The sequence below is a fragment of the Novosphingobium sp. 32-60-15 genome (assembly GCF_002280675.1).
Taxonomy (GTDB): domain Bacteria; phylum Pseudomonadota; class Alphaproteobacteria; order Sphingomonadales; family Sphingomonadaceae; genus Novosphingobium.
Map to the genome: position 1 here is coordinate 228,719 of NZ_NCEN01000004.1, position 56,473 is coordinate 285,191.

At 58.6% G+C, this 56,473-nt stretch carries 55 protein-coding genes (1 of these 55 only partly in view); 20 read left to right on the forward strand and 35 right to left on the reverse strand.

The window, feature by feature from the left end:
* A protein-coding gene (locus B7Y89_RS05065; protein WP_292936337.1) for an MASE1 domain-containing protein crosses the window boundary here: on the reverse strand, positions 1 to 822 show its 5' portion. The gene continues 138 nt to the left of window position 1, outside the view; the window shows 822 of its 960 coding nt (coding positions 1-822); it begins with the start codon at positions 820 to 822; the stop codon falls past the left edge of the window.
* A 257-nt stretch (positions 823 to 1,079) separates the two neighbouring features.
* Between B7Y89_RS05065 and purF the strand changes: the two genes are divergently transcribed.
* The 3 genes from purF (at position 1,080) to B7Y89_RS05080 (ending at position 3,742) form a co-directional block, all read left to right on the forward strand.
* Positions 1,080 to 2,570 carry an amidophosphoribosyltransferase gene (gene purF, locus B7Y89_RS05070; RefSeq protein WP_292936339.1) on the forward strand — a complete coding sequence of 497 codons (1,491 nt, stop codon included), beginning with the start codon at positions 1,080 to 1,082 and terminating at the stop codon, positions 2,568 to 2,570.
* The gene (locus B7Y89_RS05075) at positions 2,571 to 3,290 is read left to right on the forward strand and encodes an SDR family NAD(P)-dependent oxidoreductase (RefSeq protein ID WP_292936341.1); all 720 of its coding nucleotides are present in this window, start codon (positions 2,571 to 2,573) and stop codon (positions 3,288 to 3,290) included.
* Between the two features lie 92 nt (positions 3,291 to 3,382).
* Positions 3,383 to 3,742 carry a PilZ domain-containing protein gene (locus tag B7Y89_RS05080; RefSeq protein WP_292936342.1) on the forward strand — a complete coding sequence of 120 codons (360 nt, stop codon included), beginning with the start codon at positions 3,383 to 3,385 and terminating at the stop codon, positions 3,740 to 3,742.
* Here the strand turns inward: B7Y89_RS05080 and B7Y89_RS05085 are convergent.
* Entirely contained in the window at positions 3,729 to 5,000 is a 1,272-nt protein-coding gene (locus tag B7Y89_RS05085; RefSeq protein WP_292936343.1) for a cyclopropane-fatty-acyl-phospholipid synthase family protein, read from the reverse strand. The two genes, B7Y89_RS05080 and B7Y89_RS05085, sit on opposite strands and share 14 nt — an antisense overlap.
* Before the next feature lie 37 nt (positions 5,001 to 5,037).
* Positions 5,038 to 6,414: a deoxyribodipyrimidine photo-lyase gene (locus B7Y89_RS05090; RefSeq protein WP_292936345.1), complete on the reverse strand. Its 1,377-nt coding sequence runs from the start codon at positions 6,412 to 6,414 to the stop codon at positions 5,038 to 5,040.
* 185 nt (positions 6,415 to 6,599) lie between these two features.
* On the opposite strand from B7Y89_RS05090, the gene B7Y89_RS05095 reads away from it, so the two are divergent.
* Entirely contained in the window at positions 6,600 to 7,217 is a 618-nt protein-coding gene (locus B7Y89_RS05095; protein ID WP_292936347.1) for a phosphatase PAP2 family protein, read from the forward strand.
* Here B7Y89_RS05095 and B7Y89_RS05100 read toward each other — a convergent pair.
* The 3 genes from B7Y89_RS05100 to B7Y89_RS05110 are packed head-to-tail and all read right to left on the reverse strand — an operon-like array spanning position 7,214 to position 11,138.
* A complete protein-coding gene (locus tag B7Y89_RS05100) occupies positions 7,214 to 8,152 on the reverse strand; it encodes a metal-dependent hydrolase (RefSeq protein WP_292936525.1) in 939 nt (312 codons plus the stop codon). The genes B7Y89_RS05095 and B7Y89_RS05100 overlap by 4 nt on opposite strands.
* A 34-nt stretch (positions 8,153 to 8,186) precedes the next feature.
* Positions 8,187 to 9,242: a 2-oxoacid:ferredoxin oxidoreductase subunit beta gene (locus tag B7Y89_RS05105; protein ID WP_292936348.1), complete on the reverse strand. Its 1,056-nt coding sequence runs from the start codon at positions 9,240 to 9,242 to the stop codon at positions 8,187 to 8,189.
* 12 nt (positions 9,243 to 9,254) lie between these two features.
* Entirely contained in the window at positions 9,255 to 11,138 is a 1,884-nt protein-coding gene (locus B7Y89_RS05110) for a 2-oxoacid:acceptor oxidoreductase subunit alpha (RefSeq protein ID WP_292936350.1), read from the reverse strand.
* 224 nt (positions 11,139 to 11,362) lie between these two features.
* Here B7Y89_RS05110 and B7Y89_RS05115 point away from each other — a divergent pair, with 224 nt between their 5' ends.
* A complete protein-coding gene (locus tag B7Y89_RS05115; protein ID WP_292936352.1) occupies positions 11,363 to 12,316 on the forward strand; it encodes an alpha/beta hydrolase in 954 nt (317 codons plus the stop codon).
* Entirely contained in the window at positions 12,313 to 12,798 is a 486-nt protein-coding gene (locus tag B7Y89_RS05120; RefSeq protein ID WP_292936353.1) for an RNA pyrophosphohydrolase, read from the forward strand. Before B7Y89_RS05115 ends, B7Y89_RS05120 begins: the two co-directional genes overlap by 4 nt.
* 15 nt (positions 12,799 to 12,813) lie before the next feature.
* Here the strand turns inward: B7Y89_RS05120 and B7Y89_RS05125 are convergent, their stop codons facing one another.
* The 5 genes from B7Y89_RS05125 to B7Y89_RS05145 form a co-directional block, all read right to left on the reverse strand.
* A complete protein-coding gene (locus B7Y89_RS05125) occupies positions 12,814 to 13,317 on the reverse strand; it encodes a tetratricopeptide repeat protein (protein WP_292936355.1) in 504 nt (167 codons plus the stop codon).
* 54 nt (positions 13,318 to 13,371) lie between these two features.
* On the reverse strand, positions 13,372 to 14,559 hold the full coding sequence (locus B7Y89_RS05130; RefSeq protein WP_292936357.1) for an RsmB/NOP family class I SAM-dependent RNA methyltransferase: 1,188 nt from the start codon (positions 14,557 to 14,559) through the stop codon (positions 13,372 to 13,374).
* Positions 14,560 to 14,584: 25 nt separating this feature from the next.
* Positions 14,585 to 16,042 carry an IMP dehydrogenase gene (guaB, locus tag B7Y89_RS05135; RefSeq protein ID WP_292936359.1) on the reverse strand — a complete coding sequence of 486 codons (1,458 nt, stop codon included), beginning with the start codon at positions 16,040 to 16,042 and terminating at the stop codon, positions 14,585 to 14,587.
* A gap of 91 nt (positions 16,043 to 16,133) precedes the next feature.
* Positions 16,134 to 17,639 carry a M28 family peptidase gene (locus tag B7Y89_RS05140; RefSeq protein ID WP_292936361.1) on the reverse strand — a complete coding sequence of 502 codons (1,506 nt, stop codon included), beginning with the start codon at positions 17,637 to 17,639 and terminating at the stop codon, positions 16,134 to 16,136.
* Positions 17,640 to 17,754: 115 nt separating this feature from the next.
* On the reverse strand, positions 17,755 to 18,387 hold the full coding sequence (locus B7Y89_RS05145) for a 3-hydroxybutyrate dehydrogenase (protein WP_292936526.1): 633 nt from the start codon (positions 18,385 to 18,387) through the stop codon (positions 17,755 to 17,757).
* Positions 18,388 to 18,407: 20 nt separating this feature from the next.
* Between B7Y89_RS05145 and B7Y89_RS05150 the strand changes: the two genes are divergently transcribed.
* Positions 18,408 to 19,265 (forward strand): neutral zinc metallopeptidase, encoded by an 858-nt coding sequence (locus B7Y89_RS05150; protein WP_292936363.1) that lies wholly within the window; start codon positions 18,408 to 18,410, stop codon positions 19,263 to 19,265.
* Positions 19,266 to 19,424: 159 nt separating this feature from the next.
* The gene (locus tag B7Y89_RS05155; protein ID WP_292936365.1) at positions 19,425 to 19,997 is read left to right on the forward strand and encodes a hypothetical protein; all 573 of its coding nucleotides are present in this window, start codon (positions 19,425 to 19,427) and stop codon (positions 19,995 to 19,997) included.
* Positions 19,998 to 20,068: 71 nt separating this feature from the next.
* Here the strand turns inward: B7Y89_RS05155 and sdhA are convergent, their stop codons facing one another.
* Genes sdhA through sdhC form a run of 3 tightly spaced genes read right to left on the reverse strand, consistent with a single transcriptional unit; the run spans position 20,069 to position 22,742 of the window.
* Complete coding sequence (gene sdhA / locus B7Y89_RS05160) at positions 20,069 to 21,889, reverse strand: succinate dehydrogenase flavoprotein subunit (protein ID WP_292936367.1); 1,821 nt, start codon at positions 21,887 to 21,889, stop codon at positions 20,069 to 20,071.
* Between the two features lie 3 nt (positions 21,890 to 21,892).
* Complete coding sequence (gene sdhD / locus B7Y89_RS05165; protein WP_292936368.1) at positions 21,893 to 22,276, reverse strand: succinate dehydrogenase, hydrophobic membrane anchor protein; 384 nt, start codon at positions 22,274 to 22,276, stop codon at positions 21,893 to 21,895.
* A gap of 40 nt (positions 22,277 to 22,316) precedes the next feature.
* Positions 22,317 to 22,742 (reverse strand): succinate dehydrogenase, cytochrome b556 subunit, encoded by a 426-nt coding sequence (gene sdhC, locus B7Y89_RS05170; RefSeq protein ID WP_292936370.1) that lies wholly within the window; start codon positions 22,740 to 22,742, stop codon positions 22,317 to 22,319.
* 154 nt (positions 22,743 to 22,896) lie between these two features.
* Between sdhC and bla the strand changes: the two genes are divergently transcribed.
* Together bla and B7Y89_RS05180 are read left to right on the forward strand one after the other, a co-directional pair.
* Positions 22,897 to 23,790, forward strand: a complete 894-nt coding sequence (bla, locus tag B7Y89_RS05175) for a subclass B3 metallo-beta-lactamase (RefSeq protein WP_292936372.1) — start codon at positions 22,897 to 22,899, stop codon at positions 23,788 to 23,790.
* Entirely contained in the window at positions 23,787 to 24,692 is a 906-nt protein-coding gene (locus B7Y89_RS05180) for a 50S ribosomal protein L11 methyltransferase (RefSeq protein ID WP_292936374.1), read from the forward strand. The genes bla and B7Y89_RS05180 overlap by 4 nt, the downstream gene beginning before the upstream one ends.
* Before the next feature lie 55 nt (positions 24,693 to 24,747).
* On the opposite strand, the gene B7Y89_RS05185 is transcribed toward B7Y89_RS05180, so the two are convergent.
* Genes B7Y89_RS05185 through recN form a run of 5 tightly spaced genes read right to left on the reverse strand, consistent with a single transcriptional unit; the run spans position 24,748 to position 30,059 of the window.
* Complete coding sequence (locus B7Y89_RS05185; RefSeq protein WP_292936375.1) at positions 24,748 to 25,248, reverse strand: CinA family protein; 501 nt, start codon at positions 25,246 to 25,248, stop codon at positions 24,748 to 24,750.
* A gap of 34 nt (positions 25,249 to 25,282) precedes the next feature.
* Positions 25,283 to 25,909, reverse strand: coding sequence for a LysE family translocator (locus B7Y89_RS05190; protein ID WP_292936377.1), 627 nt, complete (start codon positions 25,907 to 25,909; stop codon positions 25,283 to 25,285).
* 6 nt (positions 25,910 to 25,915) lie between these two features.
* Positions 25,916 to 28,018 (reverse strand): NAD-dependent DNA ligase LigA, encoded by a 2,103-nt coding sequence (gene ligA / locus B7Y89_RS05195; protein ID WP_292936379.1) that lies wholly within the window; start codon positions 28,016 to 28,018, stop codon positions 25,916 to 25,918.
* Positions 28,015 to 28,398 (reverse strand): putative quinol monooxygenase, encoded by a 384-nt coding sequence (locus B7Y89_RS05200; RefSeq protein WP_292936380.1) that lies wholly within the window; start codon positions 28,396 to 28,398, stop codon positions 28,015 to 28,017. Before B7Y89_RS05200 ends, ligA begins: the two co-directional genes overlap by 4 nt.
* Positions 28,395 to 30,059, reverse strand: coding sequence for a DNA repair protein RecN (recN, locus tag B7Y89_RS05205; protein ID WP_292936527.1), 1,665 nt, complete (start codon positions 30,057 to 30,059; stop codon positions 28,395 to 28,397). The genes B7Y89_RS05200 and recN overlap by 4 nt, the downstream gene beginning before the upstream one ends.
* A 232-nt stretch (positions 30,060 to 30,291) precedes the next feature.
* Between recN and B7Y89_RS05210 the strand changes: the two genes are divergently transcribed.
* Together B7Y89_RS05210 and B7Y89_RS05215 are read left to right on the forward strand one after the other, a co-directional pair.
* The gene (locus tag B7Y89_RS05210) at positions 30,292 to 31,119 is read left to right on the forward strand and encodes a UDP-2,3-diacylglucosamine diphosphatase (protein ID WP_292936528.1); all 828 of its coding nucleotides are present in this window, start codon (positions 30,292 to 30,294) and stop codon (positions 31,117 to 31,119) included.
* Entirely contained in the window at positions 31,116 to 32,180 is a 1,065-nt protein-coding gene (locus tag B7Y89_RS05215) for a glycosyltransferase family 1 protein (protein WP_292936381.1), read from the forward strand. The genes B7Y89_RS05210 and B7Y89_RS05215 overlap by 4 nt, the downstream gene beginning before the upstream one ends.
* A 58-nt stretch (positions 32,181 to 32,238) precedes the next feature.
* On the opposite strand, the gene B7Y89_RS05220 is transcribed toward B7Y89_RS05215, so the two are convergent.
* Positions 32,239 to 34,401 carry a catalase gene (locus tag B7Y89_RS05220; RefSeq protein WP_292936383.1) on the reverse strand — a complete coding sequence of 721 codons (2,163 nt, stop codon included), beginning with the start codon at positions 34,399 to 34,401 and terminating at the stop codon, positions 32,239 to 32,241.
* Between the two features lie 174 nt (positions 34,402 to 34,575).
* On the opposite strand from B7Y89_RS05220, the gene B7Y89_RS05225 reads away from it, so the two are divergent.
* Entirely contained in the window at positions 34,576 to 35,550 is a 975-nt protein-coding gene (locus B7Y89_RS05225) for a DUF481 domain-containing protein (RefSeq protein ID WP_292936385.1), read from the forward strand.
* A gap of 23 nt (positions 35,551 to 35,573) precedes the next feature.
* Here B7Y89_RS05225 and B7Y89_RS05230 read toward each other — a convergent pair whose 3' ends face one another.
* From B7Y89_RS05230 to B7Y89_RS05250, 5 genes are all read right to left on the reverse strand, one after another.
* A complete protein-coding gene (locus B7Y89_RS05230) occupies positions 35,574 to 36,392 on the reverse strand; it encodes an outer membrane protein assembly factor BamD (RefSeq protein WP_292936387.1) in 819 nt (272 codons plus the stop codon).
* A gap of 87 nt (positions 36,393 to 36,479) precedes the next feature.
* On the reverse strand, positions 36,480 to 36,914 hold the full coding sequence (locus B7Y89_RS05235; protein ID WP_292936388.1) for an Rrf2 family transcriptional regulator: 435 nt from the start codon (positions 36,912 to 36,914) through the stop codon (positions 36,480 to 36,482).
* A gap of 107 nt (positions 36,915 to 37,021) precedes the next feature.
* Complete coding sequence (locus B7Y89_RS05240) at positions 37,022 to 37,396, reverse strand: cytochrome c family protein (RefSeq protein ID WP_292936390.1); 375 nt, start codon at positions 37,394 to 37,396, stop codon at positions 37,022 to 37,024.
* Between the two features lie 65 nt (positions 37,397 to 37,461).
* On the reverse strand, positions 37,462 to 37,941 hold the full coding sequence (locus B7Y89_RS05245) for a MarR family transcriptional regulator (RefSeq protein ID WP_292936392.1): 480 nt from the start codon (positions 37,939 to 37,941) through the stop codon (positions 37,462 to 37,464).
* A gap of 157 nt (positions 37,942 to 38,098) precedes the next feature.
* The gene (locus tag B7Y89_RS05250; protein ID WP_292936533.1) at positions 38,099 to 38,371 is read right to left on the reverse strand and encodes a hypothetical protein; all 273 of its coding nucleotides are present in this window, start codon (positions 38,369 to 38,371) and stop codon (positions 38,099 to 38,101) included.
* On the opposite strand from B7Y89_RS05250, the gene B7Y89_RS05255 reads away from it, so the two are divergent.
* Positions 38,283 to 38,696 carry a DUF3237 domain-containing protein gene (locus tag B7Y89_RS05255; RefSeq protein WP_292936530.1) on the forward strand — a complete coding sequence of 138 codons (414 nt, stop codon included), beginning with the start codon at positions 38,283 to 38,285 and terminating at the stop codon, positions 38,694 to 38,696. The two genes, B7Y89_RS05250 and B7Y89_RS05255, sit on opposite strands and share 89 nt — an antisense overlap.
* A 4-nt stretch (positions 38,697 to 38,700) precedes the next feature.
* Here the strand turns inward: B7Y89_RS05255 and B7Y89_RS05260 are convergent, their stop codons facing one another.
* The 3 genes from B7Y89_RS05260 to ahpC all read right to left on the reverse strand — a co-directional run bounded on the left by B7Y89_RS05260 (position 38,701) and on the right by ahpC (position 42,632).
* Entirely contained in the window at positions 38,701 to 40,167 is a 1,467-nt protein-coding gene (locus tag B7Y89_RS05260) for an ATP-binding protein (RefSeq protein ID WP_292936394.1), read from the reverse strand.
* A gap of 167 nt (positions 40,168 to 40,334) precedes the next feature.
* Positions 40,335 to 41,891 carry an alkyl hydroperoxide reductase subunit F gene (ahpF, locus tag B7Y89_RS05265; RefSeq protein WP_292936396.1) on the reverse strand — a complete coding sequence of 519 codons (1,557 nt, stop codon included), beginning with the start codon at positions 41,889 to 41,891 and terminating at the stop codon, positions 40,335 to 40,337.
* Positions 41,892 to 42,068: 177 nt separating this feature from the next.
* Positions 42,069 to 42,632 carry an alkyl hydroperoxide reductase subunit C gene (gene ahpC, locus B7Y89_RS05270; RefSeq protein ID WP_292936398.1) on the reverse strand — a complete coding sequence of 188 codons (564 nt, stop codon included), beginning with the start codon at positions 42,630 to 42,632 and terminating at the stop codon, positions 42,069 to 42,071.
* A 343-nt stretch (positions 42,633 to 42,975) separates the two neighbouring features.
* Here ahpC and B7Y89_RS05275 point away from each other — a divergent pair, with 343 nt between their 5' ends.
* From B7Y89_RS05275 to B7Y89_RS05295, 5 genes are all read left to right on the forward strand, one after another.
* Positions 42,976 to 44,118 (forward strand): HlyD family secretion protein, encoded by a 1,143-nt coding sequence (locus B7Y89_RS05275; protein ID WP_292936400.1) that lies wholly within the window; start codon positions 42,976 to 42,978, stop codon positions 44,116 to 44,118.
* A complete protein-coding gene (locus tag B7Y89_RS05280; protein ID WP_292936402.1) occupies positions 44,115 to 45,710 on the forward strand; it encodes an MDR family MFS transporter in 1,596 nt (531 codons plus the stop codon). Before B7Y89_RS05275 ends, B7Y89_RS05280 begins: the two co-directional genes overlap by 4 nt.
* Complete coding sequence (locus B7Y89_RS05285; protein ID WP_292936404.1) at positions 45,710 to 47,152, forward strand: efflux transporter outer membrane subunit; 1,443 nt, start codon at positions 45,710 to 45,712, stop codon at positions 47,150 to 47,152. Before B7Y89_RS05280 ends, B7Y89_RS05285 begins: the two co-directional genes overlap by 1 nt.
* Positions 47,153 to 47,378: 226 nt before the next feature.
* Positions 47,379 to 48,065 (forward strand): TetR/AcrR family transcriptional regulator, encoded by a 687-nt coding sequence (locus tag B7Y89_RS05290; RefSeq protein WP_292936406.1) that lies wholly within the window; start codon positions 47,379 to 47,381, stop codon positions 48,063 to 48,065.
* 163 nt (positions 48,066 to 48,228) lie between these two features.
* On the forward strand, positions 48,229 to 49,062 hold the full coding sequence (locus tag B7Y89_RS05295) for a TIGR00266 family protein (protein ID WP_292936408.1): 834 nt from the start codon (positions 48,229 to 48,231) through the stop codon (positions 49,060 to 49,062).
* An 815-nt stretch (positions 49,063 to 49,877) separates the two neighbouring features.
* Here B7Y89_RS05295 and B7Y89_RS05300 read toward each other — a convergent pair.
* Together B7Y89_RS05300 and B7Y89_RS05305 are read right to left on the reverse strand one after the other, a co-directional pair.
* Entirely contained in the window at positions 49,878 to 50,945 is a 1,068-nt protein-coding gene (locus B7Y89_RS05300; RefSeq protein WP_292936410.1) for a phosphotransferase, read from the reverse strand.
* Positions 50,942 to 52,132 carry an acyl-CoA dehydrogenase gene (locus B7Y89_RS05305; protein WP_292936411.1) on the reverse strand — a complete coding sequence of 397 codons (1,191 nt, stop codon included), beginning with the start codon at positions 52,130 to 52,132 and terminating at the stop codon, positions 50,942 to 50,944. The genes B7Y89_RS05300 and B7Y89_RS05305 overlap by 4 nt, the downstream gene beginning before the upstream one ends.
* Positions 52,133 to 52,345: 213 nt before the next feature.
* Here B7Y89_RS05305 and B7Y89_RS05310 point away from each other — a divergent pair, with 213 nt between their 5' ends.
* A complete protein-coding gene (locus B7Y89_RS05310; RefSeq protein WP_292936432.1) occupies positions 52,346 to 52,975 on the forward strand; it encodes a TetR/AcrR family transcriptional regulator in 630 nt (209 codons plus the stop codon).
* Here B7Y89_RS05310 and B7Y89_RS05315 read toward each other — a convergent pair whose 3' ends face one another.
* From B7Y89_RS05315 to B7Y89_RS05335, 5 genes are read right to left on the reverse strand one after another with little or no spacing between them, the layout of a single operon-like run.
* Positions 52,976 to 53,497, reverse strand: coding sequence for a cytochrome C (locus B7Y89_RS05315; RefSeq protein ID WP_292936433.1), 522 nt, complete (start codon positions 53,495 to 53,497; stop codon positions 52,976 to 52,978).
* 9 nt (positions 53,498 to 53,506) lie between these two features.
* The gene (locus tag B7Y89_RS05320; protein WP_292936435.1) at positions 53,507 to 54,049 is read right to left on the reverse strand and encodes a methylamine dehydrogenase light chain; all 543 of its coding nucleotides are present in this window, start codon (positions 54,047 to 54,049) and stop codon (positions 53,507 to 53,509) included.
* Between the two features lie 32 nt (positions 54,050 to 54,081).
* Positions 54,082 to 54,687 carry a methylamine utilization protein MauD gene (locus B7Y89_RS05325; RefSeq protein ID WP_292936437.1) on the reverse strand — a complete coding sequence of 202 codons (606 nt, stop codon included), beginning with the start codon at positions 54,685 to 54,687 and terminating at the stop codon, positions 54,082 to 54,084.
* Positions 54,684 to 55,235, reverse strand: coding sequence for a MauE/DoxX family redox-associated membrane protein (locus tag B7Y89_RS05330; protein WP_292936439.1), 552 nt, complete (start codon positions 55,233 to 55,235; stop codon positions 54,684 to 54,686). The genes B7Y89_RS05325 and B7Y89_RS05330 overlap by 4 nt, the downstream gene beginning before the upstream one ends.
* The gene (locus tag B7Y89_RS05335; RefSeq protein ID WP_292936441.1) at positions 55,232 to 56,401 is read right to left on the reverse strand and encodes an amine dehydrogenase large subunit; all 1,170 of its coding nucleotides are present in this window, start codon (positions 56,399 to 56,401) and stop codon (positions 55,232 to 55,234) included. The genes B7Y89_RS05330 and B7Y89_RS05335 overlap by 4 nt, the downstream gene beginning before the upstream one ends.
* Between the last annotated feature and the right edge of the window lie 72 nt (positions 56,402 to 56,473).

The following is a 56,473-nucleotide window of genomic DNA, read 5'->3' on the forward strand; positions in this document are numbered from 1 at the left end:
CTGGATTCTATCGCCGTAAGCCACATCCATCAGCGCGATTGGCCCCAATTCGAAGGCGGTCAACGCACCTCCGATCAGGATCAGGGCAACAGGCATTGCGGCAATCAGCGCTTCTTCCAGCATGGCCGAGCCAACGACGACAAACAGCAGCGGAAACACCAGCAAAGCCCGCATATCGAGCACGAAGACCGCAGTGGTCAACAGCGCGAAGCCTCCCAGGACCATTGCGGCAAATGGCCAGCTTTCCGAATTCGGCAGGCAATTGCGTCCGCGCGACCATCGCGAATACGTAAAGCGGAAAACGGGCAGGCAAGTAATAAGGCCAAGTGAATGGCCGATAATCCAATGCGTGAAGTTTTCAAGGAAAGGGGCATCGTTAGTGACCCCTGCGACCATTGCTGCACAAGCACCACTGACAAGCGGAATGATCAAGCCGATGCCGATATAAAATCCCGCGACCCATTCAAGCGTCTCGTCCGGCCAAAACGCGAGTGTTATCCTGCGCATTATCATTGCCGCCGCAGCAGCCTCGGCGATATTGATCAAAGCCAAAGGGACTGATGCTGCCCAACCAAAGCCGAAAAGACCCGTCGCCGTAACGCTGGCGACCAAACACGCCAGCAACCAGGGGCCCCAGCGCTGTTCGGGTATAGTCACCAACCGCCCCGCCAATTGGGCACCGGCAATCCAGACCATCGCAACACCGCCGGTGAACCGCGCGAAGCTTACAGTCAGCGCTGCTAAAGCAAAGAAAACCAAAGCAACGCCGATGGGGCTGGAAAGGAAGCGAGATATGCGCATCCCCATATTGTGGAGCCGCATGGTTAAGATTTTGCCTTTAAAACAGATAGGTATTGTCAAGAACGACGATGTGGTTGTTCCATATTAAAAGCAGAAACCCCCAATCAGGCCACGCATTCGCACTGGCCAATATCGCCCAATTTTGCACCGTTTGCCGCCATTCATGGCACATTGCCCACTGACATGCGCAGCTTGCACTTGCTATCCTGAGCAAAGGTCGTCATTTGGGCGCCAGAAGTTGGCCGGTGCTTTTGCGCCCACGCGAGTCCATAGGACCCATGATTTCACAGAACGAATTTCGCGATGAAACCCCGTGGGACATCGATTCCGATGACGACAAGCTGCGCGAGGAGTGCGGCATCTTCGGCGTACTCGGCGTACGTGACGCTGCGGCGACAGCGGCTTTAGGGCTTCACGCTTTGCAGCACCGCGGACAAGAAGCGGTTGGTATCACCAGTTTCGATGGCCAGGAATTCTATTCGCGCAAGGGCATTGGCCACGTTGCGGCGAATTTTTCGACCGGATCGGCGATTGCCGAATTGCCCGGAATGATGGCTTCGGGCCACGTGCGGTACTCCACAACTGGTGGCGCGGGCCTGCGCAATGTGCAGCCACTGTTTGCCGATCTTGCCTCGGGCGGGTTTGCAATTGCGCACAACGGCAACATTTCCAATGCGATGTTCCTGAAGCGCGATCTGGTTCGCAAAGGCGCGATCTTCCAATCCACTTCCGATACCGAGGTGATCATTCACCTTGTGGCGACAAGCCGCTACCCCACCCTGCTTGACCGCTTTGTCGATGCATTGCGTCTGGTAGAAGGCGCTTATTCGCTTATCTGCATGACACCCGAAGGCATGATTGCCTGCCGCGATCCACTGGGCATTCGCCCGCTGGTCATGGGCAAAATGGGCGATGCGGTCGTGTTTGCTTCTGAAACTGTAGCGCTTGACGTGGTTGGAGCAGATTTCCTGCGCGAGATTGAGCCGGGCGAACTCGTCCAGGTCGATCTTGACGGCAATCTGAGTAGCCACCGCCCGTTCGGCAAGCCCGAAGCGCGCCCTTGTATCTTTGAACACGTCTATTTCAGCCGTCCTGATTCGATCATGGGTGGCCGTTCGGTCTATCAGGTCCGCAAGGAAATCGGCGCGCAATTGGCAATCGAAAGCCCCGCAAACGCTGATATCGTGATCCCCGTCCCCGACAGCGGCGTTCCTGCTGCGCTGGGCTATGCGCAGCAATCGGGCATTCCGTTTGAGCTCGGCATCATTCGTTCGCACTACGTCGGCCGCACTTTCATCCAGCCTTCGGATGGCGCGCGCAACGCCGATGTGAAGCGCAAGCATAACGCCAACCGTGCGCTGGTTGCGGGCAAGCGGATTGTGCTGATTGATGATTCGATTGTGCGCGGCACGACCAGCCTGAAGATCGTACAGATGATGCGGGACGCCGGTGCGGCTGAAGTTCACATGCGCATTGCCAGCCCCCCGACCGAGCATTCGTGCTTCTACGGGGTCGACACGCCTGAACGCTCAAAGCTGCTGGCAGCGCGTATGGATGTACAAGCCATGGCCGATTTCATCCACGCCGATAGCCTTGCCTTCGTTTCCATCGATGGCCTTTATCGCGCAGTTGGCGAAGCACAGCGCAACAACGCATGCCCGCAATACTGCGACGCTTGCTTCAGCGGCGAATACCCCACACGCCTGACGGACCTTGGTGAACGGGACAACCCCGCACAATTGTCGTTCGCGGTCGAAAAGGTCGCGTAAATGAGCAGCGCGGGTCCGTTCGCTGGCCAATTGGCGCTGGTTACAGGCGCCAGTCGTGGCATCGGTGCAGCAACAGCCAAGGCATTGGCCGCAGCCGGCGCGCACGTGATCCTTGTGTCCCGTGCAGCCAAAGACCTTGAAAAGATCGAGCAGGACATTTTCGACGCAGGCGGCAGTGCCACGATTGCGCCGGTTGATCTGGCCGAAGCAGACGGCATCGCACGGCTTGCCACGGCAATTTCGGGCCGCTGGGATGCGCTCGATATCATGGTAATCAACGCAGCGGCTTTCCCCACGTTGACCCCTGTGTGGCAAATTGATCCGCGCGAATTCAACAATGCTTTGACGCTGAATGTGCTGGCCACCCAAGCACTGCTTGCAGGCTTTGACGGCATGCTGCGCAAAAGCAAAGACGCGCGTCTGATTGGCGTGACCAGCAGTGTCGGTGCATCCCCAAGGGCTTATTGGGCCGCTTATGGTTCATCCAAGGCTGCGTTTGACGTGTTGCTTGATTGCTATGGGCAAGAAACGCGCAATACATCGGCAATTCGCGTTGCCGTGCTTGATCCGGGGGCAACCCGCACCAAGATGCGCGCCAAGGCGTACCCCGGCGAAGATCCGGCAAGCGTGAAGCCTCCCGAAGTGGTGGCAGATCGGATCGTGGCACTTCTTGGTGAACAATTTGCCAGTCCGCACCGCGAACGGGTTAACCACGCTTAATAATTTAGAATTAATGCCCTTAGGCGATTCTTGAGCTCAATCCCGCAAGCTTCTCTTGCTGGAAAAAGTGACAGATTTAAGGGCGTGGTTTGATGAACACCACCAACACTGAATGGAATGTAGGGACTTACGGCCAAGCCGCCTTTGAGGATCGCTGTGCCCCGCGCCAACGCGTGAATATTCCAGCGGTCTTACGTCCATCGGGGGAACGCGGTTTCAATACGGTGGTTGTCGATCTGGCGCTGGCCGGGTTCTGTGCAAACTCGGTCCACCGCATGTATCCCGGAAACCGGTGCTGGTTGAGCCTGCCCAACATGGAATCATTGCTGGCCGAAGTCGTATGGTGGGACAGCGGCCGCGTCGGCTGTGCCTTTGACAAACTGCTCAGCCCGATTGTTCACGACAACATCCTGGTCCGCTTTCGCGGTGATGGCGTTTTCAGGAACGTTTAACGAGCGTTACCTGGGCGACATTGATCCCGCCGCCGCGAAATCCGCCTTCACAATACATCAGATAATAACGCCACAAGTCTATGAATTTGCGGTCAAAGCCTGCTGGCAAAGCATTGCTTGCCACCGCATGGTCAACCGCATCGCGCCACAACTTCAACGTGCGCGCATAATCGAGGCCAAAATCATGCTGGTCCTCCCAACTTAGTCCGCGTTCAGCAGCCAGCACTTTGAATTCGCGCTCACTGATCAGCAGGCCGCCGGGAAAAACATAGGCCTGAATAAAGTCGGCGCTGGCGGCATAGGCATCGAACAATTCATCGCGGATGGTGATGTATTGCAACGCTGCCCTGCCCCCCGGCTTGAGGCAGCGGGCAAGGCAATCAAAATACGACGGCCAATATTCGCGGCCCACGGCTTCGACCATTTCGACGCTGGCAATGGCGTCGAACTGCCCTTCGACATCGCGGTAATCCTGATGCAGGTAGTCGATCCCGGTCAGCCCCGAGGTTGCCAGTTCGCGCCGTGCCCAATCCAGTTGCTCGTCGGACAGACTGATCCCGGTCACGCGCGCACCCGACGTTTCGGCCAACCGCCGCGCAAGGTAGCCCCATCCGCAGCCAATTTCGAGAACATGACTTCCCGGCTTCAGCGCCAGCCTGTCGCCCAGACGGTCAACCTTGTTGGCCTGTGCTTGTGCCAGCGACGCATTGTCCGGAAGCCCATCCCACAAGGCGCTCGAATAGCTCATCGTTTCATCAAGCCACAGGCGATAAAAGTCATTGCCGAGATCGTAATGCGCCGCAATGTTGCGCCGGGCCTGTGCCTTGGAGTTGCGGCGCGCGATGTTGAGCAGCCTTCCAGCCCAGCGCCACGGTCCTTTCGCGCGGCCGGTATCACCCAGTGTATCGGCGTTGCGCATGAACAGATCAAAGATCAACACAGGGTCGGGGCTGTCCCACTCACCTGCGACCCACGCCTCATACCAGCCAATGGAACCTGCCGTCGCCAAACGGACCAGTGCATGCCAGCTTTTCAGATGGATATAAGCGGTGGGCCCTTCGCCACGGCCACCGACAGTGCGCGATGATCCATCAGGTAGTTTGGCATGGATCGTTCCGCTGACCAGACCCCGGTCAATCCGCTCAACCGCGGTGTTGAACGATCCTGCAAACAACTTTGCAACCCAGCGGCCGGTGGCGGAAATGTTCCGTCCCCCTGCCACCAGATGCCGTCCCCTGATTGGCGTCTGTGCGTTCATAATTGGCCTATGCGGTGGCCCGCAACATCGCGCAAGATCATGCGTGCTTCATCAGATCATGTGCAGCCAAAGCCCGCGCCCGCGCTTCGGTGTGCGCGATGATTTTGGCGGGATAACCGCGGGGAGGAATGGCTGGATCGTGGATCTTGTCATCGGACAAATGCGCCAGTTCAGGCACCCAACGCCGGATGTATTCCGCAGCGTCAAATTTTGGACTTTGCGTTAGCGGTGCCATGATCCGCACGAACATGTTGGAGTCAACACCTGTCCCCGCAGTCCATTGCCAATTCACGGCGTTTGATCCGTAATCGGCATCAACCAGCGTGTCCCAGAACCAGCGCTCACCCTCGCGCCAATCAATCAGCAGGTGCTTCACCAAAAAGCTCGCAGCGATCATCCGCACGCGATTGTGCATCCATCCGGTGTGCCACAATTCGCGCATACCGGCATCCACAATGGGATAGCCTGTTTTGCCTTGTTGCCACGCTTTCAGTCCTTCGGGGTCATCCCTCCAGTGCAACCGGTCGTAAGCTTCGCGGGCATTGCGCGTGCCGTAGTCTGGGAACTGCATGATCACGTTCTGCGCATAATCGCGCCAGCCCAACTCGCTTAGGAACACGTCGACCGTGCCACCGGCATCAGCCACGCGCGGCCAGATCATGGCTGGCGAAATTTCGCCAAAATGCAGATGCGGGGATAATCGCGACGTGCCTTCGACCGAGGGCAGATTGCGGCATTCGCTGTAGCGGGCGGCTCTATCGACGAAGTCGTCAAGACGTCGCAAGGCCCCTGATTCTCCCGGCGTCCATTCATCGCGAAAGCCGCCTGCCCAATCGGGCCTCGTCGGCAGCAAATCCCAGTCATTCAAGGTGTCGCTGGCGGGCCAAACGTCCGGTGCCGCGAGCAGTGTCGGCGCGGGCATCGGCGGTGCTGGCGGCATGCGGTCGCGCAATGCGTTCCAGAATGGCGTATAGATCTTGTACGGTGCCCCGCCGCCGGTCAGAACAGTTCCCGCAGGCGCAAGGTAATTGCCATCATGCAGCACCAGTGTGAACGTCTTGGCCACAGCCCGTTCGGCATTGCGCCACCACGGTTCGTAATGATGCAGCGCATGGATTGTCCGCGCGCCGGTTTCGCGGCGGATCGCGGCCAATTCCTCATGGCACTTGCCCCGGCGCAAGATCAGACGCGACCCGAGCTTTTGCAACGAAGCATCAAGACTGGCCAAGCTGTGATGCAGCCACCAACGCGAGGCCCCACCCATCCGGTGATGTTTTGCCAATTCATCATCAAGGACATAAACAGCGATGACGGGGCCTTCTGCCGCAGCAGCGACCAGTGCGGCTTGATCGGCAAGACGCAAATCGCGCCGAAACCACACGATGGACGGGGAAACTCCAGCAAGCGACGTCACGATCTGTTTTTCCTGTTGCGTTTGGCTTGATTGACAGGGAACATCATCAAGCCGTCGCCCGTTCCAATATCCGAATGATGAACTCCACCAACGATAACCACCTGTCCCTAAGGGCGCATCACTGGCGTATTTCGCCCACGCACGCGTTGATGGCAACTGCGTTGTGTTGGGCAGGATTTGCGGTAGTGACGGCGGCAGTGCTCACCGGGCGTAGCGAAGGCATTGATAGCGCCGGACTGCTATTTTGGCGACGAGGTGCGACGCTGTTGCCCGTAGGGCCTGAATGGCTGCTTGAAGCGGTCCGTGATTTGACGGCACTGGGCGGCGTGTTCTTGCGCAACCTTATAGCCTTGGGTGCGATTGTGGCGCTTGTCTTTCTGCGCCTTCGCCGTGAGGCGGTGTTGCTGGCTGCGACGATCGCGGGCGGTTGGATCGTCAACACCTTGGTGAAACTGGCAGTAGGCCGCCCTCGCCCGCTGATCGTGCCGCATTTGACCGATGCTGGCGGACAAAGCTTTCCCAGCGGGCACAGCTTCAATGCGGCGGTTGTCTATATCGCGATTGCCTTGGCATTCGCCGCGATGAGCCCGAAGCGATCCGTGCGGTGGACGCTTATCAGCCTGGCGATTGTGTTGAGCATGGGCGTGGCGGTCAGCCGCGTGTGGCTAGGCGTTCATTTTCCCAGCGATGTTATGGCAGGCTGGTTGGGCGGTGCTGGATGGGCTTTTCTGGCTGTGGCCATGCTGCAAAGGCCCGCAAAAGCCGTCGCGCAATCGTTGGATGGGGCTGCGCCAGCTGGTTAACAGTCGGTCAAACGCACTGTTTCTTGAAAGCCGCCTGCCATGACAGGATCGGCGAAGCGCGCATCGCCGAATGTCACTGTGATTTCGCAGCCCTTGCGCCATATTGTCGCCGTGGGCATTTGTGACCACGCTAGGAAATCACGCACTTGGGGTGTGGCGATCGCTGCGCGTTGGACCACAGGCACGCTCATATTGTCGGCAACCGGTGGGCCGTAATCGGCCAACCGCGTCATACTGATTAAGGGATCGAACCGGGCATGCGTGATCGCGCCGCCCGACCGCCACACGAGATCACGCCGCCAGAAACGCAAGGGCTCGGGCGAAGCGAATATGCGATCTGGCCTTGCGTATGGTGCATCTGCCGACGGAGCGCGCCATGCCAGCGCGCTGATCCCCATGTTTCCAAGGATGAAAGCCAGCGCGGCGACCAGAGCAAGAATGGCAGGGCGGCCCGCTTTACGCTTTCGCGTCCGCCAAATCCCAGCGCTCAGAAACGCCAGAAGCCACGGCGACACGATGAACAAGCCGTCAGTGTGGAACCAGCGTTCGCTTGCCGGAGACAGCAATTGCACCGCATAGACGTTCTGCAAATCAAGCAGCGGGTGTGTGATCGCGCCCAACCAGCACAACACAAGCAACCAGCCAAAGCGCATCGGTGGCGCGCTTTGCGCAATCTTGCCGCCGCTTAGCTGCCAACGGTCCAGCAGCCAAAGCATTGCTGCCAGCACTGGCGGCAAAACCACGACACCGCCGATCAGCCCGTGCGTAAAGCCGCGATGCATCGCCAGCGGTGCCCAAGGCGCCCATCCGAAAAACACATCGATATCAGGCATATTTGCTGCCAATATGCAGGCAGCCAATCCTTTGCGTGTACGATGCTTCAGGCCTGTCTCGGCCAGCGCCCAACCGACGAGGCTGTGTGTCAGGTTATCCAGACGCCAATCCCCGTCAGCCGTGCGGTGTTATTACTTAAATCGGGTCAGCCGCCGTGCCACTGACGGTCCACGTCTGGCCTTTGGCGAGCAGTTTGGCGAGATTTGCTTCTTTGCCGACGCGCGATTTGGCGTCCTGGCCAAGCAGCACTTCTTCGTACGTCGGGCGCGGATCGTCATAGATTACGCCCAGCGCCATCGGGAACGGGCCGAACGGCATTTCCACCAGCATGTGCGCAATCGCGCGGTTGCGGGCGTTGTGGACGATGACGCCCGCTGCCTGCCAATCGCCATCGATCACATCGACGACTTTCAGGCTGAGCGTTTCCATATCAAGCGCAATGCCCTTGATCCCGCCCGACTTTTCGCTGCCGAACAGCATCGGCTGGCCATCTTCGACCCAAAGCTGGTTCTGATCCGCCACGCCCTTGGCGACGAAATCATCGAAGCGGTCTTTGTTATAGACGATGCAGTTCTGGAAGATTTCCACAAACGCCGCCCCCTTGTGGGCGTGGGATGCCTTCAACACACCGCTTAGGTTCTTGGACACATCATAAGCACGGGCGATAAACCGCGCGCCTGAACCCAACGCAAAAGCGCAAGGGCTGGCGGGATGATCGACCGAACCCAAGGGCGACGTCGGGCTGTTGGTGCCCTCACGGCTGGTCGGCGAGAACTGGCCTTTGGTCAGGCCGTAAATCTCGTTATTGAACAGAAGAATCTGCACATTCACATTGCGGCGCAGGATGTGCATCGTGTGATTTCCGCCGATCGACATGCCGTCACCGTCACCGGTTACAATCCAGACATCGAGGTCCGGATTGGCCAGCTTCACGCCCGTGGCAAAGGCCGGCGCGCGACCGTGGATCGTGTGGAAGCCATAGCTTTCAATGTAATAGGGGAAACGGCTTGAGCAGCCGATGCCCGAGACGAACACGGTGTTCGACGGATCAGCGCCGATTTCAGGCAAGGTGCGCTGCACGGCCTTGAGAATTGCGTAATCCCCGCAGCCCGGGCACCAGCGTACTTCCTGATCGGTTTCCCAGTCCTTCAGCGAGGTCTGGACCTTGGCGATGGGAGTCATGTCGTTCATGTCTATATCCCCTTAAGCCAGAGCTTCATCAATCGCGGCTTCGATTTCCGCGATGGTAAAGGGTTGGCCGCTGGTCTTGTTAAGTGGCTTGGCGTCAACCAGGAACTGGTCGCGCAGCACGGTCTTGAACTGGCCGGTGTTCATTTCGGGCACCAGCACCTTGTCATAGCCCTTGAGCAATTCGCCAAGGTTGGACGGCATCGGCCAGACGTGGCGGACATGGATTTGCGCCACGTCCTGCCCTTTGCGACGCGCACGGCCCACGGCCTGATGGATCGGGCCGTATGTGCTGCCCCAACCGACAACCGCCAGCTTGCCCGAGGTTTCACCCAGTTCAACCGCCTGCGCCGGAATGCTGGCGGCAACGCCATCAACCTTGGCCTTGCGGGCATCGGTCATGGTCTGGTGGCTGGCCGGACTGTAATCGATGTTGCCGGTGCCGGGGTTCTTTTCGATCCCGCCAATCCGGTGCATCAGGCCCGGTGTGCCCGGCTTGATCCATGGACGCGCACCCTTTTCATCACGCGCAAACGGCAGTAATTCGCCATTGGGCCCGTTCTTCTCGGCAAGGAATTTGGCCGGGAACGGCGTGAAGCTGGCAGGATCAGGGACTTTCCACGGTTCTGCCGCGTTGGCGATGTAGCCATCGGTCAGGACCATAACGGGCGTCATGTATTCGACAGCAATACGGCAGGCCTCAATCGCCACTTCAAAGCAGTCAGAGGCAGAACGCGCGGCGATCACCGGCATCGGTGCATCACCATTGCGGCCATAGATCGCCTGATAAAGGTCGGATTGTTCGGTCTTGGTCGGCAGACCCGTTGATGGCCCGCCACGCTGCGAATTGATGATAACCAATGGAAGTTCGGTCATGATGGCAAGGCCCATCGCCTCCCCCTTCAGCGCGATGCCGGGGCCTGAAGATGACGTTACGCCCAACTGTCCGGCAAAGCTTGCGCCGATGGCCGAAGCAATTGCTGCAATCTCGTCTTCAGCCTGGAATGTGGTGACGCCATATTCCTTCAGCTTGGTCAGGTTGTGCAGGATCGCTGATGCGGGCGTGATCGGATAGCCGCCAAAGAACATCGGCAATTCAGCCAATTGCGCGCCTGCCACCAGACCCAGGCTGATAGCCTCAGCGCCCGTAACGGTGCGATAGAGGCCCGGTTCGCTTTCGGCCGGGGCGATGTGATACTGCTTGAGCGGTCCGGCGAGTTCTGCCGTCTCGCCATAAGCGTGGCCTGCATTGAGCGCCGCGACATTCGCTTGCGCCAGCACCGGGCTTTTGGCGAACTTGGCGTTGAGCCAATCGATCAAGGGCTGCCGGTCGCGGTCAAACATCCACAGCGCAAGGCCAAGCGTCCACATGTTCTTGCAACGCAGCGCTTCCTTGTTGCCAAGGCCGAACGGCTTCACGGCTTGCAGCGTCATCGCCGAAATGTCGAAAGCCAGCAGTTGCCAGTTTTCAAGGCTGCCGTCTTCCAACGGGTTGACGTCGTACTTGGCTTTCTCAAGGTTACGCTTGTTGAATTCACCAGCGTCAGCGATGATCAGGCCACCGGCCTTCAACGCTCCGACATTCGTTTTCAGCGCCGCCGGGTTCATCGCCACGAGCACATCGGGCTGATCACCTGCAGTATCAATCGCGGATGAACCGAAGTTGATCTGGAAGGCCGAAACACCGAACAACGTGCCCTGCGGCGCGCGGATTTCTGCCGGAAAATCGGGGAATGTCGCCAGATCATTGCCTGCAAGTGCGGTGGACAGCGTAAACTGTCCTCCGGTCAACTGCATACCATCGCCTGAGTCACCGGCAAAACGCACGACCACTGCTTCGGGGCTCAAGTCTTCCTTGCCACCCGTCAACGCGTCCGGTCCATCAACTACTGTCGCCATATCGTCCTCTGATGCGTGCGCCGGGATTGCCCCCACGCCCATAAGCGCATTTCAATGAAATCAGCGCCTATGCCGCTCTCGATCCAATCGCAAAGAAGAAAAACTCCTGCGATAAAAAAATTGCCAATGGCATGGTGTTTCAATCACGGCGCGCTAGTCAAGTTGCATTCGGGAACCTACCCCTTTGAAAGTAGCGATTCCCGTTGATGGAATGAGGAGAGACCATGTCTGACACCCTTGCGCATTTTGTTCGCCCCGATGTGAAAGTGTTTCTCGATTTCCTGAATTCTACAAATGCCCCGCCGATGCATGAGATGGGCCTGGACATGGCCCGCGCCAGCTATACCGCCATGGGAGCCATTGCCGAACAGCCCCCGCGCGCGCTGGCCGTCATCCGCGATCTTGCTTGCCCGGGCCCTGCGGGCGACATTGCGTTGCGCCTTTATGATGCACGCGAAAACCGCGATGCCGGACCTGCCGTCGTTTTCATGCACGGCGGCGGCTTCGTCATCGGCGATCTTGAAAGCCATCATAGTCTTTGCACGGAAATCGCGGCAGAACTCGATTTGCCGGTCATCGCGGTGGATTATCGCCTCGCGCCGGAACATCCATTCCCAGCAGCCCCTGATGACTGCGAAGCTGCTGCACGCTGGATTGCTGCAAATTCGGCACAATTGGGGCGGGAAATTACCGGGCTGATCCCGATGGGTGATTCCGCAGGCGGCAATCTGACCATTGTCGTCACCCAGGCGCTGGGCGATGCGCCAGCTGCCGTGCCGGTCGTGCTACAAGTGCCGATCTATCCTTTGTCTGATGACAAGCCCGATCACCGATCATTCCTTGATTTTGCGGAAGGATTTCTGCTCACCGCACAGACCATGGCATGGTTCGCTGATTCCTATCGCGCAGTAGATGGCGACAAACGCGCCTACCCGCTCTATGGCGATCATACGAAGACACCGCCAACGGTGCTGGTGACGGCAGGCTTGGACCCGATTCGCGATAGCGGGCGGATCTATGGTGCAGAACTGGTGCGCGCTGGCGCAGAGGTCGTTTTCCTTGAAATGAAGGGAACGATTCACGGCTTCACGCAGTTGCGCAAGGCGTTGCCAAGCGCGCAGCAAGATATGCAATCCATCTTTGCGGCCGTCAGGCTGCTGCTGGAAAGGTCAAAATGAACGATCAAGTTGCCGGGCTGCCTTATCGCCCTTGTGTCGGAATCATGCTGGTCAATGCCTCGGGCCTCGTGTTCGTGGGCAAGCGGATCGACAACAAGGAAGGCGACGCCTGGCAAATGCCGCAAGGCGGGATTGACGACGGCGAGGATCTCCACCCCGCCGCCTTCCGTGAACTGGCCGAGGAAACGGGCGTTTCAGCCGAGCTTGTCACGATCATCGCCGAAAGCCGCGATGAACACTTCTATGATCTGCCCGACGAACTGTTGGGCCGGTTGTGGGGCGGAAAATATCGCGGGCAACGCCAGAAGTGGCTGCTGCTACGCTTTGCAGGCGAAGATACAGATATCCGGATTGACGCGCACGAACATCCCGAATTCAACGAATGGCGCTGGGTTGAACCAGAACTTCTGCCTGATCTGATCGTGCCCTTCAAAAAGCGCGTCTACCGGCAGATTGTCGAAGAGTTCCGCGAGTTGATCTGACGGAGCAGAACCAGCTTAGTTGGTTTCGATTTTTGGATCAGGCTTCACCGCTTCGGCGGATACCACGCGCGGTGCAGGGCCACGCGCAATCGCAGCGGCAAGGTCAGCTGTCTCGGTGCAGCCCTTGCCGCACAAACCCTCAAGCCGGGTAAGATTGCGGCGGGCTTTTTCCAAAGCGCCCTTTTCAACCATAGCCCCGCCTTCGCCAGAAATGGCGACGACGTTGTTGGGATCACGGTCAAGGGCCTGACGATAGTAACGAATAGCCTTGCCCTGCAGACCATCGCGACGGGCAGCTTCGGCAAGACCGATCAACGGTGCCGCGCTGCCGGGGTCAATGGCAAGTGCAGCCTCAAAATTGTCAGTGGCTGCGCCGACGTCGCCTTTGGCCAAAGAGGCACGGCCATCTTTGACAAGTGTTGCGGCACGGGGATTTTCAACCGTTCCTTTGGCAGAGCCCATGCTGCCGGTCATGGCAACGACAAGCGAAAGGGCAACTGCAACAGGGGCGTAACGCATCAAGCACTCCTTGAGCCGACGACTACCACTGAATGAACCCGCCTGCATGAGTATTCAATTAACACGGCGGATGAGTGTTGCGAAGAAAAACCCGTCAGTCCCATCCCTAAAGGGTGTGAGTCGCCAGCCCTTGCCGTGCGGACGACCTGCGGGAAGTTCCGGCAAGGCCACTGACCATTCGTCATTCGCATCCAGAAACGCGGCAATCCGTCCGGCACCTTCGGCGTCCAGTAACGAACACACCACATAAGTGAGCCTTCCACCGGGACGCACCAGCGCTGCCCCGATGTCCAGAACATTGGCCTGCATCGCGTGATAGCGAGCGAGTGCCTTGGCATCGAGCCGCCACCGCGCTTCCGGATTGCGCCGCCAGGTGCCGGTGCCTGAACACGGCGCGTCAATCATCACCGCATCAGCCATGCCCGCCCAATCGGTCAAAGCTTCCAGTTCCCGTCCGGGATTGAGCAGCCGTGTTTCAACCAGAACACCAGACCGCGTAGCGCGATCGGGCAAACGCGAAAGACGGGTACGATCAATATCGCAAGCCAACAGCTTTCCGGTGTTACGCATGGCTGCCCCCAAGCCCAGCGTTTTGCCGCCAGCGCCCGCGCATAGATCAACCACGGCTTCACCGGGCTGCACGCCGAGCGCCATGCAGGCAATCTGGCTGCCGCTGTCCTGAATTTCGAACAGACCTTCGGCGAATTCAGGCCAGCTTTCCGCTGCCGTGCCCGCAGGCAAACGCAAGGCATCGGGCGCAGCGGTTGGCTCTGCCTGAACAGGCAAACGCGCGCGCAATTCGTCCCGGGCAATCTTTAACGAATTGGCACGCAGGTCCAATGAAGCGCGGCCCAGAAGCGCCGCCTGTTCGTTTGCATCCAACCCTGACGCCGCCATCTGTTCAACCAGCCAAGCCGGCGCGATGCCGCCTTCGGCCACAGGTTCATCGGCGGAAATCAGTGCCGGTCCATAGGTTGATCCATCGAACAGGGCGGTCAAAGTGGTGTCGCCCTTGGCAAGGCGCAGCATTGCCGCCCTGCCATTTACCGGCACGTCACCACAGACCCTGATCGCGTTCCATGCCAGATCGCGGATCGCGCGCCGGTCTTTCGAGCCGACGAAACGCCGCGCCCGAAACCATTCTGCGGCAATTCGGTCCGCCGAAGCACCCTGCCCTCGCGCGGCGTCAATCACCGCGTCAAGGATATCAATCGCCGCTTGTACGCGCGCTGATGGCGTCACTTTACGATGCTCAACCGGGCGATGCTCAACCCGCTTTGTAGTTCGGTGCTTCGCGCGTGATCGTCACGTCGTGAACGTGGCTTTCACGCAGGCCAGCGTTCGTGATGCGAACGAACTTTGCACGCTTGCGCAAAGCTTCGATCGTGGCGCTGCCGGTATAGCCCATCGCCGCCTTGATTCCGCCCACCAACTGGTGAACCACATCCTTGGCCGGGCCCTTGAACGGCACCTGACCTTCGATACCTTCGGGAACCAACTTCATCTGGTCCTTGATGTCTTGCTGGAAATAGCGATCCGCACTGCCGCGCGCCATCGCACCGACCGAACCCATGCCGCGATAGGACTTATAGGCGCGGCCCTGATACAGGAACGTCTCGCCCGGCGCTTCTTCGGTGCCCGCAAGCATTGATCCGATCATCACCGTGCTTGCGCCTGCCGCCAATGCCTTGGCTGCATCGCCAGACGTGCGCAACCCGCCATCAGCAATCACCGGAACGCCTGATTTTTCAGCTTCTTCAGCGCATTCCATCACGGCAGTAAGCTGCGGCACGCCGACACCGGCGACGATGCGCGTGGTACAGATCGATCCGGGGCCAATGCCAACCTTGATGCCATCAGCGCCCGCATCGATCAAAGATCGCGTCGCTTCAGCAGTTGCGACGTTGCCTGCGATAACCTGAATGGAATTTGAGAGCTTCTTGGCCGCTTCGACCGCGCGCGCAACGTCACGGTTATGGCCATGTGCCGTGTCGATGATGATCACGTCGCATTCCGCGTCGATCAGAGCACGGGTGCGTTCGAGGCCTTTATCGCCTGTCGTCGTGGCCGCAGCGGCGCGCAGGCGGCCAGTGGCATCCTTGGTAGCATCGGGGAAAGTGACGGCTTTTTCGATGTCCTTCACCGTGATCAGACCGATGCAATGAAATGCATCATCGACCACCAGCAATTTCTCGATCCGGCGTTGATGCAGCAGGCGGCGTGCGTCATCGCCGCTCGCGCCCAAAGGCACGGTCGCAAGATTTTCATGCGTCATCAATTCGCGCACGGGCTGCATCGGATTATCGGCAAAGCGCACGTCACGATTGGTCAGGATGCCCACCAGCTTGCCCGAAGTTTCAACCACGGGGATGCCGCTGATCTTGTTGGCGCGCATGATGGCGTTGGCTTCGCCAAGCGTCGCATCAGGCGAAATGGTGATCGGGTTGACGACCATGCCGCTTTCGAAACGCTTTACGGCGCGGACGGCCGCGCACTGCTCTTCAATCGAAAGATTGCGGTGCAGCACGCCGATACCGCCAAGCTGCGCCATGACAATCGCCATGTCGGCTTCGGTCACGGTGTCCATTGCAGACGAAATGATGGGAATATTCAGCCCGATCGTCTTTGTAAGACGGGTGCGCGTGTCGGCTTGTGACGGGACAAGATCCGACTCGGCAGGACGCAACAAGACGTCGTCGAAAGTAAGGCCGAGAGGGATATCCATGAGGGGTGCCACTTCTTTGTGTCCGGGGATTCGTGGCGGCCCATGTAAACAGGATAGGCCGGTTCGGCTAGGGGGTTTGGCGTCGTGATGGTCAGCGCGCGGGATAGCGCTTGATATCTGCAAATGTGCGGACAAGTTCTACTTGTAAAGCAACGTCATCTGCCATTCCGGCGTAATTGATCCCCGCCCCAGCCTGATCCAAGGGGCGGTGGTAGGTATCCTCCATGAAGCGTTCGATCCGCTCCATATCGCCGTAGCTGCTGCTGACCATCACTGCAGGCACATCATGCTGCATCAAGGCCCAGCTATCTTGCCGCTTGATGTAAGCGTTGGGACCATTGCCCGGAGCAAGCTTGCGCTTCATTCGGCGCGCGACGTCGCCAATCAAGGGATCAAGCGGGGTTAACCCCTTGCCCACAATGCCGATCGGACTTCCGGGTGGGACCAGCCCCGTACTGTCCACGTTGAAAGCGGCCACGATACTGTCAAGCGGGATTGGCGGGTTTTCAGCAAAGGCCATAGCCCCTAGCAGGCCAAGCTCTTCGCCCGTTGTGGCCACAATATAGACATCACGGTCCATCGGGCGGCCCTTCGCCAAAATGCGTGCAGCCTCGGTCACCACAGCGAGACCGGATGCATTATCAATCGCACCGTTGCAGATCAGGTCCTCCGCGGGTGCTTGCGCACATTCGCCAAAGTGATCCCAGTGCGCCATCATCAGGACTGCACCAGCAGAAGGAGAGCGACCGGGAATCCGTCCGATCAGGTTGTGTGTTCTTATCCGCGTTTCACGGCTGGTCGCCTCGAAAGTGCTGTTGATGCCCAGTGCATAAGGCGCAAATTGCACACCGTCAGCTTCGGCACGCAGCTTGGCAATGGTGCCATGCGACGATCCGGCAAGCAGCATGTCCGCCGTTGCAACGGACATGAACGCCTCGATTTCATCACCAATCGTATCGCCGGCAATCGCGTAGCCTGCGCGATTGCGCCGCGCGATTACGTCTTCCAGCCCGCGTTCGCCATCAAGTATGGTAATCACGGCCAAAGCACCGGCATCGAGCAGCAATCCCGCACGGTCACCCACTTTTTGCGGATCAGTGCCAGCAGGCAGGCTATCAAGCATGACGGCCACCCGCCCGGCCAATTCTGCACGCGGCATGACCGGCATGGTGGCGTGGCCGACAAACAGCATGGGCGCATCCTGCACCAGACTGCGCAAGCCTGATGTCACGACGAAAACGCTGCCTTCAGGCAAGGGTAACCGTTTGCGACCGCGCGTAAAGCTCGCGCGGGACATGACAGGTTCACGTTCCACAAGATCGACCGGCGCAAACCACCCGCTGCCCGGAATGTTGGTTCCGGCCTCCATGCCGATATCAAACCACTGCCGCGCCAGATAGCGCAGTGTCTTGGTCTCGCCCTCGGTACCGGGTTCGCGCCCTTCAAATTCGTCGCTCGCCAGTGTTTCGACGTGGGCTTTCAGGGACAGTTCAAGCGGCGACGGCTTTTTGGGCGCAGGTTTGGCGGCGACAAGCGCAAGCGCGCTGATAGCCAGCGCACCCGTCACTGCATTCCGCCAGCCCCCTGCACGCTTCATCGCTGTCCCCAAACGCTTTGTCGTGATCCCTTGTTCTCAAAACCAGGAATGACGCGCAAGTTCCCAATGGACCCGCACGCATGAACAGAACTTTACAAAATTGGCTGGCCGCCCCTTATTCGGCCACCCAACCGCCATCCATGTTGTAATTGGCGCCTGTAATATTCCGCGCCTCATGTCGGCACAGGAACAGCGCCAACGCCGCCAGATCCTCGGGCTGAACAAACTCTTTGGTCGGTTGGCGCACCAGCATCACATCGTTGATCACCTGCTCGCGCGTCATCCCGCGGGCTTTCATCGTATCGGGGATCTGGTTCTCGACCAGCGGCGTCCAGACATATCCGGGGCTGATGCAGTTTGCGGTAACGCCATGCGTTGCCAATTCCAGTGCCAGCGTCTTGGCCAGCCCTGCAATGCCGTGCTTGGCCGAGACATAAGCCGACTTGAACGGTGACGCTGTAAGCGAGTGCGCAGAAGCAGTGAAAATAATGCGCCCCCAACCTTTCTGCTTCATGCCGGGAATCGCCAGACGGCAAGCATCGAACGCCGAAGTCAGGTTCAGCGCAATGATCGCATCCCACTTTTCGACCGGAAATTCTTCAACCGGCGCGACGTGTTGCATTCCGGCGTTGTTGATAAGGATATCAATCGCGCCAAATTCTGCCAGCGCAGCCGCTATCATCGCTTCTGTGTGAGTAAGAAGATGTATCTGGCATCGCGGGCTTAGCCGCGCTTGTCCAGTCGCAATAATGATTGAAGGGGCAATGCATGCGGCTCGACGATTTTGATAACTCCATTAATGTCGAAGACCAGCGTGGCGGTGGTGGCGGGCGCTTCCCGATGGGCGGCGGCGGAAAGCTGGGCTGCGGTTCAATTGTAATAGCGCTGATAGCAGCGCTGGTGTTTGGTGTGGATCCCGCGCAAATGCTGGGTACGTTGCAACAATCCCAAGTTAGCGCGCCGGCCCAACAGCAAGGCGGCACGACATTGGAAGAAAGCTGCTCGGTCAATGAATTCAGCCGCGAAAGCTGCAATGCGCTGTCATCGCTCAACAAGACCTGGCAGCCATTGTTCGCCCAGGCCAACATTGCCTTCGAACCACCAAAGCTGACGTTCTATTCGCAGGCCGGCAATTCAGGATGCGGCGCCGCACAGAGCGCGATGGGTCCGTTCTACTGCCCCGCTGATAATGGTATCTATATCGACACCGATTTCTTTGCCGAGATGGACCAACGCATGGGCGCAGGCGGCGATTTTGCGCGGGTCTATGTCATGGCGCATGAGTATGGCCACCATATCCAGAACGTGCTCGGCACATCAACCCAAGTGCGCCAACTGCAACAGCGCAGCCCGAGCGAGGCCAACCGTCTGTCCGTGGCACTGGAATTGCAGGCCGATTGCTATGCTGGAGTATGGGCAGGCCGCAATCGTGACCGGATCGAACCGGGCGACATTGAAGAAGGCATGCGCGCAGCGCACCAGATCGGGGATGATACCTTGATGAAAGCTGCCGGTCGTCGCCCTGTTGAAGACGCCTTCACTCACGGCAGCGCCGCACAGCGCAAGCAATGGCTGCAGACCGGCATAGAGACAGCAGACGAGGACCAGTGCGACACGTTCAAATAAGAATTCGGCGTCTAACCGGAACCGAAGAGCTTGGTGATGCTTCTATTACGTAAAGGGGCATCTATGACTTTTACAAAGACTCTTCGGTTCGCACTGCTTTGTGGCGCATATATTTTTGCCGCACCAGCGTCTGCCCAAACAGCCGTTGCGCAAGACCGCGTGTCTGCAAGCGATGTTGCCACCACGCCGCTCAGCGACTTCAACCTCAAGAAGGATGAAGTGCCCGCAGTCCTGATCACAGCCCGCGAAAAGCCCTATAATCTGGCCGGGATGACGCGGTGCACGGCGATTTCGACGGAGATTGCGCAGCTTGATGCAGTATTGGGCGATGATATCGACATCGCCCGGGACGATGGTGGCGCAAAAGTCAGTGTTGGCAGTGTTGCCAAATCCTTGGTCCGTTCGCTCATTCCGTTCGGCGGGGTTATCCGCGAATTGAGCGGAGCCGGCGGCCAAGAGCGCATGTGGAACGAAGCAATCTACGCAGGCTCGGTGCGCCGCGCTTTCCTGAAAGGTGTTGGCCAACAACGGGGCTGCAAATACCCGGCTCGCAGCGCAAGTATGGCAGATTCAACGAAACTGTGGGCCAATCGTGACGCTGCCGGAGCTGCCGAAAAAAACAGCAAATCGGACAACCGCAAATCTGATGACGAGAAGTCCAAAGCTTCGAAAGATGACAAGGACAAACCGGTGAAGTTTGAAGCCCGCCCCGTCGTGCAATCAGCTAATTAGAAAGCAAAACGCCGGGATCACAATCCCGGCGCAAGCTCTTACATCCTGACGCCAAAGCGCCCGGTTTGATTTTAGTATACGCGCTTCTTGGGCTTGATGTACTCTACATCGTCGGTCAGCGTGTATTCGTGGACCGGGCGGTAATCGATCTTGATCTCGCCACCTTTGCCGCCCCAGCCATTGAACCAGGCTGCGGTGTGCTTCATCCATTCAGCATCGTTGCGATCAGGGAAATCTTCGTGCGCATGTGCGCCACGGCTTTCCTTGCGGTTGTGCGCGGAATGCATGGTCACGGCAGCCTGGCTGATCAGGTTATCGAGTTCCAGTGTTTCGACCAGATCGGTGTTCCAGATCAGCGAGCTGTCCGACACGTTGATGTCTTCCATCCGCTTGTAGGTATCGGCCAGCTTGACCTTGCCTTCTGCCATCAGTTCGTCGGTGCGGAACACAGCGGCATGCATGGACATGGTTCGCTGCATTTCCGTGCGCACTTCTGCAGTGGGCGAGCCACCCTTCGCGTGACGGAAGTGATCGAGGCGACCGAGTGCCAGATCGGCGCTATCCTTTGGCAAGGAAGCGTGAGCCGTACCGGGCTTGATCAATTCCTTCAGGCGCAGGCCGGTTGCACGACCGAACACGACAAGGTCGATCAACGAGTTCGAACCCAGACGGTTGGCGCCGTGGACCGAAACGCAAGCAGCTTCACCAACGGCAAAGAGGCCCGGAATGATCGTTTCAGGATTGCCGTCGGCACCGATTGTCACGACTTCGCCATGATAATTGCACGGAATGCCGCCCATGTTGTAATGCACGGTTGGCACCACAGGCAGCGGCTGGCGGGTCAGGTCGACACCGGCAAATATCTTGCCGCTTTCGGTAATGCCCGGAAGGCGTTCTGCCAGAACGTTCTGGTCAATATGATCGAGGTGCAGGAAGATGTGGTCCTTGTGCGGACCAACGCCGCGACCTTCGCGGATTTCCAGCGCCATCGAACGCGAAACAACATCACGCGAGGCGAGGTCTTTGGCCGATGGAGCATAACGCTCCATGAAGCGTTCGCCCTCGGAGTTGGTCAAATAACCACCCTCGCCACGCGCGCCTTCGGTGATCAGCACGCCTGCACCGTAGATGCCGGTCGGGTGGAATTGCACGAATTCCATGTCCTGCAGCGGCAGACCAGCGCGCAGCACCATGCCGCCACCGTCGCCGGTGCATGTGTGCGCCGATGTTGCCGTGAAGTAAGAACGGCCATAACCGCCCGTTGCCAGAACGACAGCATGGCCACGGAAGCGGTGGATCGAACCATCGTCCATGCACAGCGCGATAACGCCACGGCACACGCCGTTTTCCATGATCAGGTCAATGGCGAAGTATTCGATGAAGAAGTCTGCATCGTACTTCAGGCTTTGCTGATACAGCGCGTGAAGCATGGCGTGGCCGGTACGGTCAGCCGCAGCGCAAGTACGCTGGACCGGCGGGCCTTCACCCATGTTCTGCATGTGGCCGCCGAACGGACGCTGGTAAATCGTGCCTTCAGCGTTGCGGCTGAAAGGAACGCCTGCGTGCTCAAGTTCATAGACCGCAGCGGGTGCTTCGCGCACCATGTATTCGATCGCATCCTGATCGCCCAGCCAGTCCGACCCCTTGACGGTGTCGTACATGTGCCAGGTCCAGTGGTCCGGGCTGTTGTTGCCAAGCGAGGCTGCGATACCGCCCTGCGCTGCAACGGTGTGGGAGCGGGTCGGGAAGACCTTGGTTATGCAAGCGGTGCGCAGGCCAGCCTGAGCCGAACCCATCGTTGCGCGCAGGCCCGATCCGCCAGCACCGACGACGACAGTGTCGTAGGTGTGGTCAATGATCTTGTAGGCAGGCTGAGTTGAACTGGAAGCCATGATTTATGCGCCTCCCAAGGCGATACGAAGGACCGAGAACACGCCGAATGCGGCGGCTACGAACGGTACGATGTTGACCAGCAGCCAGGCGGCGATCTTGCCACCTTCTGAGTGGATATAATCCTCGAGCATGACCTGAACGCCCATACGTGCATGGGTGAAGGTATTGATCATGATCAGGATCAGCGCGATCGAGGGCAGCGGCCGTGCCACCCAACCGCGTACTGTAGCGTAAGCATAGTCAGGCAGCAGCAAGAGGCTGACGATCAGGAAAGTGATCAGGACCAGGTTACCCACCGCCGTCAAACGCGAAGTGAGCCAGTGGTGTGTGCCTTGATGGCTTGAACCGAGGCCGCGTACGCGACCGATTGAGGTGCCGTTACCCATTAGGTGATGCCTCTATAAGAGTGCCAAATCCCACCGGCGCTTAGCGCAGCAGCAGGAAGGCCCAGAGCAGGATGGTAGCGATTGCCGAGAAAGCAATCGTAATGACCGACCAACGCGAGTTGGCTTCAAGTTCGTAACCCGCCCCGATATCGAGGATCAGGTGGCGAATGCCCGAAGCCGCATGCTGAAAGAATGCCCACGTCAGACCGATCAACACAACCTTGCCAAAGATCGCGGTTACAGCTTGCAAACCGTCGCCCGCGCCGGTCCAGGTGTAGTCCAGGAACGACTGGTAGCTTTCCGGACCGCTTGCCAATGCACCGATCCACCACAGCAGCAAACCGAGGCCTGCGAAGGCCAAACCGTTGCCGGTGACGCGGTGCAGGATCGAAACCAGCATGGCCGGACCCCAGCGCCAAATCTGGAGATGCGGCGAAATCGGCCGTGCTTTGCGCGCCTGCGCCATGAACAAACCCCCTTGAAGTCAACAAAGATTGCGAAACAGGCCGCAATCGGGATGCGATTCGTATTAGTCGAAATGATCGACCGTGCAAGCGCGCGAGAGATGTAAATAAGGACACACCGTTGCGCGGGCTTGCGCTGCCCCCTAAACAACGCCCATGACCATTCGTCCACTGCTGTTTTGCAGCATCGCCCAAATTATCGCCCTGACCATCGCCGCCCCTGCCCTTGCGGCCCCCGAAGCTGCCGATCCGGCAGCGGGCCAGCGCTTAACCGAGCAATGCAAGGGCAAAGAGACGTTTGACGATCCCGCACCGCCGGTGCGCATCTTTGGCAACGTGTGGTATGTGGGCACATGCAACGTCACCGTCCTGCTGCTGGCTTCGCCAAAAGGGCACGTATTGCTGGATTCTGCGACGGAAGAAGCCGCACCGCAAATCATCGCCAACATTCGCACGGCAGGGTTTGACCCGAAAAACGTGCGCTGGATCGTGTCGAGTCATGAGCATTTTGACCATGTTGGCGGACTGGCGTTCGTGAAAAAAGCGACCGGTGCCAAAGTGATTGTACGTGACGAGGCGGCAGCTATTTTCCGCAGCGGAAAGGTTAGCCCGGCCGATCCGCAAGTGCAGGAAATCCACGGTTTTGATCCGGTAAAGCCGGACCGCGTGATGAAAGCGGGGCAAACTTTGCGCGCGGGGCCACTGCGGCTTACGATGTTGGCAACGCCAGGGCATACCGAGGGTTCGACGAGCTGGACGTGGCAAAGCTGTGCGGAGAGCGAGTGCCACAAGTTCACTTACCTTGACAGTATTTCGGCCCTGCAACTGGGGACGTACCGGTTCAGTGCAAATCCTGAGCGCGTGGCGATGTTCCGCCAGACTTTTGACGCAATCGACAAGATGGACTGCGGCATCGTCCTCACCCCCCACCCCGGCGTCAGCGCGATGGCGCAGCGGATGGCGGGCACAGAGCCGCTGTATGAAGAAGAAGATTGCCGCGTTATCGTGAAGTCTGCCCGCGCGCGGCTTGATACGGCACTGCTGCCATGAGTTGGAAAATCACTGCATTTGCGGCGCGTGACGTGGTGCAAGCCGCTTTGGTGGCGCATGAGGACGCGTGGGATTGGGACCACGATATCGTGATCGCGGGAAGCGAGATTGCCGAGGACAAGCCTGACGACTGGCAATTGGAAGCATGGCTTGATCGCAAGCCGACCAAGGCCGACCGTGCGGCGATCAGCGCCTTGTTTGCCGGTGGTGCGCCCAAGCTATTGGTCGAAGAATTGCCCGATGAAGACTGGGTAACCCTGAGCCAGCAGGGCGTAGAGCCGATCCGCGAGGGTGTTTTTTATGTTCATACGCCTGATTATCCCGCGACGGATGATGCGGGCGTGCGCGACTTTGTGATCCCGGCGAGTCAGGCGTTTGGCACTGGACAGCATGCGACGACCGCCGGGTGCCTGACGATGTTGAGCCATATGAAAGCCAGCGGCGTGGTGGTGCGCAATCTGGCGGACATCGGCACGGGCACAGGGCTGCTGGCCTTTGCCGGGCTACATTTGTGGCCGCGCGCACGGGCTGTGGCGAGCGACATCGATGCAGTGTGCGGGCCAGTGGTGGCCGAGAACGCGGATAACAACGGGATCCAGTTGGGCGACGGCGGCGGCCAGTTGGCAATGGTGATTGCTGAAGGGATGGACCATCCACTGCTGCAGGCGGCCGGGCCTTATGACCTGCTTATTGCCAACATCCTTGCGGGGCCATTGGTTGAATTAGCGCCACACTTTGCCGGAGCGGTGATGCCTGGCGGCAATGTGTTGCTGGCAGGCCTGTTGGAAACGCAAGAGGCGACAGTGCGCGCGGCCTACCGGCGGGCGGGCTTTAGGCTGGCAGCGCGCATGGTGCGCGGGGACTGGTCGATTCTATGGTTGCGGCGTCGGGCTGTTCGCTGACAACAGCTCCAATAACCTTAAAAAGCCTCTGCGCCACGCAAACGCAGGGTTTACATCAGGGATGTGCAGCCAATGTATCGCGCAGAAGCGTGAGCGCGCCTGCCGTAAAGGCCTGCATATTGGCGAGCCGGTCATTGCTGCCGGTTTCAATACGGCACGAGGCGGTGATGCCGTTCGGCCCGACCACGGCGAACGCGCTGGTGCCCGATGCCACGCCAAGCGGATGCGCGCTGCCACCACCCGCCGCGCCGGTTTCGGCAATGCCCCAATCCGCGCCAAGCCGTTCGCGGATAAGGCGCGCCTGTTCGGTCGCATAGGCTTCGGTTGCTGAGGTAAAAGCGCGCAAGGACCCTGGCGCATGGTCCAGCGCGATCCGTCGGCCTTTCATGGAATAAATCACGCTTCCACCGAGGAAATAGGCCGAAGCGCCGGTCATCGCGAGGAGACTGGCCGAGATCAGACCGCCGGTTGCACCATCGACAACGGCGATCTTCTGACCACGCGCTTTAAGCATGGCTCCGGCTTCGGCGGCGATTGCGGCGAGGTCCTCGAGCATGACATTCTCCCAACCGCCTGATGCGGCGTTGTTTTTATGACCGCGACCCCAGCATCGCCAATCCAAAGGCGACAAACACGCCGCCCGTGATGCGGTTGAAAAGCGTCCTCAAGGAAGGCCGCGTGAGCGCCGAAGCGATGGACCGCCCGCCAAGCGCGTAAACAAAGAACCACGAAATTTCGGTCACGCCAAACGTCAGGATCATCACCGCGAACTGGGGCAGTTCGGGCTTGGTGGAATCGATGAATTGCGGAAGGAACGCGGCGGCAAACAGCAGCGCCTTGGGGTTGGATATGCCGACAGTGAAGGCCGTGCGGAAAATCCGCCAGTTCGAAATAGTTGGTACGCGTTGTCCGTCAACGAGATCAACAGGGGCATCTTTGGCAGTCCACGATTTATAGCCAAGCCACAGCAAATAGCCCGCACCCAAGACCCGCAACACCGTGAATGCTCCGGGCAGCGCCGCGAGCAAGGCAGCAAGGCCAAGCGCGGAGGCCGAAAGAAGCATGACCACGGCAATAAAGCACCCCGCCATCGCCAAAGTGGAACGGGCAAGGCCAAGTTCAACACTACGCGTCATGACATGGAGCATGTTGGGGCCGGGTGAGCCGGAGATAAAGAACACGGTGACGACAAACAGCCACCAAGTGTGAAACGCCATAGCCAGTCAGCCCGCGTTCTTGACGATTTCGGCCCAAGCGGCCTCGTCGATCACGTCTATGCCAAGGGCGGCTGCTTGTTTCAGCTTTGACCCGGCACCGGGTCCTGCAACGACGAGGCCGGTTTTTGCCGAAACGGAACCGGCAGCGCGCGCGCCAAGCGCTTCGGCTTGGGCCTTGGCTTCATCGCGGCTCATCGTTTCCAGTTTGCCGGTGAAGACAACGATTTTTCCGGCCACCGCGCTGGCTTTGGTTTCAACGATATAATCGGGAGGTGAGACTTCCGAGAGCAGGTCTTCCCAGACTTCGACATTGTGCGGTTCGTGGAAGAAATCGGCAAGCGCTTCGACCACGACGGGGCCGACGCCGTCGATTGAAAGCAGTTCGGCGACGGCTTCGTGTTGAACGCCATTCGTGTCCGGCGAAGTCGGCGCAGCTTCATTTGCCCGTTCTGCGACGGCGCGCAGCGCGGGGAGCGTGACGAAGCGCTTCATCAGATCGCGGGCTGTTACCGCGCCGATGTGGCGGATGCCGAGGCCGAAGAGCAGGCGTGCGGCATCGGGTGAGCGCTTGGCTTCGATGGCTGCCAACAGGTTGTCCACAGACTTATCCTTCCAGCCTTCGCGCCCGACGATGTCGGCACGGCGTTTTCGCAGCCGGAAGATGTCGGCAGGGCTGTTCAGCCAGCCAAGCTGGTAGAACTCGACGATTGTCTTCTCCCCCAGCCCTTCGATATCGAGCGCGGGGCGGCCAACGAAGTGCTTGAGGCGCTCGACGCGCTGGGCGGGGCAGATCAGGCCTGCGGTGCAGCGGACATCGACTTCGCCTTCTTCGGCAACGGCTTCGGACGCACATTCTGGGCAGTGATCCGGGAAGTCGTAGGGATCGCGAGGCTCTTCGCGGGTCAGGTTCTCGACGACTTGCGGGATGACGTCGCCTGCGCGTTGCAGCACGATGCGATCACCCACGCGCAGGCCGAGACGCCCGATTTCATCGCGGTTGTGGAGGGTGACGTTGGTGACTGTGACTCCGCCAACGAGGACGGGCTTCAAGCGGCCAACCGGCGTGAGCTTGCCGGTGCGACCCACTTGGATATCGATGGCTTCGAGTGTGGTTTCGGCGCGTTCGGCAGGGAACTTGTGCGCCATTCCCCAGCGCGGGGCCTTGGCGACGAAGCCCAGCCGCTCCTGCCAATCAAGCCGGTCGACTTTGTAGACAACGCCATCGATGTCGTAGGGCAAATCCGGGCGTTGCTGGCCGATGTTCCGGTAGTGGGCGATGAGGTCTGCTGTTGTGGGGCAGCGCACGAGCAACGGCGAGACGGGGACGCCCCAGCGCGCGATCTTCTGCATCATCTCGTACTGGCTTGCGGCGGGCACATCACTCGCTGCGCCCCAGCCGTGGGCAAGAAAGCGCAAGGGGCGGGCCGCGGTTACGGCTGCGTCCTTCTGGCGCAAAGATCCGGCAGCGGCGTTACGCGGGTTGGCGAACAGCTTTTCGCCTTTGGCTTCCTGCGCGGCGTTTAACGCGATGAAATCGGACTTGGCCATGTAGACCTCGCCCCGGATTTCAAAGACGGCGGGAATGTCGAACAGCCCCTCGCCTTGCAATTCCTGCGGAATGTCCGCGATGTGGGCGACATTGGCAGTGACGTCTTCACCCACTTGCCCATCGCCGCGTGTGGCAGCGCGGACGAGTTTGCCGTTTTCATAGCGTAGCGAACACGACAGGCCGTCAATCTTGTCCTCGGCAGTCATCACAACTTCGGCATCATCGCCAAGCGCGAGGAAGCGGCGGACGCGGGCGACGAATTCGGCAACTTCGTCATCGGTGAAGGCGTTGTCGAGGCTCATCATCCGCACTTCGTGGGCGACCTTGCCCAGAGGTGACGCGGCGACTTCATGGCCGACAAGCGCGCTGGGGCTGTCAGGACGGATCAGGTGCGGGAATGCAGCCTCAAGTTCGGCATTGCGGCGGACAAGCGCGTCATATTCGGCGTCCGACACCTCGGGCGTGTCTTCGGCATGATACAGCCGGTTATGCTTGGCGATCAGCTTTGCGAGCCGCATCAATTCATTGGCGGCTTCGGCTTCGGTGATTTCGACGCTCAATGCTTGCCCCCTGCCCTCTCGACCTCGGCCCTTGCGCCAAAGCCGGCGATTATCGGGCGGGCTTTGCGGATGGCTTCTTGAACCTGAGGCAAGCCCAAGCTGGCCTTGTGTGAGGCTTCGTCTTTCCAGACTTCGGTGATCCAGATGGAATTCTCGTCCGCTTTGTCACGCCAGATCACATAGGACAAGTTGCCGGGCATGTCGGCGCTGCCTCCACTAAGATAGTCTATCAGTTCATCGCGTTTGCCGGGGGCGGACTGCATCTGGCCAATGATGGCATAGACCTGTGCGGGATCGATTTCTTCCATCGTGTGGCCCCTTGTGGCGAACAGGAGTGCGGCTGCGGCGCTGCCGATGAAGGTGCGGCGATCTGGAGTCATGCCTGCTCCAGCAAGCGATCTGCCTGTGCGCGGGCCTCGGCGGTCACTTCGGCGCCGGAGAGCATGCGCGCGATTTCTTCCTTGCGGGCAGCAGCATCAAGCAGGCCGACCGAGGTGCGGGTGACAGTACCTTGGGACGATTTGGCAATCATGTAGTGCCTGTCACCACGCGCGGCGACTTGCGGGCTGTGCGTGACGGCGAGGAGTTGGCCGGCAGACGCGAGGCGCGCAAGGCGTTCTCCGATGGCGCTGGCGACTGCGCCGCCAACGCCGCGATCAATCTCGTCGAAGATGATCGTGGCGGCCCCGCCCTCTTCTGCCAGCGCGACTTTGAGCGCGAGAATGAAGCGCGAGAGTTCGCCGCCTGAGGCGATTTTGCCCAGCGGTGCAAAATCGGCTCCAGGGTTGGTGGAGATAAGAAATTCAACCGCGTCCATGCCGCCTGCCCCCCAGCGATCTTCAGGCAAGCGCAAGACGGCGGTGTGGAATTTGGCCGCGTCCAGTTTCAACGGAGCGAGTTCTGCTGCAACGGCCTTATCAAGCCGGCTAGCGGCTTCGGCGCGGATGACCGAAAGAGCTTCTGCTTTGGCCTGATAATCAAGCGCGGCTTCGCGGGCGGAGCGTTCAAGCGTGCCGATTTGTGCCTCACCGCCTTCAATAGCGTCGAGAGCTGCGCGCATTTCGATCATTTTGGCGGGCAGTTCATCGACCGTGCAATTGTGCTTACGGGCAGCCGCGCGCAGTTCGAACAGGCGGGTTTCGATGCGATCCAGCATGGCTGGATCGTGGGCAAGCAATTCAGCGGCGCGGGCAAGCTTGTCTTCAGCCTCGCCCGCCTCGACCACCGCACGGTCGAGGGATTCCAGAGCTTCGGCCAGCATCGGGTGTTCGCTGGCGATACGATCAAGCCGGCGGGCGGCACTGCGCAAGCCTGCCAGTGCAGAGTCAGAGCCTTCCCAAAGGCGTTGCAGTTCAATCAGGTCGCCCGAAAGGCGTTCACCCTTTTGCATATCGGCGCGCTGGCCGGCGAGTTCGTCTTCCTCGCCTGCTTCGGGAGCCAAAGCGGCAAGTTCGGTGAGGTGTGCGAGGAGCAAGTCTTGCTCTTCAGCGGCCTTGCTGATGGCAGCGCGGGCCTGTGCCAGCGCGTCTTCTGCTTTGCGCCATTTGCCCCACGCCTGTTCGACTGCGGCAACTTCTCCACCAGCGTAACGATCAAGCAAGGCGCGGTGGCCGCGCGCGTTAACGAGGCCGCGATCATCATGCTGGCCGTGGAGTTCCACAAGATTGCGGGCAATATCCCGCAAAAGCGCAACGCCGACGGGCTGATCGTTGATGAAGGCTTTGGAACCGCCATCAGCCTTTAAGCGGCGTTTGACGATCAGCGGTTCACCCGGTTCAAGATCGACGGCGGCATCGGACAGCGATGTACGGATGGGATCGGGAAGCTGGGCAAATTCAAACGTGGCGGTGACACTGGCCTGATCTTCGCCGCCGCGCACAAGGCCGCTATCGGCGCGATCACCCAGAACGAGGCCGAGCGCATCAAGCAGGATCGACTTGCCCGCGCCGGTTTCTCCGGTCAACACACCGAGGCCGCCGCTGAACGAGAGGTCCAGCGCTTCGATGAGCACGACGTTGCGGATCGATAGGCTGGTGAGCATTGCGGTTGATTCTCTAGCGGCTTGTTCGCGGTTCGTCACCTGTCGATGTCATGTTACGTTCTTGTCTTGTTTCACATGCGTGACACCCTGCCACACGGACGCAACGAGAATCCGCCAAAGCGTGACGAACTGATGAAAGGTGCGCTTCATGGCTTCTCGCGCGAAATCGGGCGGTTCTGTCCCGTTTAAATCCTCGGCAGATCTGTTTGCGTCGATACCAGCATGGCTGGACATGCCAGAACCGCGAGGGTTCCGGCCCAAGCGAAAGCTGCGCACAGTATGGATTTCCGACCTCCATCTGGGCACCCGGGGCTGCAATGCTACCTTGCTGCTGGACTTCCTGGCGTCGATTGAGTGTGAGACGCTCTATCTGGTCGGCGATATTGTGGATGGCTGGCGTTTGAGCAAGGGCTGGTACTGGCCCGATGCACACAACGAGGTGATCCGCCGCATCCTGAAGATGGCGCACCGCGGCACGCGGGTGGTGCTGATCGCGGGCAACCATGACGAGATGTTGCGCCCTTATGCAGGGATGGAATTTGGCGGCGTGGAACTGGCACTTGAGGCCATCCACGAAACGGCGGACGGACGGCGCTTGCTGGTGACTCATGGCGACGGCTTTGACGGCGTGGTGCTTTATGCCCGCTGGTTGGCCTTTGCAGGGGACAAAGCCTATTCGCTGCTGCTGCACGCGAACGGGTGGTTCAATGCGGTGCGGCGGCAGTTCAAGATGCCGTACTGGTCGCTTTCGGCTTATCTGAAGAAGCGGGTGAAGAACGCGGTCCAGTTTGTCTGCGACTTTGAAGAAGCTGTGGCCCATGCCGCGCGCGACATGGGCGTGGACGGAGTGGTCTGCGGGCACATCCACTGCGCCGAAATCCGCCAGATCGGCGACGTGACCTATTATAACGACGGCGATTGGGTGGAAAGCTGCACCGCTCTGGTCGAAGAGCGCGATGGCGCAATGTCGATCATCGACTGGGCCGAAGAGACGCGCCGTGCGGCGGCGGTGAAGGCTGCGCTGGCGCCCATTCCTGCACTTGAGGAGGAATTGGCATGAGGATCGCGATCTGCACGGACGCCTGGCATCCGCAAGTCAACGGAGTGGTCCGTACTCTGGCTGCTACAGTCGAGCGCTTGAGCGCGCGCGGGCATGAGGTTGAATTGATCACGCCGGGGCAATTCCGCACAATGCCCCTGCCCGGCTATAGCGAAATCCGGTTGGCGATGGCTCCACGTTTTGGCACGCGCCGCACTTTGGCCGACTTTGCGCCCGATGTGGTGCATATCTCGACCGAAGGTCCTATTGGCTGGAGCGCGCGGAGTTGGTGCAAGGCCAATGGCGTACCGTTTACCAGCGCATTTCACACGCGCTTTCCCGACTATGCCGCCGCGCGCACGGGTTTGAACGCGGACATGTTTTGGCCTGTCATGCGCCGCTTCCATGCGCCAAGCCGTGCGGTTTTGGTATCAACCCCGACACTGGCAGGCGAATTGGCAGCGCAAGGCATTGGCCAGACACGTATCTGGACCCGGGGCATTGACCGCACGTTGTTCCGTCCGGGTCACGCCATCCTGCCCGCACTAGCCGGGATCGCAAGGCCTGTGTTGCTGAGCGTCGGCCGGGTGGCGATTGAAAAGAACCTGACAGCGTTTCTGGACGCCGATGTCGAAGGCACGAAAGTTGTCGTCGGTGACGGTCCGGACCTGATCCGCCTGAAGGCGCGCTATCCTGATGTGCGCTTTTTGGGCGCGCTGCATGGCGAGGCGTTGGCGCAGGCCTATTGCTCAGCTGATGTGTTCGTATTCCCCAGCCGCACGGATACTTTCGGATTGGTGATGATCGAAGCGCTGGCTTGTGGTGTGCCTGTAGCGGGCTACCCTGTGGCAGGGCCACTCGATATTGTCGGAGCCGGTGGCTACGGGCCTGGCGCAGATTTGCCGATGAAGATTGGTGCGCTTGACGAGGATTTGAGCGTGGCCATCCAGAAGGCACTGCGCTGCGATAAATTGGGCGCTGCGGTGCATGGCGCTTCGTTCAACTGGGACCGCGCGACAGATCAATTCATTGATGCGGTTAGCGAAGTTGCAAAGCCGGTGAGGCAATTGCAGGTCGCCTGAGAATCATTGTTAAGAGGGAGAAAGGCCCGGCAAGCGATTGAGCTTGCCGGGTTTTTAGTTACGCCAAGTCGCGGACTTTGGGTTCGCGTGCCCAGTGGCGGACCGGGCCAACGGTGAGGAGTTGGTCATTGGGGACCACACCTTCGTCTGGAAGCACACCCGCCTTGTCGAGGATCACTTGTGTGCCTTTGCAATGGGCGATGGTTTTGCAATGGCCATAGGCATCCATGAACCACTGAACCGCCGCGCCTTGGGTGGCCAGTTTGGCTGCGGCGTCTGGCATCAGAACAGAAGCGACGGCATCAAACAGGACCGAAGGCGAGCCTTCCAGTTTGCCGTGGGCTTTTAGCGTGCCCCCTTTGACCGGAATACCGCCGACTTTGGGGGCGACAAGGAAGACCGTGCCGCCTTCGGCTTCGATACCTTTTGTCAATTCATCAATGGTCGCCTTATCCGAACCATCTGCAAAGAGAATACCGACTTTCCGGCCTTCAAATGTCTTCATGGCTTGCTTCTGGATCGACAAGGCATCGGATAGTGGAAGCTTGACCGCCTTGCGGGCGGCAGGTGCAGCCTTGGGCAAGTCCATGGCCAGACCATCGGCCACACGCGCAGCCAGATCTTCATCCACATTGCGCAGGCGTGAAAGCACGCGCAGCCGAACGTGTTCGAGGCTTACTTTCGAGAGTTCGAACACCAGTGCAGAGGCGATGTGTGCCTGTTCATTGGCGGTCTGCGAGAGGTAGAACATCGTCGCCTGGCTGTAATGATCGGCGAAAAGTTCGGCGCGGACGCGGACCTTTTCGGTGGGATCATTGCGTTCGGCGTTCTCGGCAAAGCTGGTGAAACCGGTGGCAGGTGCTGCGCGCGGGCCTGCGTCCTCGCCTGCTTCATCAAGGCTGTTGGGTTCGTAATTGGCGCGACCTGTCGGCACGAGCGTTTGCATCATCCCATCGCGCTGCATGTTATGGAAAGGACACTTGGGGGCGTTGATGGGTATCTGGTGGAAGTTGGTGGTTCCAAGACGCGATTTTTGCGTATCGAGGTACGAGAACAAGCGCCCTTGGAGCAGCGGGTCATTGCTGAAATCGATGCCCGGAATGACGTTTGTCGGCAGGAACGCTACCTGTTCTGTTTCAGCAAAGAAATTGTCGACATTGCGGTTGAGCGTCATCCGCCCGACGATATCGACGGGGATGACTTCTTCAGGGATGAGCTTGGTCGCGTCGAGCACATCGTAAGGCTGCTGGGTGGCCCATTCTTCGTCGAACACCTGAACGCCCAGATCCCATGCGGGGAAGTTTCCGCTATCAATGGATTCGAACAAATCGCGGCGGTGAAAATCCTGATCGGCTCCGGCGATTTTGACAGCTTCGTCCCAGACCAGCGATTCAAGGCCGAGCACTGGCTTCCAATGGAATTTGACGAACTTGCCCTCGCCCGCATCATTGACGAAGCGGAAGGTGTGAACGCCAAAGCCTTCGATGTTGCGCAGCGTCCGTGGGATCGCGCGGTCAGACATGGCCCACATGATCATGTGCATGGCTTCGGGCATAAGGCCGATGAAATCCCAGAACGTATCATGCGCGCTGGCAGCCTGCGGATAGCCCCGGTCAGCCTCCATTTTGACAGCGTGGACGAGATCGGGAAACTTCATCGCATCCTGGATGAAAAACACCGGGATGTTGTTGCCGACCAGGTCCCAATTTCCCGCTTCGGTGTAAAATTTGACGGCAAAACCGCGAACATCCCGAGGGGTGTCGACCGAGCCAGAGCCGCCTGCAACGGTGGAAAAGCGCACGAACACGGGGCAAGTTGCGCCCACTTTTTGCAGGATCGCGGCTTTGGTGAGGCCGGGGATTGCCTTGGTGCATTCAAACACACCATGCGCGCCCGATCCGCGCGCGTGCACGATGCGTTCAGGGATACGTTCGTGATCGAAGTGGAATATCTTTTCACGCAGTACAAAATCTTCGAGCAGCGTTGGCCCGCGCGCGCCTGCCTTCAAGCTGTTTTGATTATCGGCAATGTGGTGACCGAAGTTGTCAGTGAGCACGGAATGGGCTTTGCCGGTATCTAGCGTGGTATTCTGATGGGTTTCGCCACCTGCACCTTCATCTGTCTTATAAGAAGCTGCGCCCTGTCCCGGCTGATGATCGTGAAGCGCGTTGTCGAGTGTGGGTGACGAATCGGCGGTTGATGATTGAGCGTCGGGTTTCATGGAAGTCTCCGAACAAGCAGTGCGAAAGCGCAAGCAAAGGGTTGCGGCTTGAACGGTCAGTGCCGCGGGCGGTTCCATGGGCGGCACAATTGTGTGTTGGAAAGGTGTGGCAATAGCGGACTGATCTCGTTAGGTTTTGTCGCTCGATAAACCGTATGCCGAGGACGATTTTCTGTGATTGCTTGCTTTGCCGTTCTGGCAACCGCTGCCGCGCTGTCCGCGCAGGTGCCAGCGCAGGACATCACGGCAGATTCCGAGCTTCTGCCACCAGGCGTGGCCGCCGTCCTTGATGCGGCTTTGGCATCGGACGATGCGGCAGGGATCGAGGCGGTGGCGCGATTTGCGCGGCAGGCGCACCCGCAGACGATTGCCGAAATTGACCGGCGGATTGCAAACTGGCGAAACGCGGCGGGATTTGTTGCCCTTGCATCAAACTCTCTCTCGCCCACCCCTATGACCAACGCACCAGCTTTCACGCAGGATACGGTGGCTGACGCCGTCCCTGTGATCAGGAAATGGACAGGTGAAGGCGAGATCGGTGCGTTTACCAGTAGCGGCAATGCGCCCGGGGTCGGCTTTGTCGGAAGCGTCAAATTGCTGTTGGAAGGCCAGAACTGGCGGATCGGATCGGCGGGCCGCGTTGACTATCAAGAGATCGCAAACGTAGTGACGCGCGATCAAACCCGTCTTTCGGCCGAACCGAATTACAAGTTCAGCCAGCGCGGCTATGTTTTCGGGCTGGGCCAGTACGAAAAGGACCGTTTTCAGGGCTTCATGTCGCGGTACAGCATGTCTGGCGGATTGGGGTATAGCCTGTTTGCGCAGGACAACGCCAAAGTGAACGTCAAGGCAGGCCCGGCCTGGCGGCGCACGACAGCGACGACCGGAGAACAGGAGACCATCGTAGCGGGGCTGGCCTCGGTCGACGTCAATGTAAAGCTGACGCCTTCATTGCAGTTTACCCAGGATGCCAGCGCTTATGTCGATGCTCACGGCAGCACGCTTTATACGCTGGCTGCGCTGGATACGAAGTTGCTGGGCAAGCTGAAGGCGCGCTTTTCGTATATGGTGCAGCATGAAACCGCACCGGAAACGGGAGGCGTGGGGACCGATGCAACCAGCCGGCTGACGCTGGTCTACGGGTTTTAGCGCGGGGCCATACGTCCCGAGCCTTAGATGGCAGTGGTGCCCGGAGCGTGCTTGTTCATCAGATTGAACGAGCGTTCGTACCACTTGCTACCGGGATAATTTGCACCGAGAACGGCAGCGACCTTTTGCGCTTCGACCGGCAGGCCAAGCGAAAGGTAGCTTTCAACCAAGCGGTACAAGGCTTCAGGCGCGTGGCTGGTGGTCTGGAATTTGTCCGCAACGGTCCGGAAGCGCAATGTACCGGCAAGCCATTTGCCGCTGCGCTGGTACATCCGGCCGATTTCCATTTCCTTACCCGCAAGGTGATCATTGATCAGATCGATCTTGAGGCGGGCATCGGCGGCGTAATCCGTGTTGGGATAGCGGCGGACCAGTTCATTCATCGCGGTCAACGCTTGTTGCGTGATCTTCTGATCGCGGGTGACGTCGCTGATCTGTTCGTAATAGCAAAGCGCGATCAAATAGTAGGCGTAAGGCGCGTCTTTGTTGCCGGGGTGGATCGACAAGAAGCGCTGCGCCGATTGCACCGACTTTGAATAATCGCGCGAGACGTAATAGCTGAACGCGCTCATCAACTGGGCGCGGCGGGCCCATGGCGAATAGGGATGTTGGCGTTCAACTTCGTCAAACAGCGCAGCGGCCTGTTTGGAATCACCACGATCAAGCCGGTCTTTGGCAGCCACATAGAGCGTATCCACGTCGCGGGCGACGTAAGCGACGTCCTTTTTGCCTTTACTACCGGCACAGCCAGCGGTCAGTCCCATAGCGACTGTGGCAGCAGCAAGGATGGCGAGGCGCAGCGGGCGGCGAAGGCCGGATTGCGTTTGAGCAGAAGACGTCATGGTGACCCTATAGCCAGCCGGTTCCTGAACGCCAAGTGAAGTTCACCACCCCACCACAGCTTTCGTTGTTTATCGAGGGGACGGAGATCACGCGTCGGTGAACGGCGCTTCAATCGCAATGGGATCAGCCAGCGACAGCCGGTCAAGGATTGCGGCGGTTTCATCGCGCAACAGCAGCATCAAACCGCGCAACCGGCATTCAGCTTCGGGCAGGCAATTGTTGCATGTTTCATGGGCGTTGCGGCTGGCGCAAGGAACAAGCGCGAGGCTGCCGCGTGTTAGGCGAATTATATCACCATAGCGGATATCGACCGGTGGCAGCGCCAGTTCATACCCGCCATCGCGGCCACGGTGAGAAATCACGATTCCTTCACGCGCCATTTCAGAAAGGATGACGGTGAGGAACTTGCGCGGAATATTTTGCGTTTCGGCAATCGCATCAAGCCGAACGGCGCCTTGGCCCCAAGTACCGGCCAAGTGCTGCAATGCCCGAATTGTATAGCGCGTCTTTTGCGAAAGCATGGTTAAGAAATGGATGTTCGAACGCAAAAGTCAACGGGGATGGTAGAATTAACCCTTCGAATTTGGAACGACGCACAAGTGCGTACCCCGTGGCGGGGCCCTGCGAATTACCGCGCTGATTGGCCGAGAAACGCAATCAGATCAGCGCGATCTTGCGCATTGACCATGGCCGGAAAAGCCATGCGGTTGCCGGGAATGAATTTTTTCGGTGAAGCCAAATAGGCATCGAGCGTGGCTGCGTTCCACACCACGGCTTTGTCTTTCATGGCCGTAGAATACGTGAACTTAGGCATGGTGCCTGACGTACGCCCGACGATACCTTTGAGCGATGGCCCAAGCCGCGTTGCACCGGTGTTGAGATCATGACAGGCGGCGCACCGTGCGAACACTGTTTTGCCGCGCGCAGGATCGCCCGCAGGCTGCGCCGTTGCGACGCCAGAAAAAGCAAGCGCAGCGATTGCGGTCAGGGCAAAACGCGTCATGGCAGAAGATCCTTTGAACATAAACGATGCCGTAGGCTGGCAAGGCTTTCGCAGCCCTGAATAAGTCAGCCTTTTGCCGGAGCCAGCAAATAGAGCTTCATCAAAATGCGGAACAATTCGGACTTTTCCCGCGACGTGAGGCTGGATGTCACGACTTCTTCATGATGGACAATTGCGGCGCGCGATTGGGTCAAGACATCCTTGCCTTCATCGGTGATCCACAAGCCCCCTGCTCGCCGATCAAGCTTTGATGGCTCATTGAGCAGAAAGCCGTTCTTGATCAACTGGCGCACGAATTGGTGCACGGTGGGGCGTTCGATCTGGAAGAACTTGGACAAATCCGTCTGTTTAACGCCCGGGTTCGCGTTTACCAGCCACAGGATTGCAACCTGTTTTGGCGTCACCCGGAGCGGATCGAGCTGCTTTTCAAGCCGCGTGACGAACAACGTGTTCACCGTACCGACGTGAAGCCCGAGGACGGAATCAATACCGTCAAGATCCAGTTCTGGGACAACCGACTGCCGGGTAATCACTGCCGTGGCCACACAAGGTCCTTCCAACGCAAGGTGATCAAGTGCCCGGTTCAAGGCAAGTTTGCCAGAATTCCGGGGAATTTGATTTCGACGCCCTTAGTTAAGCCGACAATTTTGTGCAATGCGGTTTGACAACACAACAAAGCTGTACCGGATTGCCGTGAGCACATTAGCCGCGCAGTTTCCAGCCAATCTGGTTGGGTGCATCGGCATAAGGGAAATGATGGATGTTTGCGAAAAGGATCGGGTCGGTTACACTATCGTTGGCCGTTGCAGTTTGCCCGGTGTTGGCAGCAGACGGTCCGGCGGCCCCTGCACCTTCGCTGACATATGCCTTTTCGGTACGCGCGACTTTGGATCCGGTCGTTGAACAAGGCGAAGTTGATAGCGGGCGGCGGCGCTTTATTCCTGTCACAGGGGGCACCGTTGACGGTCCCGCCATGTCCGGAACCGTGCTGCCGGGGGGCGGTGATTGGCAAGTCATTCTACCCGGTGGCCTGACAAGCATCGAAGCGCGCTATTTCATCAAGGCCAGCGACGGTACAGTCATTGAAGTGACCAATCCCGGCGTCCGCACGGCAGCGCCCGATGTCATCGAAAAACTGGCAAAAGGAGAGCCGGTTGATCCTTCGGCATACTACTTCCGCACCACGCCGCGTTTTGTGGTGAAGGATGGGCCACACGGGTGGATGCGACGCAAGGTATTCGTCGCGCGCGGGGTACGGAACCCGGACAACGTGGTGATCGACTTCTATACGGTGGAATGAACTCTCAGGCTTCGACCGGCGCGGTGGTGAGGCCCAGCGCCGGAATGCCGACCGAACGCCTGCCGCCGTAATCGGTGCGCACCACGATCAAGTCGCTCTTTTCAAGGTGTTCCAGCAAGCGGCGGATGCGGCCCGATGAGCGGGTGCCGTAAATGGTGGCAAGAGCTTCGTCATCAGGGCACGGCGCACCTTCGGCCGCAGCGCGCGCCAACACGAGAAACGGGGCGAGCAGGTCATCGGCGACATCGCGGGCGATGTGCAACAGATCGGCCCATCGGGCTTCGCTGTCATCAGCGATACCAGCCACGGCCATGGCGAAGCGGCGGCGGAAAACGTTGAGGTCCATTCCCGGCAAGATGCGCAACATGCGACAGCGCACGGTGAAATCCTGATAAAGCTGGGCGGCAGGCTGGAAAGTGCAGTCCGGCTCCAACGCCATTTCTGCCAGCACGGCGGCAATGCTGGCGGCGGTTTCTTCTGCGGCGAACAGGCTGGGCTCAACCGGCGGTTCAACCTTTTCGCCCGCTGGCACAAATTCGGCGATCCGGCCGAGCAATTCATCGCTTTCCACCGGCACAACTTCCGGTTCGGGCGGGCGCGGAATGGGCTCCATAGCCAGTGGTTCTGACAGGAGGAGCGATTCCATGGCGGCACCGCCAGCATTGGGCAGTGGCATAAGCCCGTGAATGACGTTGCGCGCGCTGGTCTGCACATCGGCGATGCGCACACCGACCGGACGGCGGGCGATGGCGGGGCCGAGGCCGAGGAAGTGACCACGTTCGAGATCACGGATCTGTTCAGCCTGTTTGCGTTCCATGCCGAGCAGATCGGCAGCGCGGGCCATATCGATATCGAGGAATGTGCGGCCCATCAGGAAATTTGACGCTTCTGCCGCCACGTTCTTGGCAAGTTTTGCAAGGCGTTGTGTGGCGATGACGCCGGCAAGGCCGCGTTTGCGGCCACGGCACATCAGGTTGGTCATGGCTGACAAGCTGAGGCGGCGCACTTCGTCCGACACATCGCCAGCGGCTGCGGGCGCGAACATCTGCGCTTCATCGACCACGACGAGCGCGGGATACCATTCATCGCGCGGGGCATCGAAGAGGGTGTTGAGGAAGACGGCGGCACAGCGCATCTGCGCTTCGAGTTCGAGGCCGTCCAGCGTGAGGATGACCGAGGCGCGGTGTTTGCGGATGCGCGCGGCCAGCTTGGCGATTTCAGCGGCGTCATAGGCCGAACCATCGACAACGACATGGCCGAAGGCATCAGCCAGTGTGACGAAATCGCCTTCGGGATCGATCACGACTTGTTGAACGATGCTGGCGCTTTGTTCAAGCAGACGGCGCAACAAATGCGACTTGCCCGACCCGCTGTTACCCTGCACCAGCAGGCGGGTGGCCAATAGCTCCTCGACGTCGATCCTGACAGGGGCGCCGGACCGGTCGGCACCGATGACTATGGTTGCGCTCACGCTGGCTTCTGTGGCGTAGTGAGGCAGAGTCGGCAAGGCCGGACCTGCGCTATTTCCCCGACCTTATGGCAATATGAAATAAGACGGCGACGTGGCCATTGTATGCCACGCCGCCGTCCTGCGACCCGAAAGGGCTGAGGGGGAGCGCCCCTTCCGGAAACCGCTGATTAGTTGCGGATCAAGTGATCGAAGGCTGAAAGTCCTGCCTTTGACCCCTCACCCATGGCGATGATGATCTGCTTGTACGGTACGGTCGTCGCATCACCTGCTGCAAACACGCCGGGAAGGCTGGTGGCGCCGCGCGCATCGACTTCAATTTCACCGCGCGGAGACAATTCGATCGTGCCCTTCAGCCATTCAGTGTTGGGGACAAGGCCGATCTGCACGAAGATGCCTTCGAGTTCGACGGTGTGCAGTTCGTCGGTCTCGCGATCCTTATACACAAGGCCCGTTACCTTCGCGCCATCGCCGAGCACTTGCGTGGTGAGCGCTGAGGTTACGATGGTGACATTGGGCATCGAGCGCAGCTTTTTCTGCAAGACGGCATCGGCGCGCAACTGGTTGTCAAATTCGATCAGCGTGACGTGCGCGACGATCCCGGCAAGATCGATTGCGGCCTCAACACCCGAATTGCCGCCGCCGATGACCGCCGTGCGCTTGCCCTTGAACAGCGGGCCATCGCAGTGCGGGCAATAGGCGACGCCCTTGTTGCGATATTCATCTTCGCCGGGCGCATTCATCTGCCTCCAGCGAGCGCCGGTGGAAAGGATGAGCGTCTTGGTCTTCAGGCTGGCGCCGTTTTCAAGACGAATTTCGTGCAGGCCATCTGCGCCTGCGGGCACAAGTTCGATGGCCTTTTGCAGGTTCATCACGTCAACTTCGTATTCCTTGACGTGCTGTTCCAGTTGAGCAACCAGCTTTGGCCCTTCGGTGTGCTGGACCGAGATGAAGTTTTCGATGCCCATCGTATCAAGCACTTGCCCGCCAAAACGTTCGGCAACGACACCGGTACGGACGCCTTTGCGGGCAGCGTAGATAGCCGCAGCAGCGCCAGCAGGGCCGCCGCCGATGATCAGGACATCGAACGGGTCCTTCGCGCCGATCTTTTCAGCAGCACGCGAGGCGGCATTCGTATCCAGCTTTGCCACGATCTGCGCGAGGTCCATGCGGCCTGAACCGAAAGGCTGGCCGTTCAGGAATACGGTGGGCACAGCCATGATCTGGCGACGCTCAACCTCTTCCTTGTACAGTGCACCATCGATGGCGACGTGGGTGATATTGGGGTTCAGCGCAGCCATGATGTTCAGCGCCTGCACCACATCAGGGCAGTTCTGGCAGGTCAGCGAGAAAAACGTTTCAAAGTGCAGCGGGCCATCAAGGCCGCGCACCTGATCAAGCAGATCGGCGTCCTCCTTGGGCGGGTGGCCGCCGACATGCAGCAGGGCGAGGACGAGCGAGGTGAATTCGTGCCCCATGGGCAGGCCAGCGAACACGGCTTGCGCGCGGCCTTCATCGGCCCGGATCGCAAAGCTGGGTGCGCGTTCATCCGTGCCATCAAAACGGGCGGTTACCTTGTCAGACTGGGCCGCAATCTCTTCGACGAGCGAGCGCATTTCGGCCGACTTGGGCGATTGATCAAGGGTTGCGACCAGTTCGACCGGACGGCGCAGGTTGGCAAGATAGGCCTTGAGCTGGGCGGTGGTTGGGGCGTCGAGTACGGACATGGAAGCAAACCTTTCGGGCATACGGCACCGCACGTCACCGGCTGGTCGGCGCGCGGAATAGCGTTGCGGGGAGTATCGAGAAATCGTGGAACCGGTCGGCCGCCCAGCTTTGGCACGGCCCGTCCGGGGAAAACTGGAAGGAGTGGGCCCCACGAGGCCCGCCCCTTCCAAAAAACATCAGATCTTGCCGACGAGGTCGAATGACGGAGCAAGCGTTTCGCCGCCTTCTTCCCACTTGGCAGGGCAAACCTGGCCTGGATTTTCACGCCAGTACTTGGCAGCCTTGATCTTGCGCAGCAATTCGGTTGCGTTGCGGCCCACGCCTTCTGGCGTGATTTCAACGAGCTGGATCGTGCCGTCAGGATCGGTCACGAAAGTGCCACGGTCCGCAAGGCCGACGCCTTCGCGCAGGATGCCGAAGTTGTTCGAGATGGTGTGGTTCTGGTCGCCCAGCATGTAGTAGTTGATCTTGCCAACTGCTGGCGAGCTGTCGTGCCATGCCTTGTGGCTGAAGTGCGTGTCGGTGGATACCGAATAGACTTCGACGCCCATACCCTGAAGTTCGCCATAGATGTTGGCGAGATCTTCGAGTTCGGTCGGGCAGACGAAGGTAAAGTCGGCTGGGTAGAAGAAGAATACGCCCCACTTGCCGACGACGTCCGCATCGCTGACATCAACGAACTTGCCCTGATGGTAGGCAGTTGCCTGGAACGGGAGAAGCTTGGTTCCGACGATCGACATAAGCTCAAATCCTTCTGATTGGTCGGTTGGGAAACACTGTGTGATGCTGAGGTAGTGCATCGGAGTCGCTTTTTCCAATGAGCAATTCCGCCCTCATTGATTGAGTTAATCGATCAATAGCGAGATTATTGACAGTTCAGTTAGTGAACAATGCATTGTCGGGTTCGGTGGACTCATCTGATGAAGCGCTGAAAACTGAGGCAAAATGGACGTTTAGAACCTTAAAATGCATTTTCTGCAGGGGTCGTGGCAATTTGTGCACTTGTCAAAACGGCCGCAACAAACCAAGTGGCAAAGTGCAACGAAACGAATTCGTTCAATTTAAGTCACAATTGGAAGATCCATGGCAGCCTCCACTGAAACGCTCTCCCCAGCCGATGCAGCAACCAATTCCGGTGACGGACGCAAGAAGACTGTTGGCCGTGTGGTCATGGGCGTCCTTGCCCTTGGCGCTGCGTACGGGGCCTATTCGCTTTACGGTTATCAAACTGTCGGGCGGTATATGCAGGAGACCAATGACGCTTATGTGAAAGCCGATGGCGTCGCGGTGAGTTCGAAGCTTGCGGGATATGTTCGCGCAGTGCCTGTTGCGGAAAATCAGGCCATCGCAGCGGGCGGGCTTTTGGTGCAGATTGATCCGAGCGACTTTTCAACACGGTTGGCGCAGGCCAGCGCGCAAGTTGAAGTGGCGCGAGCAACCGAGGCTGCGACTTTGGCATCGATTAACGAAGCGCGGTCTGCGGTTGGCCAAGCGCAGGCGGCGCTGGCTGCCAGCCAACGCGATTTGGCGTACCTGAATGGCGAAGTCACGCGGTTCAGGCCTTTGGTGGTAAGCGGTGCAGAACCGCGCCAGATGCTGGACCAGCTGACTGCCAACCGTGACAAGGCCTCTGCCGATGTTTCGGCCAAGCAGGCGATGCTGGAAGCAGCAAACGACCGTGTGGTGAGCGCTCGGGCGCAAGCGGGCCAATCCGCCGCGCAGATCAAAGCGGCACAAGCGCAACGCGATGCGGCCGGGAACGATCTGGGCACGACCAGGATCACCGCGCCAGTTGCAGGACGCATTGGCAATTCAACGGTTCGAGTGGGCCAATTTGTCCAACCCGGCCAACGGTTGATGACGATTGTGCCCACGCAAGCGCTTTATGTTGAGGCCAATTTCAAGGAAACCCAGATTGGCCTGATGCGCGCGGGACAGCCGGTCAAGATCAGTGTCGACGCGTTGCCCGATGTGGATTTCCACGGAACGGTTGAAAGCATCACTCCGGGAACGGGCGCAAACTTTTCAATGATCCCGCCGCAAAACGCGACTGGCAACTTCACCAAAATCGTCCAGCGCGTGCCTGTGCGCATCCGTCTGAATGCAGGGCCTGAATCCCGCAAAGTGCTGGTGCCAGGACTGTCATTGACGGTCGAAGTCGATACGCGGTCAGCAAAATCTGCGGTCGAGGCAATCCGCAAAGAACAGGAACAGGTGGCCAAGTGAGCGCCCCTGCGACAACCTTGGATGACGCAGAGGCTTTACCCCTAGAGCCGGCGCAGCCTGAAAAGGCTAATGTTGCGGCGTGGCTGGGTGTTGCGGCAGGCGCCATCGGATCATTGATGGCAACGCTCGACATTTCGATCGTTAATGCTTCTCTGCCAACAATCCAAGGCGAGATCGGCGCGTCTGCGAGCGAAGGAACGTGGCTGGCCACTTCCTATCTTGTTGCAGAAATCATCATCATCCCGTTGACAGGCTGGCTGGCCCGGGTGTTTGGGCTCCGCCAGTTCCTCATTTTTGCGGCGACATTTTTCACCTTCTTTTCCGTCGTCTGCGGGCTGTCTACATCTCTAACAATGATGATTGTCGGGCGTGTTGGCCAAGGCCTGACCGGCGGCGCCATGATCCCGACCGCCTTGACAATCATCGCCACGCGCCTGCCCAAATCACAACAGCCGATTGGCACCGCGATCTTCGGACTGACGGCGATCATGGGCCCGGTGCTCGGACCACTTGTCGGGGGCTGGCTGACTGAAAACTTTAGCTGGCATTATGCATTCTTCATCAACGTCCCGATCGGTGCAATCCTTATGGCCCTTTTGCTCCTGGGCTTGCCAAAAAGCCGGATGCATCTGGACGAACTGGTGAATGCCGATTGGCTTGGCGTGTTGGGCATGGTGCTCGGCCTTGGCGGGCTGACCGTTGTGCTGGAAGAAGGCCACCGCGAACAGTGGTTTGAATCCGGGACGATCTGGCGTCTGTCAGCACTGACCTTGCTTGGTTTTGTGATGATCGGCATCGGTCAGGTTTATGCCAAACGACCCGTCGTGAAGCTAGCCTTGCTGCGCAACCGCGCGTTTGCCTCGGTGTTTCTGCTAGGGACAGTTCTGGGCGGATCGATGTACGGCACCGCCTATGTTATTCCGCAATTTCTGGCAGGCATTGCCAATTACAACGCGATGCAAGCAGGCCTGATCGTATTCCTCACCGGCGTACCGGCGATGATGATGATGCCGTTTTTCCCAATCCTTCTGGCGCGCGTCGATCTTAGGGTGATCGTCGCCACTGGCATGATCCTGCTGGCGACATCGTGCTACATTGACATTGAACTTACCGCTGAATCGCGCGGCGGCGATTTCGTTGTTTCGCAATTGCTACGCGGTCTTGGCACCGTGTTTTGCATGATGTTCCTCAATCAGGCCGCGATCAGTTCTGTTTCTATCGAAGATGCAGGCGACGGGGCTGGCTTGTTTAACGCCGGACGCAATCTGGGCGGGTCAGTCGGCCTTGCCCTTCTGGCTACGTTACAAGACGGACGCATGGAGTACCATCGTTGGACAATCCATAGCGCCCTGAGCGCGAATGATGGAGCAGTCCAAGGCTGGGTAAACCAGCAAACCATGGCATTCGGTGGGGGGCCTGAAGGCACCGAAACAGCCATGCGCATGCTTGATGGTATGGTTACACGCGACGCTCTGGTCATGGCTTTCGGCGATGATTTCATGGCTTTGACGATCGCAATTTTGCTGGTCACGCCCCTCGTTCTGTTTCTGCGCCCACTTCCCGAAGGCTATAACCCGAAGGTTTCGCACTGATGTTTGCAATCAACCTAACCCGCACCACCGGCCTGACGGCATTGGTCGCGGCACTGCTTTCAGGCTGCACCACTGTTGGTCCAAATTACGCAGGAGCCCCTGACGCAGCCCCGCAGGCCACGGGGCGTTCCGGCTTTTTGCGCGCGCCCGATGCGTTGGCGCAAGCGCCTTCAGCTCGGTGGTGGGAAAGCCTGAATGATCCGGTGTTGGATCAGATGATCAATGAGGCATTGGCCAGTTCGCCGGCCTTGGCCGCTGCGAACGCAAGAGTTGCGCAATCACGTGCATCGCTGGCCGCAAGCAAGACGGCTGCACTGCCATCACTGAACACGTCATTCTCTGCGCCTTATATCAACGTGCCAGGCAATCTGGTTGGTGATGGCGGGGGACGCGATGAATTGAATGCCTACAATCTCGGCTTTGATGCGGCCTGGGAGATTGATTTGTTCGGTGGCCAGCGCCGCAAAGTGGAAGCCGCAACCGCGCGCGCCGAAGCTTCTGAAGCTAGCGCTGCCGATGCTGTTGTTACTTTGTCGGCCGAAATTGCGCGGGCCTATGTCGGGCTGCGCGCAAGGCAAGCCATGCATAAGCTGCAAAGCCGTCAGGTTGAAATTGATCGGGCGTTGACGGGACTTGCGCAACAACGTCTCAAAGCGGGCACTACGTCTGCTCAACCTTTGAATGCGGCTGAAGCAGAAGCCTTTTCCAGCGAGGCGTCTCTGGCAAAAACGGGTGCAGAGATTGCTGTGCTGATGGATCAGCTTGCCGTTTTAACAGGCAAAGAGCCGGGGGCGCTTGATGCAACTCTCAACCAGGTAGCGGCAATTCCGTTGCCACCTGCCCGCGTTGCCGTGGGCGACCCGGCATCGCTTTTGCGCAGCAGGCCTGACGTCCGCACAGCAGAGCGCCAGCTTGCAGCAGCCAGCGCTGACGTGGGCATTCAAGTGGCCAATAGATTTCCGAAGATCAGCTTTCTTGGCCTACTCGGGCTTGGCGGACAGAACATTGGCGATGTGTTTGATCCGGGCAACATTGTGGGACTGGCTCTGCCCCGCCTCAACTGGAGCATATTTGACGGGGGGCGCGCTGAACGTCAGGTTGACGGTGCCAAAAGCGCTTTGGCCGAAGCCGAGGCCAAGTATCGGCAATCGGTGCTCGGGGCGCTTCAAGATGCCGAAGGTTCGCTTGCCCGGTTTGGCGCACAACGCATCGCCTTTGCGCGCGCACTCGACGCAGAGCAGCGCAGCGCGCATTCCTTGAAGTTGCAAAGACAACGCCTTTCTGCAGGGACTGGAAGCCTGTCAGATACGTTCAACGCGGAACGGATGGCGTTGCAAATGTCGATGGCGGTTGCAAGTTCGCAAGCTGATTTGACGACCGCATTCGTCGCGGTGGAAAAGGCGCTCGGCCTTGGCTGGCAAACTCCTGAGGCGCAGAAATGAGCCGGTTTCGTCCATTTTATAGTATCTTGATTCTGCCACAGGTTGAGGCAATATCTTCCCATGATACGCCGAAAAGGCGAGGAGTTGGGACAGATGCGCTGGATTTCGGATGCAAGTTGCCGTATTTGGCAGGCCTATTGCCAGGGGCTGGTTATGTCGAGCCCGGTTCCACGGCTGGACTGGTGGTGGACGTGCGAACGCGACAGAAAGCAGAGTGTCGCTGGTGATGGCAAACAATCCAGCCAAATCGACGAAACTACCGTCCACTGATCAGGAATATCTGACACCTGCAGCAGAGCCTTGTAGTCGGCGCGGCCGACCGTCGCTTGAAGAGGCCCAAAGATTACCATCGCGGATATTACAAGCGGGTTGGGAAGTTTTGGCTGAACACGGGTTCGAAAATTTCACGTTCGACCGCATCGCCCGCCACGCTCGTATTGGCAAAGTAACCATTTACAATCGCTTTGCCGGTAAAGCAGAATTTCTGGAAGCACTGCTGAAATTCAAGGTGACAGAACGCCGCATGTCGATCCTTGCGGTTGGTGCGCACTTACCCTTGATCGAAAGTTTCTGCCAGCGCGCCGTGGCCGTGATTGAAATCATGCTGTCACCCGAAGGCGTGATGATGGAGCGCCTGCTCGACTGGTGCGATCAGGAATTTGGTGATGGCGTGAAAAATTATCGTTACGCGATGTATGAAGACGCGCTTATCCATATCGAAGCGCAGTTGAAAGAAGCAGCCTCGCAACAAGGATTTGTCGTCAGAGACGTGCCGCTCGCCGCGCGTTTCTGGATAGAGGGCCTGCTTGGTCATGCGCGGTTTTTGGGCAGCGTTTGCAAGTTTGATCGCGAAGAGACGGAATGTTGGGCCCGCCATTATTCCGAATTCTACTTTGCAGCATGGCGTGCATGATTAAGCTGCAGATATGCAGGACGACAGCACCAATTTGAAGCGAACGGATCATTTTCTCTAAGCTGCTGAAGCTTGTTTCTGCCACCAAAGGATTGGCAATCTATCTCGCATTACCGCTGCCAGCGACTATGGTAAGCCGGTGTTTTCTAAGGAGACGCTTAACATGTCGAACAGTCCATGGGCGCATCACCGTAGCGCTAGCATTGCCGATGATATCGATTTCGAGATCAAAGGGCAGGAATTGCAGTTCCTTGAGATCGAGCTTGATCCGGGCGAAAGTGCCGTGGCCGAAGCCGGAGCGCTTGTCTGGAAAGACGCCACGATCGACATGACTACGGTATTTGGCGATGGCAGCGGCGACAGCGGTGGCGGCTTCATGGGCAAGTTGCTGGGCGCAGGCAAGCGACTGGTGACCGGGGAAAGCCTGTTCACCACCGTGTTCACCCATAACGGTCAGGGCAAGGCACGGGTTGCATTTGCATCCCCTACGCCCGGCGCGATTCTGCCAATCAAGCTTTCGGACATGGGAGGGACGCTGATTTGCCAGAAGGACAGCTTTCTTGCAGCGGCGCGCGGGGTTTCCATTGGCGTGGCGTTTCAGCGCAAAGTGTTGACAGGCCTGTTCGGCGGCGAAGGCTTTATCATGCAAAAGCTGGAAGGCGACGGCTGGGTGTTCGTGCAGATGGGCGGCACCGTTGTCGAACGTGAATTGCGCGCGGGCGAAGAATTGCATGTCGATACGGGCTGTCTTGCCGCATATACCCCATCGGTCGATTTTGATCTTGTGACCGCAGGTGGTGTGCGTAGCGTATTGTTCGGCGGTGAAGGACTGTTCTTTGCGCGGTTGCGCGGGCCCGGCAAAGTATGGATTCAGTCTCTACCATTCTCGCGCCTTGCCGGTCGGATGCTGGCAGCCGCAGGATCGCGCGGGGGGCAGAACCGTGGTGAGGGATCAATCCTTGGCGAGCTGGGAGATTTCATCGGCGGCAATCACTGATTGCGGTCAAGCGCTGATCAACGAAGAACGGGAGCATGGCTGCTCCCGTTTTTCACATCAACACGGTGATTGATCAAATAGCCCTACGAAGACGCCACCAAACGGAGTTGCGGGCGATTGGCAAGTTCCCAACCCATGTCACCTGTCCGGTTTTCGAGACTGTCCCTTAAACAATCAACAGCCATAGCGAGATGCAACGCTGCCATGGCTTGGCCGTGGGTATCAAGTTCACCCAATGCGTTGGCCAACGATTCATAGACCTGGTCAAGCGACCTTGCTGATGTCTGCATAACGACAGCCCCCATCCTTGTCTCGTTTGACCGACAGACCGGTTGGTCCTTCAAAGGTCATCGCGTTGGTCGCCTGTGCTTAGCGACACAATGCCCAAGAAAAAGCAAAGAATGCACCGCTTATGATCAAACCACGCGAGTAAGATTGCGGTCTATGATGGAGAGATTCGCAAAATACTTACAGTTCTGACAGTTAGCCAGACAAACGAAGCCGCAATGCAATATCTGGCTTTTCAAAAAAATCTGCAAAATTTCGTTCATTTTGGCCGAATTGCGAATATGCGCGAACGCAAGCGTATTCGAGCAAGATTTTGCGCCTTGCATAAAGTCGTCACTTCCGAATGATTCGGTTTTGGAGTGCAACCGCTGGCCAAGACCGAGGCACAAAAACCGGTCAAATGCCGCGCCAGATAATGCACCAGTGCTATGGCGTTAATTATTCCAAACCCGAACAGTTCGCAGCCGCGAAGACACGTTTTTGCAGTGCACTTTTGATGGGCACAAATGCGATTTCGGGGAATTGCTTTACCGGCAACGCTCCATGGCTTCGCGGGCGAGCCTTGCGAGCACGGGGAAAGCCTCGGCACGATCCTTAGCGCTGGCAGAGGCGGCCGTTCCGCGCAAATACCGCCCTTTTATGCCGTGAAAAATTGCCGCAAGCCGGAAATAATTAAACGCCACATAGAAGTCCCACGACGCAATGGCTTGGCGATTTGTGCGGCGGCAATAAGCGGCAACATATTCCGCTTCTGTTGGAATGTTAAGCGCCGCCAAGTCTACGCCTTCAAGGCCTGCGACGATATTTGCCGGCATGTGATACATCATCGCATGATAAGCAAAATCAGCGAGCGGATGACCAAGCGTCGAAAGCTCCCAGTCCAATACCGCAATCACGCGCGGTTCGGTTGGATGGAAGATCATGTTATCACAGCGGAAATCGCCGTGAACCACGCTGGTTTCATCACCTTCGGGAATGGCCGTTGGCAGCCATTCGACAAGAGCATCCATGTTGGGATCGCGCCCGGCCAACTCGTCTTCCAGATACTGACGCGACCAGCGGCCAACTTGACGCGCAAAGTAGTTTCCAGGCTTGCCATAATCACCAAGGCCGACTGCTTCGGGATCAATCGCGTGAAGTTGTGCGATGGTTGCGTTCATCGCATCAAAATACGCGGGTCGATCTTCACGGGACACTTCAGGGAATGTCGCGTCCCAAAAAATGCGGCCCTCGACCATTTCCATCACATAGAACCAACTGCCGAGCACGGCATCGTCTGTGCATAGGCCATAAACCTTGGCGACCGGGAAACCGACCGACCCCAGCGCCGTCAGGACCTGGGCCTCACGCTCAACCGCGTGGGCACCCTTTAACACCGGCCCTGGTGGTTTGCGGCGCAAGACATAGCTGCGTGTCGGGGTAACCAACTTATACGTCGGGTTTGATTGACCGCCTTTAAACTGTTCAACGCTTAGTGGGCCATCAAAGCCTGCGACGTGTTCGGTCATCCACGCGACGAGCGCTGCCTGATCAAAGCTGTAACCTTCACGGACAGGGGTGGTGCCCGCGTTGGCGTTTTGTGCGGTTGCGTTCACGCTGTTACCGGCTGTGCTTGGCGCCAATCGCGGCGGATCTTCTTGGCAAGGCTCCACTTATGGACTTCGGTCGGGCCATCATAGATACGGAAGGCGCGGACTTCGCGGAACATTTGTTCGACGATGGTATCGGTGGTTACGCCGCTGCCACCCATCACCTGCACGCATTTATCAGCCACGCGCATCAGCGCTTCGGACACGGCGACTTTGGCCATCGAACTTTCGACCGTGCCGAGCGATCCGGTATCGAGCACGCCTGCGCACCAATCAATCATCAGTTCAGCCTGCTTCAGATCAATCATATTTTCGGCGAGCATGAAGCCGACGCCTTCATGTTCGATCAAGTGTTTACCAAAGGCCATACGCTTGCAAGCATATTCCGTAGCGATTTCTTGCGACCGGATGCAACCGCCAAGCCAGCGCATGCAATGCGACAAGCGCGCCGGACTGAGCCGGATTTGGGCATATTTGAAACCTTCGCCGGGTTCACCCAGCATATGGTCTGATGACACGCGCAAGTTTTCGATAGCGATTATGGCATGGCCGCCCGGCATATTGCTATCGATCGTATTTGGGACGCGTTCGATACGGATTGCCGGATCGGGCAGGTCAACCAGGAACATACATGCCCCGCCCTGTTCATCTTTGGCCATGACAATGCCCACTTTGGCACCCTTGGCCCCGGTGATGAACGCCTTGCGACCATTGATGACCCAGTGATTGCCATCGCGCTTGCAAAGCGTTTGCATCATCAAAGGATCAGACCCGGCGCCGCCTTCGCTGGCAGGTTCGGTCATGAAGAACGCCGAGCGTGATTCGCCCGATACAAGCTGCTTAAGGAAGCGATCCTTTAGTTCGGGGCTGCCTACTTTGCCGAGCAGATACATGTTCCCCTCGTCCGGCGCCTGCGTGTTACACGCCAACATGCCGAGCGGAGACAGGCCCGAGCGGATCAAGACAACGGCAGTCTCACGCTGGTTCAAATGGCGACCGTCGGGCAGAATATGGGGCGTCAAAACGCCAGCTTCACGGGCAAGTGCGCGCATTTCGTGCACCATCTCGTCAAGCGGGGCACCGTGATCGTCACGGCGGGGATCGCTTTCGTAAGGGATGATGACATCGCGGACGAAACGTTCAACACGATCTGCAATTTCCAATGCAGCGTCCATGCCTATGCCCGGTGTCATTCGCACTCTCCTGTTTCGCGGTCAGCTTCGTGTTTTGATCAATCGACCCGCCATCTTGCAAGCGAACGATACCGAGCCACATACTGATTTGGCAACTCTTCAGAATAATAGCTACTGACAAGTAGGTATTGAGATTTCGGGTATCGAGGAGAAGCAGGAGATGCGATACCGTAATTCCTCTTTCAAACCGGCATTTGCGATTGGTGAAACACGATGGTGAGTGACATTCCAATTGTGAAATCACCATTCAAATCCCAACAAGAGCGGCGCGACGAGCGTGAGGCGAAGCGTATGGCGGTGCTGACTGCGGCGGTGAAGATGTTCAACGCCCGGGGATATCACGCAACGTCGCTTGATGACGTGGCTGCAAGTTTGGGAGTGTCGAAGCCCACAATCTATCACTACCTTGGCAACAAAGAGCGTGTTCTGGTGGAGTGCCTGACCTTTGGTATGGACCAGTTGCTGACCGCCGCCGCTGATGCGCGCGCAGGATTGGGCCGAGGGATTGATCGGCTGCGTGCGTTCTTGATCAGCTATGCCGAAGTCAACATGGAAGACTTTGGGCGCTGCAACATCCTGACAGCGAATGAGACGCTGTCCCCCGATGCCCGTGAGACGATCCGGCTACTAAAGCGGCGGATTCATGCAACGATGCAAGAACTGGTTGAAGAGGGTATTGCCGACGGATCGATTGCGCCGTGCTATGCCAAGTTCGCCGCACTGACATTGGCAAGCGCGCTGAATGGCCCCTCGCGGTGGCACAGTCCGGATGGACCGCAATCGCCTCCTGAAATCGCCGTCGCTTTGGTCAATTTCCTGACAGCAGGACTAGCGCCGCGCTGATCAGCGCGGCTTGTAGAAATCGCGGAAGCTGGCAGGAGCGCCGCATTCACGGATCGACGTTTCAACGTGGCGCTTGCGTTCTGCAACAAGCGAAGCGGACGTCAGCGCATGATGGCGTTCAAAGCCGACTTCCTTCGCGGTGAACGGTTTGGTGCCGGGAAGCACACTCTGTCCGCCGATGCCAAACACCATGAAATTCAACATGTCGGCCAGTTGCTGATTATCGCTCAACCGGCTTTTGGCAATATTGGGCAAGCGCAACAGATAAGCGCGGGTGGCAGGCGTGCACATCATGTAGCCGACACGCCCGCGCAGTTCTGGCAATTTGGCTGGGGCGGAAATCCCCTGCACGCCGTGACATCCGGCGCAATGTTCAACGTAGTCCGCTTTGGCAAGGTCTGGATCGGTGATTGCGGCCAGGCCTTGCGCAATCGTGGTCGAACGTTGGTCATCCTTGGCAGCAAGCGCAGGAGACAGCGCGGCAAGCGCTGCTACTACACCGGCAAGAGAGGTCCAGCGCATGGGGTTGGCTTACGCCGCGCCGATCATGATCGCGGTGGAGCAGTGGTATTCCATGCTGCTTGTACCGAAGCACCAGATCACGTTGTTGTTGAGTTGTGGCAGATAGACTTGCGTTTCACGGTCGGTGTTATCGCACCCGCACTGGCCGCAAGCAGGCTTGCCGCAGCAATCGCGATAGGCAATCATGTAGGCCTTGCCGTCTTCCGGATTGATGCAAGACCCGACCCACGATACCGGCGACGGTTCCGAACCTGCCGGGCACGTATGAACGCCGCCACCGCAGCACGTGCAAAGCGACCCGTCGATAGCGCAATACCGCCAGTAATCGCACTTGGTATCATCCTTGGTCTGGGCATTGCGCGCGAATGCGGTTTTGGCCTCTGGCGTACGGTCGGGCTTGGCTGCCTCGGCACGGCTGACGGGCAGGACCGGGAAAATGGGCGCGGCGACAAGGGCGATTCCGAGGCGCGAGATGATGCTCCGCCGTGAAGTGCGGCCAGCAAAGCGCCGCAGCAGCTTTTCGCCAATCGCGTCGGGATTAAACGTCTTCATGCAATTGCCCCCTATTCACGATTTTCCGGCGCTCATGCTGCCTGAACTTTAAGCTGCGATATGTAGTCCTGGACCGAAGCGATGCCCATTTCATGCGCAATGACAAGGCTTTCGAGATGTTCACGGCTGTTGACGAGGCCCTTGGAAAGGATCGTGCCTTCGCTGTCGAGCAGGACAGCATAGGGCAGTTTGCCAACTTCGAACGCCTGGCCAACTTCAGGGCCGTTGATGAAACGGTATCTTTCCAGTCCATGCTGGGCGATCATCGCCTGCTGCGCCGAAACTTCGTCATCACCAACGAATGTCAGGTCCAGCCGTTCGTCATGTGCGAAAGACCGCGCTGCGGGGATCAAGCCCTTGCACAGCGGGCAAGTTGCCGAGACGAACATGAGCAGGCGCAGCGGCATGGACTTTGCTTGCCCTCCAACGATGACAGACTTGCCTTCAAGCGTTTGTGCGGGAACCGCTGGCGCTTTGCTGCCAACGGCTGCTGAACCACCGCTGGTCGTGAGCGCGCCTGCAGGAGCGACACGCATATGCAGCACGCCAACTTGACGAGCGAGCGCGAGCAGCATCAGCACCAGGCCAAGAATGACAAGCCAGGAAATGACCTGGCTGACGATGAGGGCAGTCATCATCGGGAATTCCTTTCCATGGTAGCAAGCGGCCCTGCGGCCAGCGCCGCAAGCACATTGACCAGATGAGTCAAAAGATAGAGCGCGACACCGCCAGCCAGCGCTATCAACCATTCGGCGGTTGCAAAGGCAGGCGTCGTGACGAGCGTGGGAACGAGCAACATGGCCAAGGCCAGATTGCGGAAAACCAATGTACGGCTGAGCGGTTGGCGCAGTTCAGACCGGCCGCAACCGCAATCAATGTGGGCGCGGCCCCTCCCGATATTAATCGCCATGGCAGCAGCAAACGCAAGCAGCAGTGCAATGGCCGGAGCTGCAAACAGGCCAATCCCCACGACCAGAGACACGCCCACAACACATTCGAGCACAGGCAGCGCAAATGCGACGGGTGCGACCAAAGCTTCGGGCAGCAACCGGTAATTGGCGACGACACCGGGAAAGACGCGGCGGCTGCGCAATTTGGCAAGACCTGCGGTGATGAAAACAAGACCTACGCCCATGGCCGCAGCCCCACCGGTAATGGCAATGGCAGATGTGCCAAGCGGGTTCACATCGGCTCCACGACAGTGATGTGGCCGCCGCCAGCGTTCTCGATTGCATGCTTGATCTCGCCAGTCTTGGCATCAAGGATGGTGGCATTGTTCTTGCGATCAGTGATCATGATCAAAGCAGCATCGTCTTGCGTCACTTCAATGTTGTGCACCGGGCTTTTGATCGGGATGCGCTTCGTGACCTTTTTGGATGTCAAATCAAGCGCCCAGATTTCATCCCCGCCGTGCTTGTGTGTCCAGTATTCACCCATGTGCATCAGCACATAAAGCGTGGAGGTAGGGCGATGAAGCGCCATGACTTGCGAGCCGCCGGGGAACCACGCAATATCCAGCGGCTTGGTATCGGCAGCGCGCAATCCGGCTGCTTGCTGGATTGAAAAGGGTTCACTGACCACCGGCTTGGCGCTGATCGCGGCCGTGCGGACCATGCCGGTATAGCTCAGAAACACCGCCTGCTTCTTTTTACGATCATAAGCGAAGTTGGCAAAAATGGGATCCGCTGCCGCATCAAAGAAGGGTTCTGTGCGGGTAATCTCTTGCGAGGCCCCTTTGACCGCAATAGTAGCCAACGTGCCATCTGCGCACAGAGACGAGAAACCGACGCCGGGATTGGGGATCAGGTTGGCGCATCCGGGCAGTTCGATGGCGCGGACAAACTTGCGCTTCACCAAATCGATCACGTTGACTGACGAGGCTGGATCGAAGTTGTAATCGTAAGCGGTTTTGCCATCATCGCTCAACATGAAGTTGGTTTTCAACCCGCCAATGATGAGCCGCCCCGGTGTCGGAATTTCCGTGAGGAGCTTGAGCGTCTTGGCATCATACACAGCTACGAGATCTTGCCGCGTGCCGCGATTGCCCTTGGTCCAGATCGTTTCGGCAACGTAATAGACCTTGCCTGCCGGATCGATAGCCATATCGGAATCGCGGCCTGTTGCGATCATACCGATCATCTTGCCTGTGGCGGAATCAAAGATGCTCGACCCTGCCGAACCCCAACCGCCCTTCACGAAAAACCAGCCAGTTTTGGGTGGTTCAAGCGTGTTGACCGTCGCTTCTTCAGCCTCGGCCACGATCGTTTCGGCGAGCGCCGGCATGGCCAGCGAACTTGCGACAACGCCCGTCAAAAGCATACACGCCAACTTGCTGCGCAACAGCGTCATCATGGCCCCCTTAAATGATGATTGAAGTTTTGACGCATGTCCAGATTCGGTCAAGTTCCTTTTCGCAATTGCGAA

Excerpts from the sequence above, each read along its gene's own strand:
- sdhA (WP_292936367.1), bottom strand. The coding sequence starts at position 21,889 with ATGGCTTCCAGTTCAACTCAGCCTGCCTACAAGATCATTGACCACACC.
- B7Y89_RS05190 (WP_292936377.1), bottom strand. The coding sequence starts at position 25,909 with ATGGCGTTTCACACTTGGTGGCTGTTTGTCGTCACCGTGTTCTTTATC.
- guaB (WP_292936359.1), bottom strand. The coding sequence starts at position 16,042 with ATGGATATCCCTCTCGGCCTTACTTTCGACGACGTCTTGTTGCGTCCT.
- B7Y89_RS05240 (WP_292936390.1), bottom strand. The coding sequence starts at position 37,396 with ATGACGCGTTTTGCCCTGACCGCAATCGCTGCGCTTGCTTTTTCTGGC.
- B7Y89_RS05285 (WP_292936404.1), top strand. The coding sequence starts at position 45,710 with ATGTTTGCAATCAACCTAACCCGCACCACCGGCCTGACGGCATTGGTC.
- B7Y89_RS05140 (WP_292936361.1), bottom strand. The coding sequence starts at position 17,639 with ATGAAGCGTGCAGGGGGCTGGCGGAATGCAGTGACGGGTGCGCTGGCT.
- B7Y89_RS05120 (WP_292936353.1), top strand. The coding sequence starts at position 12,313 with ATGAACGATCAAGTTGCCGGGCTGCCTTATCGCCCTTGTGTCGGAATC.
- B7Y89_RS05085 (WP_292936343.1), bottom strand. The coding sequence starts at position 5,000 with ATGAACGCACAGACGCCAATCAGGGGACGGCATCTGGTGGCAGGGGGA.
- B7Y89_RS05325 (WP_292936437.1), bottom strand. The coding sequence starts at position 54,687 with ATGATGACTGCCCTCATCGTCAGCCAGGTCATTTCCTGGCTTGTCATT.
- B7Y89_RS05210 (WP_292936528.1), top strand. The coding sequence starts at position 30,292 with ATGCCAGAACCGCGAGGGTTCCGGCCCAAGCGAAAGCTGCGCACAGTA.
- bla (WP_292936372.1), top strand. The coding sequence starts at position 22,897 with ATGACCATTCGTCCACTGCTGTTTTGCAGCATCGCCCAAATTATCGCC.
- sdhD (WP_292936368.1), bottom strand. The coding sequence starts at position 22,276 with ATGGGTAACGGCACCTCAATCGGTCGCGTACGCGGCCTCGGTTCAAGC.
- B7Y89_RS05315 (WP_292936433.1), bottom strand. The coding sequence starts at position 53,497 with ATGCGCTGGACCTCTCTTGCCGGTGTAGTAGCAGCGCTTGCCGCGCTG.
- ahpF (WP_292936396.1), bottom strand. The coding sequence starts at position 41,891 with ATGTCCGTACTCGACGCCCCAACCACCGCCCAGCTCAAGGCCTATCTT.
- B7Y89_RS05075 (WP_292936341.1), top strand. The coding sequence starts at position 2,571 with ATGAGCAGCGCGGGTCCGTTCGCTGGCCAATTGGCGCTGGTTACAGGC.
- B7Y89_RS05230 (WP_292936387.1), bottom strand. The coding sequence starts at position 36,392 with ATGACGTCTTCTGCTCAAACGCAATCCGGCCTTCGCCGCCCGCTGCGC.
- B7Y89_RS05180 (WP_292936374.1), top strand. The coding sequence starts at position 23,787 with ATGAGTTGGAAAATCACTGCATTTGCGGCGCGTGACGTGGTGCAAGCC.
- B7Y89_RS05080 (WP_292936342.1), top strand. The coding sequence starts at position 3,383 with ATGAACACCACCAACACTGAATGGAATGTAGGGACTTACGGCCAAGCC.
- B7Y89_RS05275 (WP_292936400.1), top strand. The coding sequence starts at position 42,976 with ATGGCAGCCTCCACTGAAACGCTCTCCCCAGCCGATGCAGCAACCAAT.
- B7Y89_RS05320 (WP_292936435.1), bottom strand. The coding sequence starts at position 54,049 with ATGAAGACGTTTAATCCCGACGCGATTGGCGAAAAGCTGCTGCGGCGC.
- B7Y89_RS05250 (WP_292936533.1), bottom strand. The coding sequence starts at position 38,371 with ATGGCGGGACCGTCAACGGTGCCCCCTGTGACAGGAATAAAGCGCCGC.
- B7Y89_RS05110 (WP_292936350.1), bottom strand. The coding sequence starts at position 11,138 with ATGGCGACAGTAGTTGATGGACCGGACGCGTTGACGGGTGGCAAGGAA.
- recN (WP_292936527.1), bottom strand. The coding sequence starts at position 30,059 with ATGCTCACCAGCCTATCGATCCGCAACGTCGTGCTCATCGAAGCGCTG.
- B7Y89_RS05335 (WP_292936441.1), bottom strand. The coding sequence starts at position 56,401 with ATGATGACGCTGTTGCGCAGCAAGTTGGCGTGTATGCTTTTGACGGGC.
- B7Y89_RS05290 (WP_292936406.1), top strand. The coding sequence starts at position 47,379 with ATGGCAAACAATCCAGCCAAATCGACGAAACTACCGTCCACTGATCAG.
- sdhC (WP_292936370.1), bottom strand. The coding sequence starts at position 22,742 with ATGGCGCAGGCGCGCAAAGCACGGCCGATTTCGCCGCATCTCCAGATT.
- purF (WP_292936339.1), top strand. The coding sequence starts at position 1,080 with ATGATTTCACAGAACGAATTTCGCGATGAAACCCCGTGGGACATCGAT.
- B7Y89_RS05185 (WP_292936375.1), bottom strand. The coding sequence starts at position 25,248 with ATGCTCGAGGACCTCGCCGCAATCGCCGCCGAAGCCGGAGCCATGCTT.
- B7Y89_RS05105 (WP_292936348.1), bottom strand. The coding sequence starts at position 9,242 with ATGAACGACATGACTCCCATCGCCAAGGTCCAGACCTCGCTGAAGGAC.
- B7Y89_RS05295 (WP_292936408.1), top strand. The coding sequence starts at position 48,229 with ATGTCGAACAGTCCATGGGCGCATCACCGTAGCGCTAGCATTGCCGAT.
- B7Y89_RS05305 (WP_292936411.1), bottom strand. The coding sequence starts at position 52,132 with ATGACACCGGGCATAGGCATGGACGCTGCATTGGAAATTGCAGATCGT.
- B7Y89_RS05310 (WP_292936432.1), top strand. The coding sequence starts at position 52,346 with ATGGTGAGTGACATTCCAATTGTGAAATCACCATTCAAATCCCAACAA.
- ahpC (WP_292936398.1), bottom strand. The coding sequence starts at position 42,632 with ATGTCGATCGTCGGAACCAAGCTTCTCCCGTTCCAGGCAACTGCCTAC.
- B7Y89_RS05125 (WP_292936355.1), bottom strand. The coding sequence starts at position 13,317 with ATGCGTTACGCCCCTGTTGCAGTTGCCCTTTCGCTTGTCGTTGCCATG.
- B7Y89_RS05215 (WP_292936381.1), top strand. The coding sequence starts at position 31,116 with ATGAGGATCGCGATCTGCACGGACGCCTGGCATCCGCAAGTCAACGGA.
- B7Y89_RS05200 (WP_292936380.1), bottom strand. The coding sequence starts at position 28,398 with ATGACTCCAGATCGCCGCACCTTCATCGGCAGCGCCGCAGCCGCACTC.
- B7Y89_RS05150 (WP_292936363.1), top strand. The coding sequence starts at position 18,408 with ATGCGGCTCGACGATTTTGATAACTCCATTAATGTCGAAGACCAGCGT.
- B7Y89_RS05115 (WP_292936352.1), top strand. The coding sequence starts at position 11,363 with ATGTCTGACACCCTTGCGCATTTTGTTCGCCCCGATGTGAAAGTGTTT.
- B7Y89_RS05220 (WP_292936383.1), bottom strand. The coding sequence starts at position 34,401 with ATGAAACCCGACGCTCAATCATCAACCGCCGATTCGTCACCCACACTC.
- B7Y89_RS05235 (WP_292936388.1), bottom strand. The coding sequence starts at position 36,914 with ATGCTTTCGCAAAAGACGCGCTATACAATTCGGGCATTGCAGCACTTG.